Origin of the sequence: Peribacillus sp. YIM B13482, from assembly GCF_042787975.1 — a bacterium.
GTDB lineage: Bacteria > Bacillota > Bacilli > Bacillales > DSM-1321 > Peribacillus > Peribacillus simplex_A.
Genome location: NZ_JBHZPF010000028.1, coordinates 1 through 56458, shown reverse-complemented (window position 1 = coordinate 56458; position 56458 = coordinate 1). Strand labels below are relative to the sequence as shown.

71 protein-coding genes, 1 pseudogene and 2 other annotated features (1 of these 74 cut by a window edge) are annotated in these 56458 nt (G+C 41.0%); of the genes and pseudogenes, 70 read left to right on the top strand and 2 right to left on the bottom strand.

Annotated elements, in window-relative coordinates:
• The 68 genes and pseudogenes from clpC to ACFX4L_RS14415 all read left to right on the top strand — a co-directional run.
• Positions 1-742, top strand: the 3' portion of a protein-coding gene (gene clpC, locus ACFX4L_RS14750; protein ID WP_061440358.1) for an ATP-dependent protease ATP-binding subunit ClpC. 1700 nt of this gene lie to the left of the window's left edge; the window shows 742 of its 2442 coding nt (coding positions 1701-2442); the start codon falls outside the window, past its left edge; the stop codon is at positions 740-742.
• A gap of 205 nt (positions 743-947) precedes the next feature.
• On the top strand, positions 948-2336 hold the full coding sequence (gene radA, locus ACFX4L_RS14745) for a DNA repair protein RadA (RefSeq protein WP_377405521.1): 1389 nt from the start codon (positions 948-950) through the stop codon (positions 2334-2336).
• Between the two features lie 2 nt (positions 2337-2338).
• Positions 2339-3412, top strand: a complete 1074-nt coding sequence (disA, locus tag ACFX4L_RS14740; protein WP_061440362.1) for a DNA integrity scanning diadenylate cyclase DisA — start codon at positions 2339-2341, stop codon at positions 3410-3412.
• Positions 3413-3637: 225 nt separating this feature from the next.
• Positions 3638-4717, top strand: a complete 1080-nt coding sequence (locus ACFX4L_RS14735; RefSeq protein WP_061440363.1) for a PIN/TRAM domain-containing protein — start codon at positions 3638-3640, stop codon at positions 4715-4717.
• Between the two features lie 21 nt (positions 4718-4738).
• On the top strand, positions 4739-5422 hold the full coding sequence (gene ispD, locus ACFX4L_RS14730) for a 2-C-methyl-D-erythritol 4-phosphate cytidylyltransferase (RefSeq protein WP_089364066.1): 684 nt from the start codon (positions 4739-4741) through the stop codon (positions 5420-5422).
• A 17-nt stretch (positions 5423-5439) separates the two neighbouring features.
• The gene (gene ispF, locus ACFX4L_RS14725; protein WP_061440365.1) at positions 5440-5919 is read left to right on the top strand and encodes a 2-C-methyl-D-erythritol 2,4-cyclodiphosphate synthase; all 480 of its coding nucleotides are present in this window, start codon (positions 5440-5442) and stop codon (positions 5917-5919) included.
• Between the two features lie 90 nt (positions 5920-6009).
• Positions 6010-7467: a glutamate--tRNA ligase gene (gene gltX, locus ACFX4L_RS14720; RefSeq protein WP_377405519.1), complete on the top strand. Its 1458-nt coding sequence runs from the start codon at positions 6010-6012 to the stop codon at positions 7465-7467.
• Positions 7468-7509: 42 nt separating this feature from the next.
• Positions 7510-7759, top strand: a binding site (T-box leader).
• Positions 7760-7839: 80 nt separating this feature from the next.
• A complete protein-coding gene (gene cysE, locus ACFX4L_RS14715) occupies positions 7840-8490 on the top strand; it encodes a serine O-acetyltransferase (RefSeq protein WP_061440368.1) in 651 nt (216 codons plus the stop codon).
• A gap of 1 nt (position 8491) precedes the next feature.
• On the top strand, positions 8492-9889 hold the full coding sequence (gene cysS / locus ACFX4L_RS14710) for a cysteine--tRNA ligase (RefSeq protein ID WP_377405517.1): 1398 nt from the start codon (positions 8492-8494) through the stop codon (positions 9887-9889).
• A 3-nt stretch (positions 9890-9892) separates the two neighbouring features.
• Positions 9893-10315, top strand: coding sequence for a Mini-ribonuclease 3 (locus ACFX4L_RS14705; RefSeq protein ID WP_377405515.1), 423 nt, complete (start codon positions 9893-9895; stop codon positions 10313-10315).
• Positions 10312-11055 carry a 23S rRNA (guanosine(2251)-2'-O)-methyltransferase RlmB gene (gene rlmB / locus ACFX4L_RS14700; protein ID WP_061440370.1) on the top strand — a complete coding sequence of 248 codons (744 nt, stop codon included), beginning with the start codon at positions 10312-10314 and terminating at the stop codon, positions 11053-11055. Before ACFX4L_RS14705 ends, rlmB begins: the two co-directional genes overlap by 4 nt.
• A gap of 4 nt (positions 11056-11059) precedes the next feature.
• The gene (locus tag ACFX4L_RS14695) at positions 11060-11569 is read left to right on the top strand and encodes an NYN domain-containing protein (protein WP_061440371.1); all 510 of its coding nucleotides are present in this window, start codon (positions 11060-11062) and stop codon (positions 11567-11569) included.
• A gap of 85 nt (positions 11570-11654) precedes the next feature.
• Positions 11655-12287: an RNA polymerase sporulation sigma factor SigH gene (gene sigH / locus ACFX4L_RS14690; protein ID WP_089364078.1), complete on the top strand. Its 633-nt coding sequence runs from the start codon at positions 11655-11657 to the stop codon at positions 12285-12287.
• A 185-nt stretch (positions 12288-12472) separates the two neighbouring features.
• Positions 12473-12622 (top strand): 50S ribosomal protein L33, encoded by a 150-nt coding sequence (gene rpmG, locus ACFX4L_RS14685; RefSeq protein ID WP_081108654.1) that lies wholly within the window; start codon positions 12473-12475, stop codon positions 12620-12622.
• Positions 12623-12672: 50 nt separating this feature from the next.
• Entirely contained in the window at positions 12673-12855 is a 183-nt protein-coding gene (gene secE / locus ACFX4L_RS14680; protein WP_061440373.1) for a preprotein translocase subunit SecE, read from the top strand.
• Between the two features lie 258 nt (positions 12856-13113).
• Complete coding sequence (gene nusG, locus ACFX4L_RS14675; RefSeq protein WP_061440374.1) at positions 13114-13647, top strand: transcription termination/antitermination protein NusG; 534 nt, start codon at positions 13114-13116, stop codon at positions 13645-13647.
• Between the two features lie 174 nt (positions 13648-13821).
• The gene (rplK, locus tag ACFX4L_RS14670; protein ID WP_034305057.1) at positions 13822-14247 is read left to right on the top strand and encodes a 50S ribosomal protein L11; all 426 of its coding nucleotides are present in this window, start codon (positions 13822-13824) and stop codon (positions 14245-14247) included.
• Positions 14248-14351: 104 nt separating this feature from the next.
• Complete coding sequence (gene rplA / locus ACFX4L_RS14665) at positions 14352-15047, top strand: 50S ribosomal protein L1 (protein WP_061440375.1); 696 nt, start codon at positions 14352-14354, stop codon at positions 15045-15047.
• A 46-nt stretch (positions 15048-15093) separates the two neighbouring features.
• Positions 15094-15244: a sequence feature (ribosomal protein L10 leader region), on the top strand.
• 39 nt (positions 15245-15283) lie between these two features.
• The gene (rplJ, locus tag ACFX4L_RS14660) at positions 15284-15784 is read left to right on the top strand and encodes a 50S ribosomal protein L10 (protein ID WP_377405513.1); all 501 of its coding nucleotides are present in this window, start codon (positions 15284-15286) and stop codon (positions 15782-15784) included.
• Positions 15785-15847: 63 nt separating this feature from the next.
• On the top strand, positions 15848-16207 hold the full coding sequence (gene rplL / locus ACFX4L_RS14655; protein WP_053349071.1) for a 50S ribosomal protein L7/L12: 360 nt from the start codon (positions 15848-15850) through the stop codon (positions 16205-16207).
• 188 nt (positions 16208-16395) lie between these two features.
• Positions 16396-17001 carry a class I SAM-dependent methyltransferase gene (locus tag ACFX4L_RS14650; RefSeq protein WP_061465931.1) on the top strand — a complete coding sequence of 202 codons (606 nt, stop codon included), beginning with the start codon at positions 16396-16398 and terminating at the stop codon, positions 16999-17001.
• A gap of 238 nt (positions 17002-17239) precedes the next feature.
• Positions 17240-20809, top strand: coding sequence for a DNA-directed RNA polymerase subunit beta (gene rpoB / locus ACFX4L_RS14645; RefSeq protein WP_125162621.1), 3570 nt, complete (start codon positions 17240-17242; stop codon positions 20807-20809).
• 184 nt (positions 20810-20993) lie between these two features.
• The gene (gene rpoC / locus ACFX4L_RS14640) at positions 20994-24593 is read left to right on the top strand and encodes a DNA-directed RNA polymerase subunit beta' (protein ID WP_061440378.1); all 3600 of its coding nucleotides are present in this window, start codon (positions 20994-20996) and stop codon (positions 24591-24593) included.
• A 286-nt stretch (positions 24594-24879) separates the two neighbouring features.
• Positions 24880-25128: a 50S ribosomal protein L7ae-like protein gene (locus tag ACFX4L_RS14635; protein ID WP_034305040.1), complete on the top strand. Its 249-nt coding sequence runs from the start codon at positions 24880-24882 to the stop codon at positions 25126-25128.
• A 104-nt stretch (positions 25129-25232) separates the two neighbouring features.
• Complete coding sequence (rpsL, locus tag ACFX4L_RS14630) at positions 25233-25655, top strand: 30S ribosomal protein S12 (protein WP_061440379.1); 423 nt, start codon at positions 25233-25235, stop codon at positions 25653-25655.
• A 41-nt stretch (positions 25656-25696) separates the two neighbouring features.
• A complete protein-coding gene (gene rpsG / locus ACFX4L_RS14625) occupies positions 25697-26167 on the top strand; it encodes a 30S ribosomal protein S7 (protein ID WP_048677878.1) in 471 nt (156 codons plus the stop codon).
• A 44-nt stretch (positions 26168-26211) separates the two neighbouring features.
• The gene (fusA, locus tag ACFX4L_RS14620) at positions 26212-28290 is read left to right on the top strand and encodes an elongation factor G (RefSeq protein WP_061440380.1); all 2079 of its coding nucleotides are present in this window, start codon (positions 26212-26214) and stop codon (positions 28288-28290) included.
• Between the two features lie 120 nt (positions 28291-28410).
• Positions 28411-29598, top strand: a complete 1188-nt coding sequence (tuf, locus tag ACFX4L_RS14615; protein ID WP_061440381.1) for an elongation factor Tu — start codon at positions 28411-28413, stop codon at positions 29596-29598.
• Between the two features lie 423 nt (positions 29599-30021).
• Complete coding sequence (rpsJ, locus tag ACFX4L_RS14610) at positions 30022-30330, top strand: 30S ribosomal protein S10 (protein ID WP_019244375.1); 309 nt, start codon at positions 30022-30024, stop codon at positions 30328-30330.
• A gap of 40 nt (positions 30331-30370) precedes the next feature.
• Positions 30371-31000, top strand: a complete 630-nt coding sequence (gene rplC / locus ACFX4L_RS14605) for a 50S ribosomal protein L3 (RefSeq protein ID WP_034305028.1) — start codon at positions 30371-30373, stop codon at positions 30998-31000.
• A gap of 25 nt (positions 31001-31025) precedes the next feature.
• On the top strand, positions 31026-31649 hold the full coding sequence (rplD, locus tag ACFX4L_RS14600; RefSeq protein ID WP_053349064.1) for a 50S ribosomal protein L4: 624 nt from the start codon (positions 31026-31028) through the stop codon (positions 31647-31649).
• The gene (rplW, locus tag ACFX4L_RS14595; RefSeq protein ID WP_057915217.1) at positions 31649-31933 is read left to right on the top strand and encodes a 50S ribosomal protein L23; all 285 of its coding nucleotides are present in this window, start codon (positions 31649-31651) and stop codon (positions 31931-31933) included. The genes rplD and rplW overlap by 1 nt, the downstream gene beginning before the upstream one ends.
• Positions 31934-31959: 26 nt before the next feature.
• Positions 31960-32790, top strand: a complete 831-nt coding sequence (rplB, locus tag ACFX4L_RS14590) for a 50S ribosomal protein L2 (RefSeq protein ID WP_053349063.1) — start codon at positions 31960-31962, stop codon at positions 32788-32790.
• A gap of 60 nt (positions 32791-32850) precedes the next feature.
• On the top strand, positions 32851-33129 hold the full coding sequence (rpsS, locus tag ACFX4L_RS14585; protein ID WP_034305018.1) for a 30S ribosomal protein S19: 279 nt from the start codon (positions 32851-32853) through the stop codon (positions 33127-33129).
• A gap of 17 nt (positions 33130-33146) precedes the next feature.
• A complete protein-coding gene (gene rplV / locus ACFX4L_RS14580) occupies positions 33147-33488 on the top strand; it encodes a 50S ribosomal protein L22 (protein WP_034305017.1) in 342 nt (113 codons plus the stop codon).
• Positions 33489-33491: 3 nt separating this feature from the next.
• On the top strand, positions 33492-34148 hold the full coding sequence (gene rpsC / locus ACFX4L_RS14575) for a 30S ribosomal protein S3 (RefSeq protein ID WP_061440385.1): 657 nt from the start codon (positions 33492-33494) through the stop codon (positions 34146-34148).
• A 1-nt stretch (position 34149) separates the two neighbouring features.
• On the top strand, positions 34150-34584 hold the full coding sequence (gene rplP, locus ACFX4L_RS14570) for a 50S ribosomal protein L16 (protein ID WP_053349061.1): 435 nt from the start codon (positions 34150-34152) through the stop codon (positions 34582-34584).
• The gene (gene rpmC / locus ACFX4L_RS14565; RefSeq protein WP_034305010.1) at positions 34574-34777 is read left to right on the top strand and encodes a 50S ribosomal protein L29; all 204 of its coding nucleotides are present in this window, start codon (positions 34574-34576) and stop codon (positions 34775-34777) included. Before rplP ends, rpmC begins: the two co-directional genes overlap by 11 nt.
• Before the next feature lie 18 nt (positions 34778-34795).
• Positions 34796-35059 carry a 30S ribosomal protein S17 gene (rpsQ, locus tag ACFX4L_RS14560; protein WP_034305007.1) on the top strand — a complete coding sequence of 88 codons (264 nt, stop codon included), beginning with the start codon at positions 34796-34798 and terminating at the stop codon, positions 35057-35059.
• Between the two features lie 41 nt (positions 35060-35100).
• Positions 35101-35469 (top strand): 50S ribosomal protein L14, encoded by a 369-nt coding sequence (rplN, locus tag ACFX4L_RS14555; RefSeq protein ID WP_061440386.1) that lies wholly within the window; start codon positions 35101-35103, stop codon positions 35467-35469.
• Positions 35470-35512: 43 nt separating this feature from the next.
• On the top strand, positions 35513-35824 hold the full coding sequence (rplX, locus tag ACFX4L_RS14550) for a 50S ribosomal protein L24 (RefSeq protein ID WP_061440387.1): 312 nt from the start codon (positions 35513-35515) through the stop codon (positions 35822-35824).
• 29 nt (positions 35825-35853) lie between these two features.
• Entirely contained in the window at positions 35854-36393 is a 540-nt protein-coding gene (gene rplE, locus ACFX4L_RS14545; protein ID WP_048677889.1) for a 50S ribosomal protein L5, read from the top strand.
• 25 nt (positions 36394-36418) lie between these two features.
• Entirely contained in the window at positions 36419-36604 is a 186-nt protein-coding gene (locus ACFX4L_RS14540; RefSeq protein ID WP_034304998.1) for a type Z 30S ribosomal protein S14, read from the top strand.
• A 30-nt stretch (positions 36605-36634) separates the two neighbouring features.
• Positions 36635-37033, top strand: coding sequence for a 30S ribosomal protein S8 (gene rpsH / locus ACFX4L_RS14535; protein ID WP_061440388.1), 399 nt, complete (start codon positions 36635-36637; stop codon positions 37031-37033).
• A 30-nt stretch (positions 37034-37063) separates the two neighbouring features.
• Positions 37064-37600: a 50S ribosomal protein L6 gene (gene rplF, locus ACFX4L_RS14530; protein ID WP_061440389.1), complete on the top strand. Its 537-nt coding sequence runs from the start codon at positions 37064-37066 to the stop codon at positions 37598-37600.
• Positions 37601-37632: 32 nt separating this feature from the next.
• Positions 37633-37995, top strand: coding sequence for a 50S ribosomal protein L18 (rplR, locus tag ACFX4L_RS14525; RefSeq protein ID WP_061440390.1), 363 nt, complete (start codon positions 37633-37635; stop codon positions 37993-37995).
• A 22-nt stretch (positions 37996-38017) separates the two neighbouring features.
• Entirely contained in the window at positions 38018-38518 is a 501-nt protein-coding gene (rpsE, locus tag ACFX4L_RS14520) for a 30S ribosomal protein S5 (RefSeq protein WP_034304987.1), read from the top strand.
• A 16-nt stretch (positions 38519-38534) separates the two neighbouring features.
• The gene (gene rpmD / locus ACFX4L_RS14515) at positions 38535-38717 is read left to right on the top strand and encodes a 50S ribosomal protein L30 (protein ID WP_057915223.1); all 183 of its coding nucleotides are present in this window, start codon (positions 38535-38537) and stop codon (positions 38715-38717) included.
• A gap of 32 nt (positions 38718-38749) precedes the next feature.
• Positions 38750-39190, top strand: a complete 441-nt coding sequence (gene rplO / locus ACFX4L_RS14510) for a 50S ribosomal protein L15 (RefSeq protein WP_034304982.1) — start codon at positions 38750-38752, stop codon at positions 39188-39190.
• On the top strand, positions 39190-40485 hold the full coding sequence (gene secY / locus ACFX4L_RS14505) for a preprotein translocase subunit SecY (RefSeq protein ID WP_061440391.1): 1296 nt from the start codon (positions 39190-39192) through the stop codon (positions 40483-40485). The genes rplO and secY overlap by 1 nt, the downstream gene beginning before the upstream one ends.
• 58 nt (positions 40486-40543) lie before the next feature.
• Positions 40544-41197: an adenylate kinase gene (locus tag ACFX4L_RS14500; RefSeq protein WP_377384796.1), complete on the top strand. Its 654-nt coding sequence runs from the start codon at positions 40544-40546 to the stop codon at positions 41195-41197.
• A gap of 170 nt (positions 41198-41367) precedes the next feature.
• Positions 41368-41720, top strand: a pseudogene (locus ACFX4L_RS14495) (M24 family metallopeptidase); the annotation flags it as partial.
• A gap of 42 nt (positions 41721-41762) precedes the next feature.
• Positions 41763-41981 (top strand): translation initiation factor IF-1, encoded by a 219-nt coding sequence (infA, locus tag ACFX4L_RS14490; protein WP_028390440.1) that lies wholly within the window; start codon positions 41763-41765, stop codon positions 41979-41981.
• A gap of 40 nt (positions 41982-42021) precedes the next feature.
• Positions 42022-42135 (top strand): 50S ribosomal protein L36, encoded by a 114-nt coding sequence (rpmJ, locus tag ACFX4L_RS14485; RefSeq protein WP_003156543.1) that lies wholly within the window; start codon positions 42022-42024, stop codon positions 42133-42135.
• 22 nt (positions 42136-42157) lie between these two features.
• A complete protein-coding gene (rpsM, locus tag ACFX4L_RS14480) occupies positions 42158-42523 on the top strand; it encodes a 30S ribosomal protein S13 (RefSeq protein WP_057915228.1) in 366 nt (121 codons plus the stop codon).
• 22 nt (positions 42524-42545) lie between these two features.
• Positions 42546-42935 carry a 30S ribosomal protein S11 gene (rpsK, locus tag ACFX4L_RS14475; protein ID WP_028390438.1) on the top strand — a complete coding sequence of 130 codons (390 nt, stop codon included), beginning with the start codon at positions 42546-42548 and terminating at the stop codon, positions 42933-42935.
• A gap of 177 nt (positions 42936-43112) precedes the next feature.
• Positions 43113-44057, top strand: coding sequence for a DNA-directed RNA polymerase subunit alpha (locus tag ACFX4L_RS14470; RefSeq protein ID WP_053349049.1), 945 nt, complete (start codon positions 43113-43115; stop codon positions 44055-44057).
• Positions 44058-44140: 83 nt separating this feature from the next.
• A complete protein-coding gene (gene rplQ / locus ACFX4L_RS14465) occupies positions 44141-44503 on the top strand; it encodes a 50S ribosomal protein L17 (RefSeq protein ID WP_061440393.1) in 363 nt (120 codons plus the stop codon).
• 367 nt (positions 44504-44870) lie between these two features.
• Positions 44871-45710: an energy-coupling factor ABC transporter ATP-binding protein gene (locus ACFX4L_RS14460; protein WP_061440394.1), complete on the top strand. Its 840-nt coding sequence runs from the start codon at positions 44871-44873 to the stop codon at positions 45708-45710.
• Entirely contained in the window at positions 45686-46552 is an 867-nt protein-coding gene (locus ACFX4L_RS14455; RefSeq protein ID WP_089364072.1) for an energy-coupling factor ABC transporter ATP-binding protein, read from the top strand. The genes ACFX4L_RS14460 and ACFX4L_RS14455 overlap by 25 nt, the downstream gene beginning before the upstream one ends.
• Positions 46552-47349, top strand: a complete 798-nt coding sequence (locus ACFX4L_RS14450) for an energy-coupling factor transporter transmembrane component T family protein (RefSeq protein WP_089364073.1) — start codon at positions 46552-46554, stop codon at positions 47347-47349. The genes ACFX4L_RS14455 and ACFX4L_RS14450 overlap by 1 nt, the downstream gene beginning before the upstream one ends.
• A gap of 14 nt (positions 47350-47363) precedes the next feature.
• The gene (gene truA, locus ACFX4L_RS14445) at positions 47364-48104 is read left to right on the top strand and encodes a tRNA pseudouridine(38-40) synthase TruA (protein ID WP_284469081.1); all 741 of its coding nucleotides are present in this window, start codon (positions 47364-47366) and stop codon (positions 48102-48104) included.
• 267 nt (positions 48105-48371) lie between these two features.
• Positions 48372-48809: a 50S ribosomal protein L13 gene (gene rplM, locus ACFX4L_RS14440; protein WP_034304960.1), complete on the top strand. Its 438-nt coding sequence runs from the start codon at positions 48372-48374 to the stop codon at positions 48807-48809.
• Between the two features lie 20 nt (positions 48810-48829).
• Positions 48830-49222, top strand: a complete 393-nt coding sequence (gene rpsI / locus ACFX4L_RS14435; protein ID WP_034304957.1) for a 30S ribosomal protein S9 — start codon at positions 48830-48832, stop codon at positions 49220-49222.
• Between the two features lie 465 nt (positions 49223-49687).
• Positions 49688-50215: an ECF transporter S component gene (locus tag ACFX4L_RS14430; protein WP_061440398.1), complete on the top strand. Its 528-nt coding sequence runs from the start codon at positions 49688-49690 to the stop codon at positions 50213-50215.
• Between the two features lie 845 nt (positions 50216-51060).
• The gene (locus ACFX4L_RS14425) at positions 51061-51486 is read left to right on the top strand and encodes a DUF2521 family protein (RefSeq protein ID WP_061440399.1); all 426 of its coding nucleotides are present in this window, start codon (positions 51061-51063) and stop codon (positions 51484-51486) included.
• A gap of 82 nt (positions 51487-51568) precedes the next feature.
• Positions 51569-52285, top strand: coding sequence for an N-acetylmuramoyl-L-alanine amidase CwlD (cwlD, locus tag ACFX4L_RS14420; protein WP_061440400.1), 717 nt, complete (start codon positions 51569-51571; stop codon positions 52283-52285).
• Between the two features lie 146 nt (positions 52286-52431).
• Entirely contained in the window at positions 52432-53490 is a 1059-nt protein-coding gene (locus ACFX4L_RS14415) for an Mrp/NBP35 family ATP-binding protein (protein ID WP_061440401.1), read from the top strand.
• Between the two features lie 36 nt (positions 53491-53526).
• Here the strand turns inward: ACFX4L_RS14415 and gerD are convergent, their stop codons facing one another.
• Positions 53527-54102 carry a spore germination lipoprotein GerD gene (gerD, locus tag ACFX4L_RS14410; RefSeq protein WP_061440402.1) on the bottom strand — a complete coding sequence of 192 codons (576 nt, stop codon included), beginning with the start codon at positions 54100-54102 and terminating at the stop codon, positions 53527-53529.
• A gap of 137 nt (positions 54103-54239) precedes the next feature.
• Here gerD and ACFX4L_RS14405 point away from each other — a divergent pair, with 137 nt between their 5' ends.
• Entirely contained in the window at positions 54240-54920 is a 681-nt protein-coding gene (locus ACFX4L_RS14405) for a KinB-signaling pathway activation protein (protein ID WP_377384801.1), read from the top strand.
• 89 nt (positions 54921-55009) lie between these two features.
• On the opposite strand, the gene pdaB is transcribed toward ACFX4L_RS14405, so the two are convergent.
• Positions 55010-55762, bottom strand: a complete 753-nt coding sequence (pdaB, locus tag ACFX4L_RS14400; RefSeq protein ID WP_061440404.1) for a polysaccharide deacetylase family sporulation protein PdaB — start codon at positions 55760-55762, stop codon at positions 55010-55012.
• Positions 55763-55893: 131 nt separating this feature from the next.
• Between pdaB and ACFX4L_RS14395 the strand changes: the two genes are divergently transcribed.
• Positions 55894-56130: a hypothetical protein gene (locus ACFX4L_RS14395; protein ID WP_061440405.1), complete on the top strand. Its 237-nt coding sequence runs from the start codon at positions 55894-55896 to the stop codon at positions 56128-56130.
• The last annotated feature ends 328 nt before the right edge of the window (positions 56131-56458 follow it).

The window sequence follows — 56458 nt, the reverse complement described above, 5'->3', positions numbered from 1 at the left end:
TGCAATGATCCGCATTGATATGTCCGAATATATGGAGAAACATTCAACTTCACGTCTTGTTGGATCACCTCCAGGATATGTTGGATATGAAGAAGGCGGGCAGTTAACGGAAAAGGTGCGGAGGAAACCATATTCCGTCGTTCTGCTTGATGAAATAGAAAAGGCACATCCCGATGTCTTCAATATTCTTCTGCAAGTATTGGAAGACGGAAGACTGACGGATTCCAAGGGGCGTACTGTAGATTTCAGGAATACCATTCTGATTATGACATCGAATGTAGGGGCGTCTGCCTTAAAAACTGATAAGTATGTCGGCTTTAACATCCAGGATACTGGCCAGGACTACAAGAATATGAAAGGGAAAGTGATGGAAGAACTCAAACGTGCATTCCGTCCGGAATTCCTGAATCGTATTGACGAAACTATCGTTTTCCACTCATTAGAGAAGGACCATTTGAAACAAATCGTTACATTGATGTCGAATCAACTTACTACCCGTTTGAAAGAACAGGAAATTTACTTGGAGCTGACAGATGCGGCTAGAGAAAAAATTGCTACGGAAGGTTTTGATCCTGAATATGGGGCACGACCAATCCGCAGGGCACTTCAGAAGCATGTAGAAGATTATCTCTCCGAAGAGTTGCTTAAAGGTAATGTGAAAAAAGGGCAAACGGTCGTGATGGATGTTGTGAATAATGAGTTTGCAATCCGACAAGGCGAGCCTGTCAATATAAGTGAATAACCTGATTCTAAACTTCGAGGTACACGCAGATTTTTTTGCAGTGTACCTCTGTTTTTTATCCGTAGGTAGAAATGAGTATAAGTCGGACAAGGTAGAGTTAGAGTGGTTATTTTTTTAAAAAAACTTAGCCTTAAGAAGGTTTAAATAAAACAGAGGTATAATATCCTTAATATAGGTATTTTTTTCAAAGGAAGAGGAGTAATTTATGGCTGTAAAAAAGAAAACCAAATTTATGTGTCAGTCTTGTGGATATGAGTCAGCGAAATGGATGGGGAAATGCCCAGGATGCGGTGAATGGAACAAAATGGTCGAGGAAACTGAAATCGTTAAACCTGCTAGAAAAGGTGCATTTACCAATTCAGAGGTCAGAGGTTCCGGAGAGCGGGAGAAGGCAGCACCCATAACTACTATTCAATCAGAAAAAGAACCCCGGATTAAGACGGATTTAATGGAATTGAATCGTGCTCTTGGGGGCGGGATCGTACAGGGATCCCTTGTTTTGATTGGGGGGGATCCGGGTATCGGTAAATCGACCCTACTTTTGCAGGTATCTTCCCAATTGGCGCATAAACAGAAAAAAGTGCTTTATATATCAGGCGAAGAATCAGTCAAGCAGACCAAGTTGAGAGCGGATCGGCTTGGGACCATGTCAGAAAATCTACTGGTTTATGCTGAAACCGATATGGACTATATCCAACAGGCGATTACAGAGGTGAAACCGGATTTGGTCATTATTGACTCCATTCAAACGGTGTACCATTCGGAGGTTACATCTGCTCCGGGAAGCGTTTCACAAGTGAGGGAGTGCACAGCCTCACTCATGCGTATTGCTAAAACGAATGGGATTGCGATCTTTATCGTCGGGCATGTTACAAAGGAAGGTGCCATTGCAGGGCCTCGGCTGCTTGAGCATATGGTAGACACCGTTTTATATTTCGAGGGAGAAAGACACCATACATATCGAATTATACGTGCGGTCAAGAACCGCTTTGGTTCGACGAATGAGATGGGTATTTTTGAAATGAAAGAACATGGCTTGGAAGAGGTTGCGAATCCATCGGAAATTTTCCTTGAAGAACGGTCGCAAGGAGCGTCTGGTTCTACAGTCGTTGCATCCATGGAAGGAACAAGGCCAGTGCTTGTCGAAATTCAAGCATTGATTTCACCTACGAGTTTTGGCAATCCAAGGCGGATGGCCACAGGGATTGACCACAATCGGGTTTCGCTCTTAATGGCTGTTCTGGAAAAGAGGGTGGGCCTGTTGCTCCAAAATCAAGATGCGTATTTAAAGGTTGCTGGTGGTGTCAAGCTGGATGAACCGGCAATTGATCTCGCTGTCGCAATCAGCATTGCCTCGAGCTTCCGTGATAAACCAACAAAACCTGCCGATTGCATCATTGGTGAAGTGGGGCTGACAGGGGAGGTAAGAAGGGTGTCACGAATTGAGCAAAGGGTGCAGGAAGCAGCAAAACTAGGGTTTGAGCGGGTTATAATACCGGCGAATAATATAGGGGGATGGACTGCGCCAAAAGGTATTAAGATCGTTGGTGTTTCATCGGTTTCAGAGGCTCTTCAACAAGTGTTAGGGGGTTAAGTATGACAGATAAAAAAGGGTATGAGAAAACAAAACTGGAGATTCTGCAAATTGTAGCTCCGGGTACCCCGCTTCGGGAGGGTATTGAAAATGTCCTGAGGGCAAATACGGGTGGTTTGATAGTGGTCGGATATAACGAGAAGGTTCGAACGATTGTAGATGGAGGCTTCGAAATTAACTGTAACTGTACCCCAAGTACATTGTATGAGCTGGCGAAGATGGACGGGGCCATCATTTTAAATGAAAAGGCCGATACGATCATTTTCGCAAATGCCCAATTAGTTCCCGATAATAGTACACCTTCCACAGAAACGGGAATGCGGCATCGGACAGCGGAACGTGTAGCAAGGGAGACCAAATCGTTGGTCATTGCAATCTCACAACGTCGGAATGTCATAACTTTATATCAAGGCAATTTCCGGTATGCCCTCAAAGATATAGGAGTCATACTCGCCAAGGCTAATTTAGCTATTCAAACCTTGGAAAAATACAAGGTGGTTCTACAGCAGAGCATATCGGTATTAGGAGCACTGGAGTTTGAGGAAATCGTGACCTATGCCGACCTTTTGCAGGTATTTCACCGTTATGTAATGGTACTCAGAATCAAGGCGGAGCTATTAACGTATCTTAATGAGCTTGGCACGGAAGGAAGATTGATCCGTCTGCAGATGAATGAGATCCTGGCGGATATTGAAACGGAAGGGAAGTGGCTTATCAAGGATTATACCTCCAGCAATGATGAAAAACCTGAGGAAATCATTTCTCGGCTTCAAGAGTTGGCGATGCAGGAAAAACTGGACGAAAGCATACTTCTAAAGGTGCTGGGCTATCACGGATACATACATCTTGATGAGTCAGTACACCCCCGTGGTTACCGTATTCTTCATAAAATCCCACGCTTGCCGGGTTTGATCATCGAAAATTTAGTGAAACAGTTCGGAAGCTTTAGCGAAGTCAATAAAGCAACGGTTGAAAACCTTGACGATGTAGAGGGTATTGGCGAAGTCCGTGCCAATAAAATTAAAGAGGGGCTCCGTATTTTAAAAAATCAACTGGTTACAAATAGAAGGATGTAATGTGCAGCTTGCCATCAAAATTTTCCTGAATTAGCTTGAAATGAATAGTGTTTATTTTTGACACTCAAAACTCAGGGTGCTAGGCTAATATTACGAAATAGAGAAGGAGTCATATTTGTAAATCCACTAATTCCTTAGGTGAATTTCACGTATATAATGAAAACGAATTTTCGAAGGTTTCATTTTATTTTATTGGTCAATAATGAATAGAGGGAGGTGAAAGGGATGTTAAAACGCATTATACAAGCATGCTTCTTAATAGTCGGCGGAACACTTGGAATGTTACTTATTCCAGAATTATTAATTGTTTTACATGCAGATGATATTGCTTTAATAAACAATCCTTATGTAAGTGTACTGTTGGGTGCCATTATCTTTTATCTTATTACTTTTTGGGCAGTAGATCATGTGATCTATTTTATGAAGTGGCTGGAGGAACAGCTTGTTAAGATACCAATTACGGACATAATCTTTGGCAGCGTCGGTCTTTTAGTGGGGCTGCTTGCGGCGTTCCTGGTTGGCTCCGCCTTCAGTGCCATCAAGGTGGTTCCGATCATCCTTACGCTTTTATTTGGTTATCTTGGTTTCCAGGTGGGCTTTAAAAAACGGGATGAACTATTGAATCTATTCACGAAAAATAATAAGAAAAAGAATTCCGAGGGTGAAGCAGGCGAAGAGGATGAAGAGGGTTATAGCAAGCGGCTGAAGATTCTCGATACAAGCGTCATCATTGACGGCAGAATTGCGGATATCTGTCAGACAGGATTTCTAGAGGGGACCATAGTCATCCCTCAATTCGTATTAAACGAACTACAGCACATTGCTGATTCATCTGATGCCTTGAAAAGGAATCGTGGAAGACGTGGTTTGGATATCCTTAATCGGATTCAAAAAGACCTTCCGATTAAGGTGGAGATGTACGAGGGAGATTTTGAAGATATTCAGGAAGTGGACAGTAAACTGGTGAAGCTTGCCAAAATATCGGGCGGAATGGTCGTTACCAATGATTTCAATTTAAATAAAGTATGTGAGTTTCAAAATGTGGCGGTCCTTAATATTAATGACCTGGCCAATGCCGTTAAACCTGTTGTACTTCCTGGGGAAGAGATGAATGTACAGGTCATTAAGGACGGGAAAGAGCAGAACCAGGGCATCGCTTATTTAGACGATGGTACAATGATCGTTGTCGAGGGTGGCCGTGACCATATTGGAAAACGCATCGATGTACTTGTCACAAGTGTACTGCAAACCTCTGCAGGTCGTATGATATTCGCTAAACCGAAACTATTAGAAAAAGCATTATAAAGAAGAGTAGGAGAAACCGTCATGTTTTATGAAGTAGTGATACCTGCAGCTGGACAAGGAAAAAGAATGAAGGCGGGCAAGAATAAACTTTTTATTGAACTATCGGGTATCCCGATTATTGTTTATACACTACGTGTCTTCGAAGAAGATCCTGACTGTCGGGGGATTATCCTTTCGATAAACCCGGCAGAAAAGGATTATTTCAGTCAATTGATATCAAAGTATGGGCTTAAAAAGGTCAAGAAACTCGTCATGGGCGGCAAGGAGCGCCAACAAAGCGTTTATAATGGTCTGCAACATGCAGGAGAAGAAATCATCCTGGTCCATGACGGAGCTCGCCCTTTTATCGATCTAGGGCAAATCAGTGAATTGACTACCGCCGCTTCCCTTCATGGAGGTGCCGTTATTGCAGTGCCAGTTAAGGATACGATTAAAAAAGCGGCAAACAAAAAGGTATTGGAAACGGTGGAACGATCAAGCTTGTGGGCGGTACAAACTCCACAGGCTTTTCGTGTATCCATATTAAAAAGGGCGTATGAAGAGGCAGAGGCTGAAGCATTTTTAGGGACGGACGATGCAAGTTTGCTAGAACGGATCAATGAACAGGTAGTTATTATTGAGGGCAATTATGATAATATTAAAATTACGACTCAGGAAGACCTTTATTTTGCAGAAGCGATTTTACATAAAAAACATGGAAAATGATGATTGGGGAGAATGATATGTTTCGAATTGGACAAGGATATGACGTTCATCAGCTTGTTGAGGGAAGACCTTTGATTATTGGAGGAATTACTATTCCGCATGAGAAAGGTTTGCTAGGTCATTCTGATGCGGATGTCCTTCTGCATACTGTTGCTGATGCTTGCTTGGGGGCAATTGGTGCAGGTGATATCGGAAAGCATTTTCCGGATACGGATCCTGAATTTAAAGATGCCGATTCGGCAAAACTGCTGCAGTATATTTGGGCGATTGTAAAAAAAGAAGGATATACCCTAGGCAATGCGGATTGTACAATCATTGCACAAAGCCCGAAAATGGCACCATATATTGAAGCGATGCGAGGCAGGATTGCAGAACTTTTAGATGCCTCGATAGATAGAATTAATGTAAAGGCGACCACTACTGAGAAACTTGGGTTTACAGGCAGAAGCGAAGGAATCGCGGCACAGGCTGTTGTCTTATTAGTTAAATCTAACTAAATTCATTTTTAGAGTGGATGCCTTTATCCCAATGTATATAAATGATAAAATAAACAATAGAAAAGAACGACTGGGAGGTCTATATATATCATGAGCAGCGATATTCGAGTTCGCTATGCACCGAGTCCTACTGGACATTTACATATAGGTAATGCACGGACGGCTTTATTTAATTATTTATACGCACGAAATAAAGGCGGGAAGTTCATCATCCGCATTGAAGATACCGACCAAAAGAGGAATATTGAAGGCGGCGAGGAAAGTCAGCTTAAATATTTGAAATGGCTTGGAATGGACTGGGATGAAGGTGTTGATGTTGGCGGTGAATACGGTCCATATCGTCAATCCGAACGGAACGACCTTTATCAGGAATTATATCAAGAACTTTTAGGTAAGGGTTTGGCTTATAAATGCTATTGTACGGAAGAAGAGCTTGAAGCAGAGCGAGAAGGACAGGTCGAACGGAACGAAACGCCAAAATATTCAGGGAAGTGCAAGCATTTAACTGAAGAAGAGCAAGCGAAACTGGTGGCTGAAGGAAGAAAACCAAGCATTCGCTTTGCCGTTCCAGCGGGGAAAGTCCTTACTTTCAAAGATATGGTTAAGGATGACGTTTCGTTTGAAACAGATGGTTTTGGTGATTTTGTTATCGTTAAAAAAGATGGAATCCCAACCTATAACTTTGCAGTGGCAGTCGATGATCACTTGATGAAGATTTCCCATGTCCTGCGTGGTGATGACCATATCTCCAATACTCCAAAACAATTGATGATTTATGAAGCATTTGGATGGGAACCGCCGGTATTCGGACATATGACGCTGATTGTAAACGAAAGCAGGAAGAAACTGAGTAAACGTGATGAGTCGATCATTCAATTCATTGAGCAATATGAAGAGCTTGGTTATGTACCTGAAGCTTTATTCAATTTCATTACGTTACTAGGATGGTCTCCGGTCGGGGAGGAAGAGATTTTCACGAAAGAAGAGTTCATTAATCTTTTCGATGCAGATCGATTGTCTAAATCACCTGCACTTTTCGATAAGCAAAAGCTTACATGGATGAATAACCAATACGTGAAGCAATTGGAAAGCGATCGTGCAGTGGAGTTGTCAATGCCTCACTTAATTAAAGCAGGGAAGGTTTCGGAGACACTAACTGCTGAAGAAGCGGAGTGGGTACACGGCCTAGTTTCCCTTTTTCAAGAGCAGATGAGCTATGGAGCGGAAATAGTTGAGCTATCTGAACTGTTTTTCAAGGATGAGGTCGAGTTCGAGCCAGAAGCTAAGGAAGTGTTGGCTGAAGAACAGGTACCTGAAGTCATGAAAGCTTTCCTTCAGGAAATCGAGGGGCTTGAAGAATTTAAAGCGGACGAAATCAAGAAGTCGATAAAAGCGGTACAAAAAAGCACAGGGCATAAAGGGAAAAAATTATTCATGCCGATAAGGGCTGCCGTCACGGGTCAAACACATGGCCCTGACTTGCCTAAGGCGATTTCATTACTGGGCAAAGAAAAAATTAAACAGCGAATTCAGAGTATTTTATATTAACAATTTGTCGAAAATGTAATATAGTATTTAATAATCTTACAAAAGAACGCGTAGATGGGGAGAAGTAAGCAAACGAAGCTTTTTAGAGAGAACCATAACCTGCTGAAAGTGGTTCAAGCCTCTCGTTTTCTGAAATGCACCCTTGAGTCCTTTGCTGAACTAACCTATAGTAGGCACAGGCGGAATGTCCTCCGTTACAGGGATTAAAGTTGGGGATGAAAAAAACAGGGGAAAGCTTTACCTGCTTCGTACATCCCAAACAGAGTGGAACCGCGCTAAAAGCGTCTCTGTCTATTTGGACAGAGACGCTTTTTTATATGCTTTAAAAGCTTCAAAGGGGATGTTGGAAAAGGGACATAGGGGGGAATCATTTTGTTAAAGATGTTTAAAGAGGATATCGAAGTGGTTTTTGATCAAGATCCTGCTGCACGCAGTTATTTCGAAGTCATTTTGACGTATGCGGGTTTACATGCTATTTGGAGCCATAGGATGGCTCACGCACTATTTAAGAAGAAGTTCTTTTTCCTGGCGAGAAGTATATCTCAAATCAGTCGGTTTTTTACCGGAATTGAAATCCATCCAGGGGCCACCATTGGCCGTCGTTTCTTCATTGACCACGGAATGGGGATCGTCATTGGCGAAACTTGTGAAATTGGTGACAATGTGTCTGTCTTTCAGGGTGTAACCCTAGGGGGGACGGGAAAGGAAAAGGGAAAACGTCATCCTACGATAAAGGATAATGTGTTGATTGCAACAGGAGCAAAAGTGCTGGGTTCCATTACTGTTGGTGAAAACTCCAAAATCGGTGCCGGATCAGTCGTTTTAAAGGAAGTGCCACCTAATTCAACAGTTGTGGGCATTCCAGGTAAAGTGGTCATTCAAGATGGTATCAAAATCAACAAAGACCTAAATCATTGTGATCTTCCTGATCCAATCAATGATCGCTTTAAGGAATTGGATAGCGAGATCAGGTCCTTAAGAGCGAAGCTGGCTGAACAGAAGCAGGAAGAAAGGAGTCTATAATATGGCGATTAAAATATATAACACAGCTACAAGAAAAAAGGAAACCTTCGTCCCAATTGAAGAGGGAAAGGTGAAAATGTACGTATGTGGACCCACTGTCTACAATTACATTCATATTGGGAATGCAAGACCGGCAATCGTTTTTGACACCGTTCGTAGGTATTTGGATTACCGTGGATATGATGTGCAATTCGTTTCGAACTTTACGGATGTGGATGATAAGCTGATTCGTGCGGCAAAAGAATTGGGGGAAGATGTCCCAACCATATCAGAGCGATTCATCAAGGCTTATTTTGAAGACGTTTCGGCATTGGGCTGCAAAAAAGCGGATGCTCACCCAACCGTAATGGAGAACATGGATGCAATCATTGAATTCATCTCGGCATTAATTGAGAAAGGATTCGCTTATGAATCTGAAGGGGATGTGTATTACCGCACTCGTAAGTTTGATGGGTATGGAAAACTTTCACATCAGTCCATCGATGAGCTGCGAGTGGGGGCCCGTATTGAAATTGGGGAGAAAAAACAAGATGCCCTTGATTTTGCCCTTTGGAAAGCGGCCAAGGATGATGAAATATCTTGGGAGAGCCCATGGGGGAGAGGGCGTCCTGGCTGGCATATCGAGTGCTCCGCAATGGTCAAAAAGTATTTGGGGGATACAATCGATATTCATGCAGGAGGTCAAGATCTAGCTTTCCCGCATCATGAAAATGAAATTGCACAATCCGAAGCATTAACAGGCAAGACCTTTGCGAATTATTGGATGCATAACGGGTATATAAATATTGAGAATGAAAAAATGTCTAAGTCCTTAGGCAATTTCGTTCTTGTTCATGACATCATTCAGAAGCATGACCCACAAGTGTTACGCTTCTTCATGTTATCCGTTCATTACCGTCATCCCATCAATTATAGTGAAGAAGTGCTTGAAAATGTAAAAGCGTCTCTTGATCGGTTACGGACATCTTATCAAAACTTAAAGCATCGTCTTCAAGTAAGCGACGGATTGACTGAGAATAATGATGTTTGGTTGGAGAAACTTAATGAATTACATGAACAATTCACTAAGGAAATGGACGATGATTTTAACACTGCTAATGCAATTTCCATACTCTTTGAACTTTCCAAACAGGCAAATTATTACTTGATGGAGAAAAATACAGACAGGGAAGTCATTGATGCGTTCCTTGAAAAATTCAATATCTTATTTTCTGTCCTAGGTTTGTCCCTTGAAGAAGAGGGGCTTTTGGATGAAGAAATTGAAGGTTTGATCCAGCAGAGGATTCAAGCGCGGAAAGACCGCAATTTTGGGTTATCTGATGAAATTCGTGATCGATTGAAAAACATGAACATCATATTAGAGGATACCCCTCAAGGTACAAGATGGAAAAGAGGGTAATTAATGCTTCATTACGATAGTAAGGTAGATGCTAAAATGCTGAACAGTCTTGCTTTAGCTTATATAGGTGATGCCGTATACGAAACGTATATCCGGCATCATCTCATTCAAAAAGGAGCGGTCAAGCCCAATCTTCTTCACAAAAAAGCTACATCTTTTGTAACGGCTAAGGCTCAAAATAAAATTATCCATTTTTTCCTGGAGTCAGATTGGTTATCGGAAGAGGAATCCGCCGTCGTTCGGCGCGGCCGAAATGCAAAATCCGGTACTGTACCGAAGAATACAGATGTGCAAACGTATCGTTACAGTACAGCCTTTGAGGCACTAATGGGATTTTTGTATTTATCCGGTCGGATAGAAAGAATGGAAGAACTTATCAAAAAATCTATTGAATACATTGAAGAAGAAAAGGGGAGTAACCCATGAGCGAAGAATATATCATTGGCAGAAACCCCGTATTGGAAGCTCTTCGCTCCGAACGGGACATTAATAAAATTTGGATAGCTGAGGGCTCACAAAAAGGCTCGATGCTTCCACTCATCGGTCTGGCTAAGGAAAAGAAGGTATTCGTGCAAATCGTACCGAAGAAAAAAATTGACCAAATGGCAGAAGGCATCCATCAAGGTGTTGTCGCACAAGTTGCTGCATATGAATATGTGGAATTGGATGACTTATTCGCAAAAGCGGCTGAACGGGATGAAGCACCTTTTTTCATGATTCTTGATGAAGTTGAAGATCCGCATAATTTAGGTTCAATCATGAGGACCGCTGATGCAGTCGGGGCCCATGGAATCATCATTCCGAAAAGAAGAGCGGTGGGCTTGACGGCAACTGTGGCCAAAGCCTCGACGGGTGCAATCGAATATATTCCGGTAGCTCGCGTTACAAATTTGGCAAGGGCAGTCGAAGAGTTGAAAGAGCGTGGAGTATGGATAGTAGGTACCGATGCGAAAGGAAGCGATGATTACCGTAACATGGACGGAAAGATGCCTATCGGACTTGTTATCGGTAGTGAAGGAAAAGGTATGGCCCGGTTAATGAAGGATAAATGTGATTTTCTCATCCGTCTCCCTATGGCAGGACAAGTAACATCGTTAAATGCATCGGTAGCAGCCGGTTTATTGATGTATGAGGTTTATAGAAAAAGAAATCCCCTAGGGCAATGATGGGATGAATATTCTGTTGGTGGACGGTTATAACATTATTGGAGCCTGGCCGGAACTGAGAGAATTAAAAGAAAGGGATCTTGCTGCTGCAAGAGACCGGTTGATTGAAATGATGGCGGAATATCAAGCATTTACCGGATACCGTGTAATTATCGTATTTGATGCTCAATACGTTCAGGGAATTGCCCGTATATTCAAAAATCACAAAGTTGACGTAATTTTTACAAAAGAAAATGAGACTGCCGATGAAAGAATAGAAAAGATGGCCATTGAACTGAATAACGTCAAAACGCAAATTCAAGTGGCAACCTCTGACTTCACGGAACAGTGGGTGATCTTTGGTCAAGGGGCTCTAAGGAAATCTGCTCGTGAATTGCTTATTGAAATGGAAGAAATTCAAGGGGAAATCAAGAAAGATGTAAGAAAAACAACGACGATAAAACCTGCAGCTAAAATTCCTTTAAGTGAAGAAGTGGCAGAAATTTTCGAAAAATGGCGCCGGGGTAAAATTTGAACCATTGACGGGTAAATTTTACCTGCTGTATAATATTTCTATCTGAGTCAGGTCAGGGGGATATAATGTGGGTCTCAAATTCGGAATGAAACTGAACGAAAAGTATCTGCAGTTTGAGGATGATGAATTGATAAGGTTGGTACACACTGGAGACAGTGAAGCGCTGGATTATTTGATCCAAAAGTATCGTAATTTTGTTAGAGCAAAGGCAAGGACTTATTTCTTAATTGGTGCAGATAAGGAAGACATCGTGCAAGAAGGTATGATTGGTTTATATAAAGCCGTCCGTGATTTTAAAGGGGATAAGTTATCTTCCTTTAAAGCATTTGCAGAACTGTGCATTACGAGGCAGATCATTACAGCTATCAAAACAGCAACACGTCAAAAACATATTCCGCTCAATTCCTATGTTTCCCTGGACAAACCCATTTATGATGAGGAATCGGACCGAACTCTAATGGATATTATATCGGGTACGAAAGTTTTGGACCCGGAAGAACTGATCATCAACCAAGAAGAGTTTGACGATATCGAATTAAAGATGGCTGAGCTCCTGAGTGATCTTGAGAGAAAAGTGTTAGCTCTTTACCTGGATGGACAAACCTACCAAGAAATTTCGGAAGAGTTGAACCGGCATGTTAAGTCAATCGACAACGCCCTTCAGCGGGTGAAAAGAAAGCTCGAGCGCTATCTGGAAGTAAGGGAAATCAGTTTATAATCCCTCCGCTTTTTCCGCTTAATTTCATCTGTCCCTTCTCCACATGGTAGTTTATTATTCACTATGTTAGAAACCGATATTTTGATTTCCGGTATCCATAATGGGCTAAACCTGCTTTGATATTGACAATAAAAGACAGCCGTGATAAGGTTTTATGGATATAGTAGATAGGATAGGTGTATCTAATGCGAAAAAAAATAGTTCTTGCCTGCATTGATTGCGGTTCAAGAAATTATAGTTATGAGAGCAAACAATCGACAAGCGGCGAACGCCTGGAAATCAAGAAATTTTGCAGTACGTGCAACTCACACTCGATTCATAAAGAAACGAAATAACCGTTTTATAAATAGATTGACAGAAGCTTCTAATGCTTGGAGGTACATTCATGAAACGTTTTACCGAATTTTTCAGCGGTGTCGCTCGCGAAATGCAAAAAGTAAGCTGGCCGAAACGCAAGGAGCTTACCAAATATACAATCGTGGTAGTAACGACTGTATTGTTTATGGCTTTTTTCTTTACAGTGGTCGATTTGGGCATTTCCGAATTAATTCGCCTAGTTATTGAATAAGAGATTCGAAAATAAGGTATAATAGTGATAGAATAATATGTGTCAGCAGAAAAGCCCGGAAACGGGTTTTTTAATTTGTCTTTTTTATGAAGTGAAGAAGTTCCAAATCGAGCACTGCTGTAATATGAATCATCACAATATATTCTAGTTAAGCCGGGATGACGCCGGAATTGGCTTTTTGGCTAAAACGTTCAAAGATAAAGATTAATAAAGAAAATGATTGATTGCAGGGAGGGAAGGACTTTAAAGTCCTAACACATGGAAAAGAATTGGTATGTAGTTCACACCTATTCAGGTTACGAGAACAAAGTTAAGGCTAACTTGGAAAAACGTGTGGAAACTATGGGGATGGAAGATAAGATCTTTCGCGTTGTAGTTCCAGAAGAAGAAGAAACGGAAATGAAAGATGGCAAAAAGAAAGTGACCAAAAAGAAAGTATTTCCAGGTTATGTATTAGTTGAGATCATCATGACGGATGATTCTTGGTATGTAGTCCGGAATACACCTGGTGTAACAGGTTTCGTAGGTTCATCTGGAGCTGGGTCAAAACCGACTGCGTTGCTACCGGAAGAAATTGAAGTCGTTCTTAAACGAATGGGCGTAGATGAAAGTAAATTCGAAGTTGATTTTGAAATCGGCGAAACCGTTCAAGTTAAAGAAGGACCTTTTGCAACCTTTGCAGGGCCGATTGAAGAACTTGATAAAGATAAAGGTAAAGTAAGGGTCCTAGTCAATATGTTCGGCCGTGATACACCGGTTGAACTTGATTTTAATCAAGTGGAAAAATTATAAACGGAAAAAAACTTGAAATTACCTTTTGAAAGTGGTAAAATTTCAAAGGTCAGTATGTTTCAATTTTTAGGCCTCAACGATACAAGCATTCTTTATTAATATATAAAGAATTCAAGATGAGTGGGAGGGTATACCCCTATTACCACATCACGGACTTATAAGGAGGTGTGTCTCGTGGCTAAAAAAGTAATTAAAATGGTTAAATTGCAAATTCCTGCTGGTAAAGCGAATCCGGCACCGCCAGTCGGTCCTGCATTAGGTCAAGCTGGTGTAAACATCATGGGATTCTGTAAGGAGTTCAACGCTCGTACAGCAGATCAAGCTGGTCTAATTATTCCTGTTGAAATCACGGTATTTGAAGACCGTTCATTTACATTCATTACAAAAACTCCACCGGCTGCAGTATTGCTTAAGAAAGTAGCTGGTATCGAGTCTGGTTCTGGTGAACCTAACCGTAATAAAGTTGCTACAGTCAAGCGTGATCAAGTGCGCGAGATTGCTGAAACTAAAATGCCTGACCTAAACGCTGCAAGCGTTGAAGCTGCAATGCGTATGGTTGAAGGTACTGCTCGCAGCATGGGTATTGTCATCGAAGACTGATCCATGTAATTGCTATTTGTTTCTACGGGGTTGCGATTGATACTCGCAACCTTTATTCGTGGGAGGTTATTCCGTTAAAACCACAATTTAGGAGGATTTATATCATGGCGAAAAAAGGTAAAAAGTATCTTGAAGCAGCTAAGCTTGTAGAAGTTTCTAAGGCTTATGCTGTAACTGAAGCAATCGAAGTTGCTAAAAAAGCAAACTTCGCAAAATTCGATGCGACTGTTGAAGTGGCTTTCCGTTTAGGCGTAGACCCTAAGAAAGCTGACCAACAAATTCGTGGAGCGGTTGTTCTACCGAATGGTACTGGTAAAACTCAACGCGTATTAGTATTCGCTAAAGGCGAAAAAGCAAAAGAAGCGGAAGCTGCTGGTGCTGACTACGTTGGTGAATCTGACTTCATCAACAAAATCCAACAAGGATGGTTCGAATTCGATGTAATCGTTGCGACTCCAGACATGATGGGTGAAGTTGGTAAACTTGGCCGCGTATTAGGACCTAAAGGTTTAATGCCTAACCCTAAAACTGGCACAGTAACATTCGACGTAACAAAAGCTGTTAATGAAATCAAGGCTGGTAAAGTTGAATACCGCGTAGATAAAGCTGGAAACATCCATGCTCCAATCGGTAAAGTATCTTTCGAGGATGCTAAACTAGTGGAAAACTTCACTACTATCTATGATACATTAATGAAAGTTAAACCTGCGGCTGCTAAAGGAACTTACATGAAAAACGTTTCTGTAACAACTACAATGGGCCCTGGTGTGAAAGTTGATCCTTCTACTTTCAATAAATAATTGACATTCCAAAACTATTATTGTTATAATAAGTTTTGTTGTGAATAAATGAATATCATTTGTACCGTAGACAGTAGGTGCTCCATTCGAGCTTAATTCCCTGCCGAGGTAATTCGATAATAATAGTCCTTGACTATGACTTTTGAAATTACTGCCTTCATGTCTGCAATAGAGATGAAGGCTTTTTCTTTGAAACGGTATAAATGTTTTCAAGCAAATCTACAGGAGGTGTAAGGATGAACGCAATTATTGAACAAAAGCAAAAAATCGTTGCTGAGATTACTGATAAATTAACTGCAAGCCAATCAACAGTAGTTGTTGACTACCGTGGATTGACTGTTGCTGAATTAACAGAACTTCGTAAGCAACTTCGTGAAGCTGGCGTTGAGTTTAAGGTTTACAAAAACTCTTTAACTCGTCGTGCTGCTGAAAGTGCTGAACTTAGCGCTTTGAACGAATCATTAACAGGACCAAACGCAATTGCATTCTCAAATGAAGATGTTATTGCGCCAGCAAAAATCCTTAACGATTTTGCGAAAAAACATGAAGCGTTAGAAATCAAAGCTGGAGTTATCGAAGGAAATGTTGCAACTGCAGAAGAAATTAAAGCTCTTGCAGAACTACCTTCACGCGAAGGCCTACTTTCAATGCTACTCAGCGTGCTACAAGCACCTATGCGCGGACTTGCTCTTGCTACAAAAGCAGTTGCAGATCAAAAAGAAGAACAAGGCGCGTAAGCTAACCGCTTATTTAGCCTATTGATTCAAAAAAAAACCAACCATTTCGAGGAGGAAATAACAATGACTAAAGATCAAATCTTAGAAGCAGTTAAAAACATGACTGTTTTAGAATTAAACGACCTTGTAAAAGCAATCGAAGAAGAATTTGGCGTAACTGCTGCTGCACCTGTAGCTGTAGCTGCTGCTGGTGGCGCTGCTGCTGAAGAGCAAACTGAGTTTGATGTAATCCTTACATCTGCTGGAGACCAAAAAATCAAAGTTATCAAAGCTGTACGTGAAGTAACAGGTCTTGGACTTAAAGAAGCAAAAGAACTTGTTGACAACACTCCAAAAGCAATCAAAGAAGGCGCTTCTAAAGAAGAAGCTGAAGAAGTTAAAGCTAAACTTGAAGAAGTTGGAGCTGGCGTTGAAGTTAAGTAATCTTGCATAAACAAAAAGCTCGCTATCACTGGCGGGCTTTTTTCTTCATTTTAAAGAAAATGACGGAAATTTGCCGTTAATGGTTTGATTAAAAGGGTTTGGTCAAACATCCCGGCATGCAAGCATCCATTCTTCAAATCTCTTCTCAATAAATCTTCAATATTCCTTTCTGATAGGGGGAGATGACTCTGACAGAGCATTACTACTCACATAAACCGGATGTCGTAAGCAATCCGAAATTTTGGGATTTTACATTAAAGGGACGTACCTTTCGCTTCAAAAGTGATAATGGTGTTTTTTCGAAAAAAGAAGTTGATTTCGGATCGCGTCTTTTGGTTGAAAGTTTTAACCTAGATGAAGCTGTGGAAGGAGATATTCTTGATGTTGGTTGCGGTTATGGACCAATCGGAATATCGATTGCGGCAGCTTATCCCGATAGAACGATAGAAATGATTGATATAAATAGCCGGGCAGTTGAATTGTCAAAAGAGAATGCCGCTTCTAATGGGATTGCAAATGTAAAGATTTACGCAAGTGATCGTTTTGACAAAGTTGGCTCCAATCAATTCGCGGCAATTCTTACGAACCCTCCCATTCGCGCAGGCAAAAGTGTAGTCCACGAAATTTTAGAAGAAGGCTATCGCAGTTTGGTGGCTGGTGGAGAATTATGGGTTGTCATTCAAAAAAAACAAGGAGCTCCATCCGCTATGGATAAAATGGAGCAATTATTTGGAAATATTGAAGTGCCCGTTAAGAAAAAAGGTTACTATATACTATTATCCAAAAAGGTTTGACTCTAAATTTTCGCTATGTTAGTATTATAAAATGCATATATATAATTCCGTAACTATGCAATTTTTATACCATTGGTGTATAACCAATGGATAATATGGGAAAAATATATAAATAATAGTTCGTTTTATGAGAAATAGTGGTTTTTAAAATAAAAACCATTTTCTTTTTGTCTATGGAAATGATTCCTTTTCCGAGGCAATTGGATCCTTATAACGCTTGATTTAAGGGGTGAATCAGTTGACAGGTCAACTTGTTCAGTATGGACGACACCGCCAACGTAGAAGTTATGCAAGAATTAGTGAGGTTTTGGATCTTCCGAATCTGATTGAAATTCAAACAGCTTCTTATCAATGGTTTCTAGATGTAGGTTTAAAGGAAATGTTCCAGGATATTTCTCCTATTGAGGATTTTACAGGTAATTTATCGTTAGAATTCATCGATTACAGCTTAGCTGAGCCGAAGTATTCTGTAGAAGAAACAAAAGAACGCGATGTTACGTATTCTGCACCGCTTCGAGTGAAAGTGCGCCTTGTTAACAAAGAAACAGGGGAAGTGAAAGACCAGGATGTATTTATGGGCGACTTCCCGCTGATGACTGAAACAGGTACATTTGTAATCAATGGTGCTGAACGGGTAATTGTATCCCAATTAGTGCGCTCACCGAGTGTTTACTACAATGGGAAAATGGATAAAAACGGTAAGCTTGGATTCTCTGCGACCGTTATTCCTAACCGTGGTGCATGGCTTGAATATGAAACAGACGCCAAGGATGTTGTGTATGTTCGAATCGATCGCACCAGGAAATTGCCTATCACGGTATTGATGCGTGCCCTTGGATTCGGAACAGATCAAGAAATCATTGATTTGATTGGAGACAACGAATACCTTCGCAACACTCTTGAAAAGGATAACACCGAGAGTGTAGAAAAAGCATTGCTAGAAATCTATGAGCGTCTACGCCCAGGTGAACCACCTACTGTCGATAACGCGAAAAGTCTTTTAGTATCCCGCTTTTTTGATCCAAAACGTTATGATTTAGCAAATGTAGGTCGTTATAAAATAAACAAAAAACTGCATATTAAGAACCGTTTATTCGGACAGCGTATTGCAGAGACCTTGATTGATCCTGAAACAGGAGAAATCATCGTGGAAAAAGGTACAATGCTTGATCGTCGGACTCTTGATAGGATCCTGCCTCATATCGAAGCTGGAATCGGATTCAAAACATTCCATCCATCAGGTGGTGTAGTAGAAGAAGAAACTCTTCTTCAACCTATTAAAGTGTTTGCACCAAATGATGCTGAAGGCGAAAAAGTAATCAATATCATCGGTAATGCCTATGTGACCGACCAGGTCAAAAACATTACTCCAGCTGATATCATTTCTTCCATTAGTTATTTCTTTAACTTATTGCATGGTGTGGGAATCACGGATGACATTGACCATTTAGGTAACCGTCGTCTGCGTTCCGTTGGTGAATTGCTGCAAAACCAATTTAGAATTGGTTTATCCCGTATGGAGCGTGTCGTTCGTGAAAGAATGTCTATTCAGGATACGAATACAATTACTCCGCAGCAACTAATTAACATTCGCCCAGTAATTGCATCAATTAAAGAGTTCTTTGGAAGCTCACAGCTTTCCCAATTCATGGATCAAACGAACCCGTTGGCTGAATTGACGCATAAACGTCGTCTATCTGCATTGGGACCTGGTGGTTTGACACGTGAGCGTGCGGGCTTTGAAGTACGTGACGTTCATTATTCCCACTATGGCCGCATGTGTCCGATTGAAACGCCTGAGGGACCAAATATTGGTTTGATTAACTCATTATCCAGTTTTGCTAAGGTTAACCCATATGGCTTTATTGAAACACCATATCGCCGTGTGGATCCCGAAACAGGCAAAATTACAAGCCAAATCGATTACTTAACAGCTGATGAGGAAGATAATTATGTAGTTGCCCAAGCGAATGTGCGTCTATCAGATGACGGGTCATTCCTTGATAATGACGTTGTTGCACGTTTCCGCGGTGAAAATACCGTTGTTCCGCGTGACCGCGTAGATTACATGGATGTATCTCCTAAACAGGTTGTATCTGCTGCGACAGCATGTATTCCTTTCTTGGAAAATGATGACTCCAACCGTGCCCTTATGGGAGCGAACATGCAACGTCAAGCAGTGCCTTTGCTGCAACCGGAAGCCCCTCGAGTCGGAACGGGTATGGAATATGTTTCAGCGAAAGACTCCGGTGCTGCTGTCATCTGTAAACACCCTGGTATCGTAGAGCACGTTGAATCACGTGAAGTATGGGTACGTAGGGTAAGTGAAGTTGACGGACAGCAAGTAAAAGGAAATCTTGATAAATACCGTCTATTAAAATTCATTCGTTCTAACCAAGGAACGTGCTATAATCAACGCCCTATCGTAAGTGTTGGCGACAACGTTGTAAAAGGTGAGATTCTTGCTGATGGTCCTTCAATGGAAAAAGGTGAGTTAGCACTTGGACGTAACGTATTGGTTGCCTTCATGACATGGGATGGATATAACTATGAAGATGCCATCATCATGAGCGAACGATTGGTTAAAGATGATGTGTACACTTCTATTCATATTGAAGAATATGAATCTGAATCACGCGATACAAAATTAGGGCCTGAAGAAATCACCCGTGATATCCCTAATGTAGGGGAAGATGCGCTTCGTAATCTTGATGAGCGCGGAATTATCCGTGTTGGTGCAGAAGTAAAAGACGGAGACCTTCTAGTTGGTAAAGTCACGCCTAAAGGTGTAACGGAATTGACTGCTGAGGAACGTTTATTACATGCAATCTTCGGTGAAAAAGCACGTGAAGTAAGAGATACATCACTTCGTGTACCTCACGGCGGCGGTGGAATCGTTCTTGATGTTAAAGTATTTAACAGAGAAGATGGCGATGAACTTCCTCCTGGTGTAAACCAACTTGCACGTGTATATATTGTACAAAAACGTAAAATCCATGAAGGCGATAAAATGGCTGGACGACATGGTAATAAAGGGGTAATCTCCAGGATCCTTCCTGAGGAAGATATGCCTTATTTACCAGATGGCACTCCAGTCGACATCATGTTAAACCCATTGGGTGTACCTTCACGTATGAACATCGGTCAGGTGTTGGAGCTTCACTTAGGTATGGCTGCACGCGCACTTGGCATTCATGTAGCATCTCCTGTATTTGATGGTGCTACTGAGGAAGATGTTTGGGGTACGATTGAAGAAGCCGGGATGTCCCGTGATGCAAAAACTGTCCTTTATGATGGCCGTTCAGGTGAAGCATTCGATAACCGTGTATCCGTTGGTGTCATGTATATGATCAAACTGGCACATATGGTCGACGATAAACTTCATGCACGTTCAACTGGGCCTTACTCCCTTGTTACGCAGCAACCACTTGGTGGTAAAGCGCAATTTGGTGGACAGCGTTTTGGTGAGATGGAAGTATGGGCACTTGAAGCTTATGGTGCTGCTTATACATTACAAGAAATCTTAACCGTTAAATCAGATGATGTCGTTGGTCGTGTTAAAACGTACGAAGCGATTGTCAAAGGTGAAAATGTCCCTGAACCAGGTGTTCCTGAGTCCTTTAAAGTATTGATTAAGGAGCTTCAAAGTTTAGGATTGGATGTTAAAATTCTTAATGCCGAAGATCGTGAAATCGAAATGCGAGATTTGGAAGATGAAGAAGAAGCCAACCAAGCAGACAAGTTAAGCCTTGATTCAGAAACTAAAGATATGGTTGCTTCCGAAGTAGGGGCACCTGTCAAAGAATAAAATCAAATATAAACATATCTAGTTATATATTACCCGCTCTGACTGGCAGCAAGATGTTTCTTTGAAGATCATGCTGCCTTGTTAGAGCCTTATTGATTCAATCAACCATCATCCGGTGTATGATTGCCTGATACTTGACGGCAATCAAGGGTTAAACCTGGAGATTAAAAGGGAGGTAGGCCCCTTGTTAGACGTTAATAATTTTGAGTATATGAAAATTGGTCTTGCTTCACCAGACAAGATTCGTTCTTGGTCCCATGGAGAAGTTAAAAAACCAGAAACAATCAACTATCGTACGTTAAAGCCAGAAAAAGACGGTTTATTCTGTGAGAGAATTTTTGGTCCTCAAAAGGACTGGGAATGTCATTGTGGAAAATATAAACGTGTTCGTTATAAAGGTGTAGTCTGTGACCGTTGTGGCGTTGAAGTCACTCGTGCTAAGGTACGTCGTGAGCGTATGGGTCATATTGAGCTGGCAGCTCCGGTTTCACACATATGGTATTTTAAAGGAATCCCTAGCCGTATGGGACTTGTTCTTGACATGTCTCCACGGGCATTGGAAGAAGTTATTTACTTTGCATCTTACGTAGTAACTGAAACAGGCGATACAACTTTAGAAAAGAAACAGCTTCTTTCTGAAAAGGAATATCGTACATACCGTGAAAAATACGGTAAGAAGTTCCAAGCTGCCATGGGTGCGGAAGCTATTAAAAAACTTTTACAAGATATTGATACGGAAAAGGAAGTAGAGTCGTTGAAAGAGGAGCTTAAAACAGCTCAAGGACAACGCAGAACCCGTGCAATCAAACGCTTGGAAGTTCTTGAAGCATTCCGTAACTCCGGAAATGAGCCATCATGGATGATCCTCGACGTGCTTCCGGTCATTCCACCGGAACTTCGTCCTATGGTTCAACTTGATGGTGGACGTTTTGCCACATCTGATTTAAATGATTTATATCGCCGTGTTATCAACCGTAATAATCGGTTGAAAAGATTACTTGACCTTGGAGCGCCAAGCATTATCGTTCAAAACGAGAAGCGTATGCTGCAAGAAGCCGTCGATGCTCTTATCGATAATGGCCGTCGCGGCCGTCCGGTAACTGGACCTGGTAACCGTCCGTTAAAATCTTTATCTCACATGTTAAAAGGTAAACAAGGTCGTTTCCGTCAAAACCTTCTTGGTAAACGTGTTGATTATTCTGGTCGTTCCGTTATCGTAGTCGGACCAAACTTAAAGATGTACCAATGCGGTCTTCCGAAAGAAATGGCGATTGAATTATTCAAACCATTCGTTATGAAGGAGCTTGTTCAAAGAGGTTTAGCGCATAACATCAAATCTGCTAAACGTAAAATTGAACGTTTATCTCCTGAAATTTGGGATGTGCTAGAAGAAGTAATTAGAGAACATCCAGTACTATTGAACCGTGCACCGACTCTTCATAGACTTGGTATCCAAGCTTTTGAACCAACGTTGGTCGAAGGTCGCGCAATTCGTTTGCATCCGCTCGTGTGTACAGCTTACAACGCTGACTTTGACGGTGACCAAATGGCGGTACACGTTCCTTTATCTTCTGAAGCCCAAGCTGAAGCACGTATGCTTATGCTTGCAGCACAGAACATTTTGAACCCTAAAGATGGTAAACCTGTCGTAACACCTTCTCAAGATATGGTATTAGGTAACTATTACTTAACTTTGGAAAGAGAAGGCGCTATCGGTGAGGGTATGATCTTTAAAGATACAAGTGAAGCATTACTCGCATACCAAAACGGATATGTACACTTGCATTCCCGTTGTGCCGTACATGCATCTTCACTAAATAATGAAACATTCACTGAAGAGCAAAACAGCCAACTTCTAATTACCACTGTCGGTAAATTGATCTTCAATGAAATTTTACCAAAATCATTCCCGTATATTAACGAACCAACACGATACAATCTGGAAACGAAAACTCCAGAGAAATATTTTGTGGAAAAGGGCGCTAATATCCCTGAATTGATTAAGGCTCAACCTGCTATTGATCCATTCAAGAAAAAAATTCTTGGAAACATCATTGCGGAGGTCTTTAAACGGTTTAAAATTACCGAGACATCCAAAATGCTTGACCGGATGAAAGATCTTGGATTCAAATATTCGACAAAAGCTGGTATTACCGTTGGTGTGGCTGATATTGTCGTTTTAAAAGAAAAACAAGAAATCATCTCTGAGGCTCAAACAAAAGTGGATAACGTCTTAAAACAATTCAGACGTGGTCTAATCACAGAAGATGAGCGTTATGATCGTGTTATCTCAATTTGGAGTGCTGCCAAGGATACCATCCAGTCCAAACTTATGGACTCACTGGACCGACGCAACCCGATCTTCATGATGAGTGACTCCGGTGCCCGTGGTAATGCTTCTAACTTTACGCAGCTTGCTGGTATGCGTGGTTTGATGGCCAACCCGGCTGGACGTATCATTGAATTACCGATCAAATCAAGTTTCCGTGAAGGTTTAACAGTGTTGGAGTATTTCATCTCCACACATGGTGCGCGTAAAGGTCTTGCCGATACAGCACTTAAAACAGCCGATTCCGGTTACCTTACTCGTCGACTTGTTGACGTTGCCCAAGATGTCATCATCCGTGATGACGATTGTGGAACGGACCGCGGCTTGAAAATTTCAGCCTTGAGAGAGGGTACTGAAATAATTGAGCATCTTGAAGAGCGCCTAATTGGCCGTTATGCAAGAAAAGCGATCAGACATCCGGAAACAAATGAAGTAATCGTGGCTGAAAACGACCTTATTACTGAAGATCTTGCGAACTATATTGAATCACTTGGAATTGAAACAGCATGGATCCGTTCTGCCTTTACATGTAACACCAGCCATGGTGTATGTAAAAAATGTTATGGACGCAACCTGGCTACGGGTCAAGAAGTTGAAGTGGGCGAAGCAGTCGGTATTATTGCCGCTCAATCAATCGGTGAACCTGGTACACAGTTAACGATGCGTACATTCCATACTGGTGGGGTTGCTGGAGACGATATCACTCAAGGTCTTCCTCGTATCCAAGAAATATTTGAAGCGAGAAACCCTAAAGGTCAAGCTGTCATTTCCGAAATCGAAGGAACGGTCGTTTCGATTAACGAAATTCGGGATAAACAACAGGAAATCGTTGTTCAAGGAGCAGTTGAATCACGCACATATACTGCACCGTACACAGCGCGCTTAAGAGTAACTGTTGATACTCCTGTCCGTCGCGGTGAAGAGCTGACAGAGGGTTCTATCGATCCGAAAGAGTTGCTGAAGGTTACAGATGTACTTACTGTGCAGGAATACCTGCTTCATGAAGTTCAAAAAGTATACCGGATGCAAGGGGTTGAAATCGGTGATAAACACATCGAGGTAATGGTTAGACAAATGATGCGTAAAGTCCGTGTACTTGACGCAGGTGAAACTGAAGTGCTTCCAGGAACATTATTGGATGTTAACCAGTTTACTACAGCAAACACTGATGCATTGCTGACTAACAAATTACCAGCTACAGGACGCCCTGTACTACTAGGTATCACAAAAGCATCACTAGAAACGGATTCCTTCTTGTCCGCCGCTTCATTCCAAGAAACAACTAGAGTCTTGACTGATGCAGCAATAAAAGGAAAACGTGATGAATTGCTAGGACTTAAAGAGAATGTCATCATCGGTAAACTAGTCCCTGCAGGAACAGGAATGCTTCGATACAGAAAAGCAAACCCGGTCGTTGTAAGTGATGAAAGTGCCGATACAGTAACAGTGGATTAAAAGAAAAAGGACCAGCTCAATAAGTAAAACTGAAAACGAACTCCTGGATTCTTGGAGCTGAAGGCTCAGAATTTATTGAGCTGGTCTCTCTTATTACTCATGGCTGACTGAAGCCGTATGAGGACCAATATTTTCCCTTTAGACATAGTGAAAATAGTAATGGAATTATGTAAGGAAAACCTTTTGCTAGAATTATTTTTTGAAAGAAGTTGACAGTATCCGACTATTAATGATACTATAGCAAAGGTGCTCCTATGTTACCCTGTAACTTTGGAGGATATGGACCATGTCTTATGAAAAAGTAATACAGGCAAAGTCAGTGATTATAGGGACGAAACAAGCAGTTAGAGCTCTTAAAAACAATTTAATTCAAGAAGTTATCATCGCTGATGATGCAGATATATACTTGACTGGGCGTGTCGTTGAGACCGCTAAAGAATTGGATGTTCCTATCACATATGTTGATTCGATGAGAATGCTTGGCAAAGCATGTGGTATTGATGTCGGAGCAGCAACTGTTGCCATTAAAAAGTAAAAATGTTTTTGCAATTATATTTGCAAAGACTTTGTTTTTACCCATTTATGAACCACCTGGATGTGTGGTACTAGAAATGAAAACGTGAAGGGAGGAAAAATGTAATGCCTACTATTAATCAATTAGTGCGTAAAGGACGCGAGTCTAAAGAGGTTAAATCAAAATCTCCAGCACTTAACAAAGGCTACAACAGCTTTAAAAAAGCACAAACTAACGTATCATCTCCGCAAAAACGTGGTGTTTGCACTCGTGTGGGTACTATGACACCGAAAAAACCAAACTCCGCGTTACGTAAATATGCGCGTGTACGTTTAACAAACGGTATCGAGGTAACAGCTTATATCCCAGGTATCGGTCACAACCTACAAGAACACAGCGTGGTTCTTATCCGTGGCGGTCGTGTAAAAGATTTACCAGGGGTACGTTATCATATCGTACGTGGTGCTCTTGATACTGCTGGAGTTAACAATCGTATGCAAGGCCGTTCTAAATACGGTACTAAGCGTCCGAAAGCAGCAAAAAAATAATCTCAAACAAAAATTAAACTTTCTTGAAAGGAGGAAATATAATGCCTCGTAAAGGACCTGTAACGAAAAGAGATGTATTACCAGATCCGATTTATAATTCAAAACTTGTGACTCGCTTAATCAACAAATTAATGGTTGATGGACAAAGAGGTAAATCACAAAAAATTCTTTACTCTGCATTTGATTTAATCAAAGAACGTACTGGCAATGAGCCGATCGAAGTTTTCGATCAAGCACTTAAAAACATCATGCCTGTATTAGAAGTAAAAGCACGCCGTGTGGGTGGAGCTAACTACCAAGTACCAGTTGAGGTGCGTCCAGACCGTAAATCGACTCTAGGACTTCGTTGGTTAGTAAACTATTCTCGCCTTCGTGGGGAAAAAACGATGGAAGAGCGTCTAGCTTATGAAATCATGGATGCTGCTAACAATACTGGAGCAGCAGTTAAGAAACGTGAAGATACACACAAAATGGCTGAAGCTAACAAAGCATTCGCTCATTATCGCTGGTAAGATCAAACACTATAAAATCCTTATAGAAGGAAGGAGAAAGACAAATGGCAAGAGAGTTCTCCTTAGCAAACACTCGTAATATCGGTATCATGGCTCACATCGATGCTGGTAAAACGACAACAACAGAACGTGTTCTATACTATACTGGTAAAATCCATAAAATTGGTGAAACACACGAAGGTGCTTCACAAATGGACTGGATGGAACAGGAACAAGAACGCGGAATCACGATCACATCCGCTGCAACAACTGCACAGTGGAAAGGTCACCGTGTAAACATCATCGATACACCAGGACACGTAGACTTCACAGTTGAAGTTGAACGTTCATTGCGTGTACTTGATGGAGCTGTAGCTGTACTTGATGCCCAATCAGGTGTTGAGCCTCAAACTGAAACTGTTTGGCGCCAAGCTACAACTTATGGTGTACCGCGTGTCGTATTCGTAAATAAAATGGACAAAATCGGTGCGGATTTCCTTTACTCAGTTGGAACAATCCACGATCGTCTACAAGCTAATGCTCATCCAGTTCAGTTACCAATCGGTGCTGAAGATCAATTCTCTGCAATCATTGACCTTATTGAAATGAAAGCTCATTTCTATGCCAATGATCTAGGAACTGATATCACTGTTGGTGAAATTCCTGAAGAACATCGGGAATTAGCTGAAGAATACCGTGAAAAGTTAATTGAAGCAGTAGCAGAAGTTAATGAAGACTTAATGGAAAAATACCTTGGCGGCGAAGAAATCAGCATTGCTGAATTAAAAGCAGCTATTCGTACAGCAACCGTTAACGTTGAATTCTTCCCAGTTATCTGTGGATCAGCTTTCAAAAACAAAGGTGTTCAATTAATGCTTGATAACGTTATCGACTTCCTTCCATCTCCGTTAGATGTACCAGCTATTAAAGGTACTCTTCCTGATACAGAAGACGAAGTAGAACGCCACTCAGATGATTCTGAACCGTTCTCAGCTTTAGCGTTTAAAGTAATGACGGATCCTTACGTTGGTAAACTTACATTCTTCCGTGTGTACTCAGGTACATTAGAATCAGGTTCTTATGTAATCAACTCAACTAAAGGTAAACGTGAACGTATTGGACGTATCCTTCAAATGCACGCAAACAGCCGTGAAGAAATATCAACTGTATACGCAGGAGATATTGCTGCAGCTGTAGGATTGAAAGATACTACAACTGGTGATACTCTATGTGACGACAAGAACCAAGTTATTCTTGAGTCTATGGTATTCCCAGAGCCAGTTATTTCACTTTCAGTTGAACCAAAATCCAAAGCAGACCAAGACAAAATGGGTCAAGCTTTACAAAAGCTACAAGATGAAGATCCAACATTCCGTGCGCATACTGACCAAGAAACTGGTCAAACGATTATCGCTGGTATGGGTGAACTTCACTTGGACATCCTTGTTGACCGTATGCGTCGTGAATTTAAAGTGGAAGCAAACGTTGGTGCTCCTCAAGTAGCATACCGTGAAACTTTCCGTGGTTCAGCTAAGGTTGAAGGTAAATTCGTTCGCCAATCAGGTGGTCGTGGACAATTCGGACACGTATGGATCGAATTTGGTCCAAACGAAGAAGGTAAAGGATTCGAATTTGAAAATGCTATCGTCGGTGGTGTAGTACCACGTGAATATATCCCTGCTGTACAAGCTGGATTAGTTGATTCACTTGACCGTGGTGTACTTGCTGGTTACCCGCTAGTCGACATCAAAGCAAAATTATTTGACGGTTCTTACCATGACGTTGACTCCAACGAAATGGCATTTAAAATTGCTGCATCAATGGCACTTAAAAATGCTGCTTCTAAATGTAAGCCGGTTATCCTTGAGCCAATCATGAAAGTAGAAGTAGTTATTCCTGAAGATTATCTAGGCGACATCATGGGAGATATCACATCCCGCCGTGGTCGTGTAGAAGGTATGGAAGCTCGCGGTAACACGCAAATGGTTAAAGCGATGGTTCCACTATCTGAAATGTTCGGATATGCTACGTCTCTACGTTCTAACACACAAGGACGCGGAACATTCTCTATGCACTTCGATCATTATGAAGAAGTACCTAAGAGCATTTCTGAAGAAATCATCAAAAAAAATAAAGGTGAATAATTGATTTTCATCTCTTATTAAAGTATAACTATCTTATGTAAGCTGTGATGGAAGAATTAGTCTTCTTTCACAGCCCTATATACTTAATCTTTTATTTATAATTTTAAGGAGGAATTCCTAATGGGAAAAGCTAAATTTGATCGTTCAAAACCGCACGTTAACGTTGGAACAATTGGTCACGTTGACCATGGTAAAACAACTCTAACTGCTGCAATCACAACTGTACTTGCTAAAACTGGTGGAGCAGAAGCTCGCGCTTATGACCAAATCGATGGTGCTCCAGAAGAAAGAGAACGTGGTATCACAATCTCTACTGCACACGTTGAGTACGAAACAGCTACTCGTCACTACGCACACGTTGACTGCCCAGGACATGCTGACTATGTTAAAAACATGATCACTGGTGCTGCACAAATGGATGGCGGAATCCTAGTAGTATCTGCTGCTGATGGCCCAATGCCACAAACTCGTGAGCACATCCTTCTTTCTCGTCAAGTAGGTGTACCATTCCTTGTAGTATTCATGAACAAATGCGACATGGTTGATGACGAAGAACTTCTTGAATTAGTAGAAATGGAAATCCGTGATCTACTATCTGAATACGAATTCCCTGGCGATGACATTCCAGTTATCAAAGGATCTGCACTAAAAGCTCTTCAAGGAGAAGCTGAATGGGAAGAAAAAATTCATGAATTAATGACAGCTGTTGATGAGTATATCCCAGAACCAACTCGTGACACTGAAAAACCTTTCATGATGCCAGTTGAGGATGTATTCTCTATCACTGGTCGTGGTACAGTTGCTACTGGTCGTGTTGAGCGTGGACAAGTTAAAGTCGGTGACGTTGTTGACATCATCGGTTTCAACGAAGAGTCTAAACCAACAACTGTAACAGGTGTTGAAATGTTCCGTAAACTTCTTGACTATGCTGAAGCTGGTGACAACATCGGTGCACTTCTTCGTGGTGTATCCCGTGAAGATATCCAACGTGGACAAGTACTTGCTAAACCAGGTACAATCACTCCACACACAAAGTTCAAAGCTGAAGTATATGTTCTTTCTAAAGAAGAAGGTGGACGTCACACTCCATTCTTCACAAACTACCGTCCTCAGTTCTACTTCCGTACAACTGACGTAACTGGTATTTGTAACCTTCCTGAAGGCGTAGAAATGGTTATGCCTGGAGACAACATCGAAATGACTGTAGAACTTATCGCTCCAATCGCTATCGAAGAAGGTACTAAATTCTCTATCCGTGAGGGTGGACGTACTGTAGGCGCTGGCGTAGTTGCTACAATCACAGAGTAATTGATTCATAAAACAATATTGGAAGGGACGCCTTCCGGGAGAAGCAGATGGGACGCCATCTGCTTCTTTTCTATTTTCTAAAGGTTTTTTATTTTTTTCTTCTATAAATATCGATAAAAAAATTAGTGAATTTATTAAGTTTCATACCCGATTTCGAATTGAAGAAAATGGATATGAAAGACCATGTAGAATCTACTTGTAAATACTTGTGATAGTATGTATAATAATAAAAGTGTGTTGCACAAGAAAAGTTTAAGTTTAACTTGCATTTTACTTGTGCATTATGTATAATAGACAATGTTGGTCTTTGACTGCGATGATATGGAAGGTTGCTGACACACCCGGCCGCTTTGCCATGGCGAGTGTGTGGGAAATTTCCATTGAGAAGGTCTATTTTAAAATAGGCGAAAAGGAGGGAAAATTATGGCAAAACAAAAAATTCGTATCCGTTTAAAAGCATATGATCACAGAATTCTTGATCAATCTGCTGAGAAAATTGTTGAAACTGCAAAACGTTCTGGTGCGGCTGTATCTGGTCCAATTCCATTACCTACTGAAAGATCGGTATATACGATCCTACGTGCGGTTCATAAATACAAAGATTCTCGTGAACAATTCGAAATGCGTACGCATAAACGTCTAATCGACATCGTTAATCCAACTCCACAAACAGTTGATTCATTGATGCGTTTAGATTTACCATCAGGCGTTGACATTGAAATCAAATTATAATTCATATAAATATGAACAATTACTCTAGGAGGTGTGACTTATGACCAAAGGAATCTTAGGAAGAAAAATCGGTATGACTCAAGTTTTTGCTGAAAACGGTGAACTTATTCCGGTAACAGTTATCGAAGCTGCTAATAACGTGGTTCTTCAAAAGAAAACTGTTGAAACTGATGGCTATGAAGCAGTTCAAGTTGGTTTTGAAAACAAACGCGAAAAGCTTTCTAACAAACCTGAAAAGGGCCATGTTGAAAAAGCAAATACTACTCCTAAGCGCTTCATTCGCGAATTCCGCGGAACGGATCTTACTGAATATGAGATCGGTCAAGAAGTCAATGTTAGTATTTTCGCTGAAGGCGATTTAGTAGATGTATCAGGAATTTCAAAAGGTAAAGGTTTCCAAGGCTCTATCAAGCGTCATGGACAATCTCGCGGACCTATGTCTCATGGTTCTCGTTACCACCGTCGCCCAGGTTCAATGGGTCCTGTAGCTCCAAACCGCGTATTCAAAGGTAAACTATTACCAGGACGTATGGGTGGAGAACAAATTACTGTTCAAAACTTAGCTATCGTTAAAGTTGATGTTGAACGCAACCTACTATTGATCAAAGGTAATGTACCTGGTGCTAGAAAAGCATTGATCAAAGTTAAAACTGCTGTTAAAGCAAAGTAATTTCTGAGAAAGGAGGAGCAATAGAATGCCAAAAGTTACATTGTTCAACCAAACAGGTTCACAAGTTGGCGACATCGAACTAAATGAATCCATCTTTGGTATCGAACCTAATAATCATGTATTATTTGAAGCAATCATCATGCAACGAGCTTCCTTACGTCAAGGAACTCATAAAGTTAAAAACCGTTCTGAAGTTGCAGGCGGTGGACGTAAACCTTGGAAACAAAAAGGAACTGGACGTGCGCGTCAAGGTTCTATCCGTTCTCCACAATGGCGTGGCGGTGGCGTTGTTTTTGGACCTACTCCAAGATCTTACGCTTACAAGCTACCTAAAAAGGTACGTCGTTTAGCTATTAAATCTGCATTGTCTGCAAAGGCATTGGAAGAGAACATTTTGGTACTTGAAAGCTTGTCTTTCGAAGCTCCAAAAACAAAAGAGTTTGTAGCGGTACTTAAAAATCTTTCTGTTGATACTAAAACGTTAGTTGTTACTGACGGTTTAGATGAGAAAGTTGCTCTTTCTGCACGTAACATCCCTGGTGTTACTGTAGTTGAAGCTGTTGGTCTTAACGTTCTTGATGTTGTTTCACACAACAAATTGATCTTGACTAAATCAGCTGTCGAAAAAGTAGAGGAGGTGCTTGCATAATGGATGCACGCGATATCATTAAGCGCCCCGTAATCACTGAACGCTCTTCAGACGTAATGGCTGAAAAGAAATATACTTTTGAAGTTGATGTTAGAGCTAACAAAACTCAAGTTAAAGATGCTGTTCAAGAAATTTTCGGCGTTAAAGTTGAGAAAGTAAACATCATGAACTACAAAGGTAAATTTAAACGTATGGGCAAACATGCAGGCTATACTAACAAGCGCCGTAAAGCTATTGTTAAATTAACTGCTGACAGCAAAGAAATCGAGCTATTCGAAGCTTAATTCATTAGAGAAGGAGGGAAATACAAATGGCGATTAAGAAGTATAAACCTACCTCTAACGGTCGACGTAATATGACAACTTCGGATTTTGCTGAGATCACTACAGACAAACCGGAAAAATCATTACTTGCTCCTTTACACAGCAAAGGCGGCCGTAATAACCAAGGTAAGTTAACAGTTCGTCATCAAGGTGGCGGCCACAAGCGTCAATACCGTATCATCGATTTCAAACGGAATAAAGATGGTATACCAGGACGCGTTGCTACTATTGAGTACGATCCAAATCGTTCTGCAAACATTGCATTAATTAATTACGTTGATGGAGAAAAACGTTATATCCTAGCTCCCAAAAACCTAGAAGTAGGTTTGGAAATTATGTCAGGTCCAGAAGCTGACATTAAAGTGGGTAACGCTCTTCCTCTTATTAACATCCCAGTTGGTACAGTAATTCATAACATCGAACTTAAACCAGGAAAAGGTGGACAATTAGTCCGTTCAGCAGGAACATCTGCTCAAGTCCTTGGTAAAGAAGGTCGTTATGTACTTGTACGTTTAAACTCAGGTGAGGTTCGTATGATTCTTGCAACTTGCCGTGCTACTATCGGTCAAGTTGGTAATGAACAACATGAACTTATCAACATTGGTAAAGCTGGACGTAACCGTTGGTTAGGTAAACGCCCAACAGTTCGTGGATCAGTAATGAACCCGAATGATCACCCACACGGTGGTGGTGAAGGTAAATCGCCAATCGGACGTAAATCACCAATGTCTCCATGGGGTAAACCTACTCTTGGATTCAAAACTCGTAAGAAGAAAAATAAATCCGATAAATTTATCGTACGTCGTCGTAAAAAATAACGGGATTGACCTACGGTTCATATATAGAACCGTAGAACAGTCACGAAGGGAGGTACTCGCATGGGTCGTAGCTTAAAAAAAGGGCCTTTTGTTGATGATCATTTATTGGTAAAAGTTGAAAAATTAAATGAAGCTGACAAGAAACAGGTAGTAAAAACTTGGTCTCGTCGCTCAACAATCTTCCCGCAATTCATCGGACACACAATCGCCGTTTATGACGGTCGTAAGCATGTGCCGGTTTATGTAACAGAAGATATGGTAGGTCACAAACTAGGCGAATTCGCGCCTACACGCACTTATAAAGGTCACGCAAGTGATGACAAGAAAACAAGACGTTAATGAGAGGAGGGCATCTCATGCAAGCTAAAGCTGTCGCTAAAACAGTTCGTATAGCTCCTCGTAAAGTGCGTTTAGTCGCAGATTTAATTCGAGGAAAACAAGTAGGTGAAGCAGTAGCGATTCTTCGCTTAACACCAAAATCTGCTTCTCCAGTCGTAGAAAAAATTCTGAAATCTGCTATCGCAAATGCAGAACACAACTACGAAATGGATATTAATAACCTAGTCGTTTCAGAGGCATACGTTAACGAAGGACCAACATTAAAACGTTTCCGTCCTCGCGCTCAAGGTCGTGCGAGTGCAATAAACAAACGTACTAGTCATATTACAATCGTTGTATCAGAAAAGAAGGAGGGGTAATCTGTGGGTCAAAAGGTAAATCCAGTCGGTTTGCGTATCGGGATCATCCGTGATTGGGAATCCAAATGGTACGCTGATAAAGACTACGCAGTTCTTTTGCATGAAGACATTAAAGTTCGTGAGTATATCGCGAAACGTTTAAATGATGCTTCTGTATCCAAAGTTGAAATCGAACGTGCAGCTAACCGTATCAATGTATCTGTTCACACTGCTAAACCAGGAATGGTTATCGGTAAGGGCGGTACTGAAGTTGAAGCACTTCGTAAAGCTTTGAACCAGTTAACTGGCAAAAGAGTTCATATCAATATCATTGAAATTAAAAGAGCAGATCTTGACGCAAAATTGGTTGCTGAAAACATCGCTCGTCAATTAGAAAACCGTGTTTCATTCCGTCGTGCTCAAAAGCAAGCTATCCAACGTACTATGCGTTCTGGCGCACAAGGAATCAAAACTCAAGTTTCTGGTCGTCTTGGCGGTGCTGATATTGCTCGTGCTGAACATTACAGCGAAGGAACAGTTCCACTTCACACACTTCGTGCTGACATAGATTATGCTCATGCTGAAGCAGATACTACTTACGGTAAGCTAGGCGTGAAAGTTTGGATCTACCGTGGAGAAGTTCTTCCTACTAAGAAGAAATCTGAGGAAGGAGGAAAATAATATGTTATTGCCAAAACGCGTAAAATACCGTCGTGAACACCGCGGTAAGATGAGAGGGATGGCTAAGGGCGGCACTGAAGTTCATTTTGGAGAATTTGGACTTCAAGCTCAAGAAGCTTCCTGGATCACTAACCGCCAAATCGAAGCAGCTCGTATTGCGATGACTCGTTATATGAAACGTGGAGGAAAAGTTTGGATCAAAATTTTCCCAAGCAAACCTTACACAGCTAAGCCGCTTGAAGTACGGATGGGTTCCGGTAAAGGTGCTCCTGAAGGTTGGGTAGCAGTAGTTAAACCGGGCAAAGTATTGTTTGAAATCTCTGGTGTATCTGAAGAGGTGGCAAGAGAAGCATTGCGCCTTGCAGCACACAAACTTCCAATCAAATGCAAGTTTGTAAAAAGAGAGGAAATTGGTGGTGAAACAAATGAAAGCTAATGAAATCAAAGATCTAACCACTGCTGAAATTGAACAAAAACTAAAATCTCTTAAAGAAGAACTATTTAATCTTCGTTTCCAGTTAGCTACTGGACAACTTGAAAATACAGCTCGCATCCGTGAAGTTCGCAAATCGATTGCTCGTATGAAAACAGTTGTTCGTCAAAGAGAGATCGGTGTCACTAATCGATAATGAATGGAGGTTTGCAGAATGAGCGAACGCAACCAACGCAAAATCTACACTGGCCGCGTAGTATCCGATAAAATGGATAAAACAGTAACAGTTGTTGTAGAAACCTATAAAAAGCATTCTTTATACGGTAAACGCGTGAAATACTCTAAAAAGTTAAAAGCTCATGACGAGCTAAACGAAGCTAAAGCAGGCGACGTAGTACGTATCATGGAAACTCGTCCACTTTCAGCTACAAAGCGCTTCCGTCTTGTAGAAGTAGTAGAAAAAGCAGTAATCATTTAATATAGTTCGGATTAAGCTAATTCCGAAGGGAGGTACCGTACATGATTCAACAAGAATCTCGTTTAAAAGTCGCTGACAATTCAGGTGCTCGTGAAGTGCTAACAATTAAAGTCCTAGGTGGTTCTGGCCGTAAAACTGCAAACATTGGTGATGTCATCGTTTGTACAGTTAAACAGGCAACACCAGGAGGCGTTGTTAAAAAAGGTGAAGTCGTTAAGGCTGTTGTTGTCCGTACAAAACGTGGTATGCGTCGTCCTGACGGTTCTTACATTCGTTTTGATGAAAACGCATGTGTAATTATCCGTGACGATAAGAGCCCACGTGGAACTCGTATTTTTGGACCTGTTGCTCGTGAATTACGTGACAATAGTTTCATGAAGATCGTTTCTCTAGCTCCAGAAGTTCTATAATATGTAAAATTTGTATAAAGCCTTTCAAGGAGGTGCCAAGCTAATGCATGTTAAAAAAGGTGACAAAGTCGTAGTCATCTCTGGTAAGGACAAAGGCAAACAAGGAACAATTCTTGAAGCATATCCGAAACAAAATCGTGTGCTTGTTGAAGGAATTAACATCGTGAAAAAGCATTCCAAGCCATCTCAAATTAATCCACAAGGTGGAATTATCAGCAGAGAAGCTGCTATTCACGTATCCAATGTAATGCCACTTGATCCTAAATCAGGTAAACCGACTCGTGTTGGATATAAGATCGAAAATGGTAAAAAAGTACGCGTAGCTAAAATATCAGGTGAATCTTTAGATAAATAAGTCATAAATGAAGGGAGGTACACTAAGCAATGAGCCGCCTTAAAGAAAAATTCAAAAGTGAAATTACACCGTCATTGATGGGTAAATTCAACTATCAATCAGTAATGCAAGTACCAAACATTGAGAAAATCGTTATTAACATGGGTGTGGGTGACGCAGTATCTAACTCAAAAGCTTTAGATACAGCTGTTGAAGAACTTACATTGATCACTGGTCAAAAACCAGTTATAACAAAAGCTAAAAAATCAATCGCAGGCTTCCGTTTGCGTGAAGGTATGCCTATCGGAGCGAAGGTTACATTACGTGGAGAACGTATGTATCAATTCCTTGATAAGCTAGTATCTGTATCTTTACCACGTGTACGTGATTTCCGCGGCGTTTCAAAGAAATCCTTTGACGGACGTGGGAACTATACATTAGGTGTTAAAGAACAACTTATCTTCCCTGAGATTGATTACGATAAAGTGAGCAAAGTTCGTGGTATGGATATCGTTATCGTAACGACTGCCAACACTGACGAAGAAGCTCGTGAACTACTTACTCAAGTTGGAATGCCGTTCCAAAAGTAATCTCTAAATAAAGGGAGGCGAAATCGTGGCTAAAAAGTCTATGATCGTAAAGCAAAAACGCGAACAGAAGTTTAAAGTACAAGAATATACACGTTGCGAACGTTGCGGACGTCCACATTCTGTATTACGTAAATTTAAACTTTGTCGTATTTGTTTCCGCGAACTTGCATATAAAGGACAAATTCCTGGCGTTAAAAAAGCTAGCTGGTAAAACCCGAGTTTGGGAAGGAGGTAAAATATAATGGTCATGACAGATCCTATTGCAGATATGCTTACTCGCATCCGTAATGCGAATATGGTTCGTCACGAAAAACTAGAAGTTCCTGCTTCAAAGATCAAAAAGGAAATTGCTGAGATCTTAAAGCGTGAAGGCTTCGTACGTGACTTTGAATTAATCGAAGACAACAAACAAGGTATCATCCGTATCTTCTTAAAATACGGTGCAAACAACGAACGTGTTATCACTGGTCTAAAACGTATCAGCAAACCTGGTTTGCGTGTATATGCAAAAACTGGAGAGGTACCACGCGTTCTAAACGGTTTAGGTATCGCAATTGTTTCTACTTCTCACGGAGTTTTAACAGACAAGGAAGCTCGCTCTAAACAAGCTGGCGGAGAAGTTTTAGCATACGTTTGGTAATACATTTTCACAAGAATGGAGGTGCACAATATGTCTCGTATAGGTAAAAAACCTATTGAAATCCCTACAGGCGTAACGGTTACTGTTAACGGAAGTGAAGTAACTGTTAAAGGTCCTAAAGGTGAATTAACTAGATCATTCAGTCCTGACCTTACAATCGTTGTTGAAGAGAACGTGTTAACTGTTACACGTCCGTCTGACGAGAAGGCTCACCGTTCTTTACACGGAACTACTCGCGCACTTATCTCTAACATGGTTGAAGGTGTATCAACAGGTTTTGTAAAATCACTTGAACTTATTGGGGTTGGGTACCGTGCACAAAAGCAAGGTACTAAGCTTATCCTTAACGTAGGATATTCTCACCCTGTAGAAATAGAGCCAGAAGCTGGCGTTGAAGTCGAAGTTCCTTCTAATACAAAAGTAATCATCAAAGGTGCAAACAAAGAACGTGTAGGAGCTCTAGCAGCTAATATCCGTGATGTTCGCCCACCTGAACCGTATAAAGGTAAAGGGATCCGTTACGAAGGCGAATTCGTTCGTCGTAAAGAAGGTAAAACTGGTAAGTAATGCCGCATAAGTAAACGAAAGGAGTGACGTAAATGATTACGAAGCTTGATAAAAATGCTACTCGTCAGAAAAGACATGCGCGTGTACGTGCTAAGCTTTCTGGAACAGAAGCTCGTCCTCGTTTAAATGTGTTTCGTTCAAACAAACACATTTACGCACAATTAATTGACGATGCACAAGGCGTAACATTAGCAAGTGCTTCAACTCTTGATAAAGAGATCAGTATCGAAGCTAGTAGCAATGCTGAAGCAGCTCAAAAAGTTGGCGAACTTATTGCGAAACGTGCTGTTGAAAAAGGTTTCAAAGCTGTGGTATTTGACCGCGGTGGTTACCTCTTCCATGGTCGTGTTAAAGCATTGGCTGACGCTGCTCGTGAAAACGGCTTAGAATTTTAATGGATAAGGAGGGACATAACAGATGCGTAGCATTGATCCTAATAAATTAGAACTTGAAGAACGCGTAGTTACAGTAAATCGTGTAGCTAAAGTTGTTAAAGGCGGACGTCGTTTCCGTTTCACTGCACTAGTTGTTGTTGGTGATAAAAATGGTCATGTTGGATTTGGTACTGGTAAAGCTCAAGAAGTTCCGGATGCTATCCGTAAAGCTATTGAGGACGCTAAGAAAAATCTAATTACTGTACCAATGGTTGGAACTACAATTCCTCACCTTGTGAACGGTCGCTATGGCGCAGGTCACATTCTATTGAAACCAGCTTCTGAAGGTACAGGAGTAATTGCTGGTGGTCCTGTTCGTGCGGTACTAGAATTAGGCGGAGTTAGCGATATCTTGTCTAAATCACTAGGTACTAATACACCTATTAATATGGTTCGCGCAACAATTGAAGGATTGAAGCAATTGAAACGTGCTGAAGACGTAGCTAAGTTACGTGGAAAATCAGTACAAGAACTGTTAGGATAAGGAGGGAAATCGAATTATGGCTAATAAATTAGAAATTACCCTCACTCGCAGCTTGATTGGTCGTCCTGAAGATCAACGTGTTACAGTTAACACTTTGGGTTTACGCAAAATGCATCAAACGGTTATTCATGAAGATAACCCTGCGATTCGCGGTATGATTACCAAAGTTGCTCATCTTGTTACTGTAAAAGAACAATAAAATAATTTTTAACTTAACAAGGAGGTGCCAACATGAAACTTCATGAGTTAAAAGCTGCAGAAGGTTCTCGTAAAGAACGTAAACGTAAAGGTCGCGGTATTGGATCTGGTAACGGTAAAACAGCAGGTAAAGGACATAAAGGACAAAACGCTCGCTCCGGCGGCGGTGTGCGTCTTGGATTTGAAGGGGGACAAACTCCTCTATTCAGACGTTTACCTAAACGTGGATTTACCAACATCAACCGTAAAGACTATGCTATCGTGAATCTTGATACGTTAAATCTTTTCGAAGACGGTACTGAAGTAACACCAGCTCTTTTACTTGAGACTGGAGTTGTTAGTAAAGAAAAAGCAGGAATCAAAATTCTTGCAAAAGGAAGCATTGAGAAAAAGCTTACTGTTAAAGCTCACAAATTCTCGTCTACTGCTAAAGAAGCTATCGAAGCTGCTGGCGGTAATACAGAGGTGATCTAATGTTTCGCACGATCTCCAATTTTATGCGCGTGGGTGAAATAAGGAATAAGATTATTTTTACCCTTCTAATGTTAATCGTCTATCGCATCGGTACATTTATACCTGTACCGCATGTGAATGCCGGTTTTCTCGCTGAACAGGACCAGCTGAGCGTCATAGGTCTTTTAAATACCTTTGGCGGCGGAGCACTAAAAAACTTCTCCATATTAGCGATGGGTATCATGCCATATATCACGGCATCTATCATCGTTCAACTATTACAGATGGATGTTGTACCTAAGTTCACTGAATGGTCTAAACAAGGGGAAGCAGGGCGCCGTAAATTAGCTCAATTCACGCGTTACTTCACTATTATCCTAGGATTTATCCAAGCTTTGGGCATGTCTTATGGGTTCAATAATATGTCAGGTGGCCAGTTGATTGAAAATCCTGGAATTGCAACATACTTGCTTATTGCGACTGTCTTAACGGCAGGAACAGCTTTTCTTTTGTGGTTAGGGGAGCTGATCACTGCTAAGGGTGTGGGTAATGGGATTTCCATCATAATCTTTGCTGGTATCGTAGCTAGTTTGCCAACAACGGCAAATCAAATATACGCCCAACAATTTCAAAATGCTGGTGATCAATTATTCTTACGAATTATAACGATTATCCTCATTGTATTAGCAGTATTAGCAATCGTGGTTGCTGTCATCTTCATTCAGCAGGCATTACGTAAAATTCCTATTCAGTATGCCAAACGTGCTGCGGTAGGTCGTACACAAATGGGTGGCCAGTCTACACATTTACCATTGAAAGTAAATGCTGCAGGGGTTATTCCGGTAATCTTTGCAATGGCATTTCTTATCACTCCTACTACAATCGCATCTTTCTTTGGAAAGAACAGTGTTACTAGTTGGATAACAGAAAATCTTGCTTATACCAATCCAATTGGTATGATCATATATGTCGCTCTTATCATTGCTTTTGCGTATTTTTATGCATTCATTCAGGTTAACCCTGAACAAATGGCTGAGAATTTGAAAAAGCAAGGTGGCTATGTGCCGGGGATTCGTCCAGGTAAGAGTACACAAGAATATTTAACACGTGTTTTATACCGTTTGACGTTTGTAGGCTCTATATTCTTAGCCATCATTGCCGTTTTACCGGTATTCTTCATTAAGATTGCTGATTTACCTCAATCTGCACAGATTGGTGGTACTAGTTTGCTAATCGTAGTGGGGGTTGCCCTTGATACGATGAAGCAGCTTGAATCACAACTTGTGAAGAGACACTATAAAGGCTTTATAAAGTAATGAGTTTTGGGAACGCCTTGTTCCCTTTACCCATTATAGAGTTTGAGGGGGAAGAAAATTGAATCTAGTGTTAATGGGTCTGCCTGGTGCTGGTAAGGGCACTCAAGCTGAACAAATCGTAGAAAAATATAATATCCCTCATATTTCTACTGGAGATATGTTCCGAACAGCTATCAAAGATGGAACAGAATTAGGTCTAAAGGCAAAATCATTCATGGACAAAGGCGAATTGGTACCAGATGAAGTTACCATAGGCATTGTACGTGAAAGATTAAGCAAGGAAGACTGCCTAAAAGGATTTTTGCTTGATGGTTTTCCACGTACTGTGGCACAGGCAGAAGCACTTGAAAGCATTCTTACTGATTTAGATCGAAAAATGAATTTTGTCATTAATATCGATGTTGATAAAAGCATCTTAATGGAAAGATTGACAGGACGTCGTATTTGCAAATCATGTGGTGCGACATATCATCTTGTATTCAATCCTCCCGCTAAAGATGATGTATGCGACCGCTGCGGCGGAGAATTATATCAACGTGCTGATGATAATGAAGAAACGGTTCAAAATCGCTTAGATGTGAATTTGAAACAAACCAAACCACTTCTTGATTTCTACGGAGAAAAAGGATACTTGGTCAACATTAACGGACAGCAAGATATTAATAAGGTATTTGAAGATATTGATGTGTTAGTTGGTGCTTTGCAAAATTAATCATTCGTATTGATTTATGAAATTCAAACCATTTTTACAACTTACTAGTTAAACTTGGTGCATTCCTTTAATACAAAGGGTATAATGAATTTCGCGAGAGCATTCGCACATTTATTAATCAGGTTCTTGTACTTGGTATTCCCTGAATTGGGCGATTACTTTCTAAGTGATCTTCATGGACATATCCGGTCGGCAAAATTGATGAAGAAATGCAGTGACTCTATTGGGATTCCTAAAGAGTCGTGATATAGAGGGTTGAAAGAAGCTATGTCAGGCGTGCGCCTTTCAAACATCTCCCATGCTATTCAAACCTATGTCGAGACTAATTGCTTCTCTATTTCGAGAGTATGTCGGTCACGGAATCGGTCAAGACTTACATGAGGACCCATAAAATCCTCATTTCGGTCCAACTGATAAAGGTCCTCAGTTAAAGCCTGGTTCTACAAAATGGTGAATACTTGATGCAGAATTGTAAGACTTATGAGGATAATTGGACTGTAGTAATGTTGACGGAAAGATGTGTACCTTTAATAGGTTCACGCATAGAGAAGGGAGAATCACTTTAATGGCGAAAGATGATGTAATTGAAGTAGAAGGCACAGTACAAGAGACTTTGCCAAATGCAATGTTTAAGGTAGAATTAGAAAATGGTCATACTGTTTTAGCTCATGTATCCGGTAAAATTCGTATGCACTTTATTCGCATTTTGCCTGGAGATAAAGTTACGGTTGAGCTTTCCCCGTATGATCTAACTCGCGGCAGAATCACATACCGGTTCAAATAATCCGGTTACGCTCCGATCTGTATAAGGAGGTTAGATAGCAATGAAAGTCAGACCATCAGTCAAACCAATCTGCGAAAAGTGTAAAGTTATCCGCAGAAAAGGTAAAGTTATGGTTATTTGCGAAAACCCTAAACATAAACAAAAACAAGGCTAAATAGAAGGAGGTGCACTCAAGCATGGCACGTATTGCTGGAGTAGATATTCCCCGTGACAAACGTATTGTTATCTCATTAACATATATATATGGTATTGGAAAACAAACCGCGATGAAAGTTCTTGCAGAAGCAGGCGTTTCTGAAGAAACTCGCGTTCGTGACTTAACGGAAGACGAATTGAATAAAATTCGTGATATCATTGACAAGCTTAAAGTAGAAGGCGACCTTCGTCGTGAAATCTCCCTAAACATCAAACGTTTAATGGAAATCGGTTCTTACCGTGGTTTACGTCACCGTCGTGGTCTTCCTGTTCGCGGTCAAAATACAAAAAACAATGCTCGTACGCGTAAAGGACCTCGTCGTACTGTAGCTAACAAGAAAAAATAATTAGTAAAGGAGGTTACTTTTCATGGCACGTAAAACTAATACACGTAAACGTCGTGTGAAAAAGAATATAGAAACTGGTATTGCACATATTCGTTCAACATTCAATAACACTATCGTTACGATCACTGACTCTCATGGTAATGCTATTTCTTGGTCAAGTGCTGGAGCTCTAGGATTCCGTGGATCTCGTAAATCCACTCCATTCGCTGCACAAATGGCTGCTGAAACAGCTGCTAAAACATCAATTGAACATGGTATGAAAACTCTTGAAGTTACAGTTAAAGGACCTGGTGCTGGACGTGAGGCTGCTATTCGTGCACTTCAAGCTGCTGGCCTAGAAGTAACTGCAATTAAAGATGTAACTCCAGTTCCACATAACGGATGCCGTCCACCAAAACGTCGCCGTGTTTAATTTTTCTGTATAGATTTTGTATTCCTGTCAATAATGGGATATAATACTGAGTTTGCGTTCTTACAGAAGATTAATTTTCAGTTGTTGCGCACAGCGGGAACGTATACATGGGGAATTTCGGTTTAAGTGACTTAGTTTACTTGCCGGGGTTTTGACGTTTTGAAGGAGGGTTTATTGATGATCGAAATAGAAAAACCAAAAATCGAAACGGTTGAAATCAACGACGATACCAAATTCGGTAAATTCGTCGTAGAGCCACTAGAGCGTGGGTATGGTACTACATTGGGTAACTCCTTACGTCGTATCCTTTTATCCTCACTCCCAGGTGCTGCTGTCACAGCTATACAAATTGATGGAGTGCTACATGAGTTCTCAACAATTGAAGGCGTCGTGGAAGATGTAACATCTATCATTCTTAATGTGAAAAAACTAGCTCTTAAGATTTACTCTGATGAAGAGAAGACGCTGGAAATTGACGTTCAAGGTGACGGAGTCATCACGGCTGCTGATATCACTCATGATAGTGATGTAGAAATTCTTAATCCGGATTTATATATTGCTACAATTGGTAAAAACGGTCATATGCGTATGCGTTTATCTGCACGTCGCGGCCGCGGCTACACTCCTGCTGTTCAAAACAAGAGAGAAGACCAGCCAATTGGTGTAATTCCAATCGATGCTCTTTACACTCCGGTTTCACGCGTATCTTTCCAAGTTGAAAATACACGTGTTGGACAGTTGTCTAACTTTGACAAGTTAACGTTCGATGTTTGGACTGATGGCAGTACGGGTCCGCAAGAAGCGGTAGCACTTGGAGCTAAGATTTTAACAGAGCATTTAAATATTTTCGTTGGGTTAACCGATGAAGCTCAAAATGCTGAAATCATGGTTGAAAAAGAAGAAGATCAAAAAGAAAAAGTTCTTGAGATGACGATCGAAGAATTAGACCTTTCTGTTCGTTCTTACAACTGCTTGAAGCGTGCTGGAATCAATACCGTTCAAGAGCTAGCTCATAAAACGGAAGAAGATATGATGAAAGTACGTAATCTAGGCCGTAAATCACTTGAAGAAGTGAAAGCGAAACTAGAAGAATTAGGCTTAGGTCTTCGTAAAGACGACTGATAACATGGCGGAATCAATCCATTATGTTGTGAGCCTTGTTTTAGACACACAATATAGAACTTCAACAAAGGAGGGAATCTCTAATGGGTTACAGAAAGTTAGGACGCACTAGCGCACAACGTAAAGCATTACTTCGTGATTTAGCTACGGATCTTATTATCCATGAGCGCATTGAAACTACTGAAGCACGTGCAAAAGAATTACGTTCTGTAGTAGATAAAATGATCACTCTTGGTAAACGTGGTGACTTGCATGCACGCCGTCAAGCTGCATCATTCATCCGTAACGAAATCGCTGACGCTGAGAAAGGCACAGATGCCCTTCAAAAACTATTCAGTGACGTGGCTCCACGTTATGAAGAACGTCAAGGTGGATACACTCGTATCATGAAAGTTGGTCCACGCCGCGGTGACGGTGCACCAGTCGTGGTTATTGAATTAGTTTAATAACAACGATGAAAAAGGGCGGGACAAATGAATATACTCACTTGTTCTATGCCCTTTTTCTTTTTTTAAATAGAAATTCTGTTTTTTAGAAATTCGCATTGAGTGTTACGATGGCTGGCGGAACCTGTTTATACAGGGAGCCTTCACGTCTAGCTCAAGCATCCCTTCCCGCTTTTTTTAATAAGCGATTATAAGATAACCTGTTTTTCGTAACAGGCCCGCTGTAAGCTGCTCTTAATTTACCGAAAATTCTTTCGGTGGAAGGGGTGCAGCGTTTTTTTATATTTTCAGAAGAAATACTACTATGTTTATGTTGATAGAGCAGAGTTCAGATTAGACGAGTGCAGTCGAGGATGAGGAGGGCCACATGGGGAAGAAGCTGGTTTCTTTAAATAATATTATTTACAAATATGAGGGTCAGTCTCGAAACGCTTTGGATGATGTTTCTTTTGATATTCATCAGGGGGAGTGGCTTGCGATTGTCGGACATAATGGTTCTGGCAAGTCGACATTAGCGAAGTTACTGAATGGTCTTCAGTTCCCTAACTCAGGTACCATTACGATTAATGATCAACTTTTGACAGAAGAAACCGTTTGGGATGTACGCCAGAAAATTGGCATGGTTTTTCAAAACCCAGATAATCAGTTTGTAGGCACTACAGTTCAGGATGATGTGGCTTTTGGTTTAGAAAACGCCGGTGTTTCTCAGCAGGTTATGGTGGAGCGTGTTCATGGTGCGTTAAATAAGGTTAAAATGAATGCCTTTCTTAATCAAGAGCCGCACCATCTATCCGGCGGTCAAAAGCAGAGAGTGGCCATAGCAGGTGTAATAGCCTTGCAGCCCGACATAATCATCTTAGATGAAGCAACCTCAATGCTTGACCCAAGAGGCCGTGAAGAAGTGCTTGAAACAGTTAGGGAATTAAAACAGGAAAACGAGATTACCGTCATATCGATCACCCATGATCTTGAGGAAGCTGCGAAAGCTGATCGAATGATAGTCATGAACCAAGGTCGGTTATATCGTGAAGGACCGCCTCAGGGTATTTTTGAATTAGAGGAAGAATTAATTGCCCTTGGTCTGGATATTCCCTTTTCAGTGAAACTAACCAAAGAGTTACAAAAAAATGGTGTTCGTGTGGTTGATGGGCATTTGACAGAGGAAGAGTTGGTGAAGGATTTATGCGAATTACACTCGATGATGTAGAATACCGCTATCAGGTGAATACTCCTTTTGAACATCTAGCCCTTCATGATGTCAATATTTCAATGGAGCCTGGAACCTATACCGCAATCATCGGGCATACAGGGTCCGGAAAATCGACGCTACTGCAGCATTTGAATGCTCTTTTAAAACCGACGAAGGGCAGGGTCTTCATTGGTGATCGGACGATTGAGGCTGGACGAAAAGAAAAGGCATTACGGTCGATTAGACAAAAGGTTGGAATTGTTTTTCAGTTTCCGGAACATCAACTGTTTGATGAAACGGTTGAAAAGGATATATGTTTTGGACCTATGAATTTTGGGGTTTCTGAAATCGATGCAAAGAAACTGGCCAGGAAAGCTATCGCCCAAGTGGGGTTGAGTGAGGAAGTTCTTGAAAAATCTCCATTCGACTTATCCGGTGGTCAAATGCGAAGGGTGGCCATTGCTGGGGTACTTGCCATGGAGCCGGAAGTATTGGTACTGGATGAACCCACAGCGGGACTGGACCCACGAGGACGCAAAGAAATCATGGATATGTTTTATGATTTGCATAAAGTTAGGGGCATTTCTACAATTCTGGTGACACATAGCATGGAGGATGCAGCCAAGTACGCGGATGACATCATTATCATGCACCAGGGTACGGTGTTCAAAAAGGGAACTCCCCAGGAAATTTTCTCCGAGCCAGAACAACTTCTGGAGCTTGGCCTGGATGTACCTGATACGGTCCGTTTTCAGCTCAAGCTCCAGAAGGAACTTGGGGTTCGGTTTGATCATCCATGTCTTAATATCGGTGATTTAGCTGTAGAAATAGATAAAGCCATGAAACGGGGGAACCGCTGATGCTGGATAAAATGATTATCGGGCGTTATGTCCCTGCAGACTCCCTGATACACAAGATGGACCCAAGGGCTAAATTGCTCCTTGTGTTCCTGTTTGTTTGTGTCATCTTCTTGGCGAATAATGTCGTTTCTTATGGTTTACTTGCGGTTTTCACCATCCTGTTGATTAGCCTTTCGAAGATACCGCTTCGCTATCTTTATAATGGGTTAAAACCTATTTTTTTCTTAATCGTATTTACATTCCTTCTCCATATATTGTTTACGAAAGAAGGGGAATTGCTTTTTGAATACGGTTGGTTCGAAATCTATGAAGGCGGTTTGATTCAAGGTTTGTTCATATCCGTAAGATTTACTTTACTAATCCTTGTTACGTCTTTATTAACTTTGACGACAACCCCAATATCCATTACAGATGGTATGGAAGAGCTGTTGGGACCCTTGAAAAAGTGGAAAATGCCTGTACATGAACTAGCATTGATGATGTCCATCGCCCTTCGATTCATTCCAACGCTGATGGAGGAAACAGAAAAAATCATGAAGGCTCAAACGGCAAGGGGAGTTGACTTTTCATCAGGTCCTATAAAGGACAGGGTTAAATCGATTGTACCGCTGCTTGTTCCTTTATTTGTGAGTTCGTTCAAACGGGCAGAAGAATTGGCGACTGCCATGGAATCAAGAGGATACCGTGGTGGGGAAGGCCGCACGAAATACCGCCAATTGGACTGGAAGACGAGTGATAGCCTTTTGATGGTCTCAATAGGTCTTCTTACGGTCATGTTATTTTTATTACGTTCATAATAAGGAAGAGTACTATGCCAAAATATAAATGTGTGATCGCTTATGACGGCACGGACTTCGCTGGTTATCAGGTGCAGCCTGAGAAACGGACCATCCAAAGTGAATTTGAGGCAGTCTTAGCCCAAATGCACAAAGGCACAATTATAAAGGTCACTGCTTCAGGCAGGACAGATTCAGGGGTTCATGCAAAGGGGCAGGTGATTCACTTTGAATCACCCCTTACATTTCCTACTGAAAATTGGGTAAAGGCGTTCAGCGCCCTTCTTCCGACTGATATTATCGTTTTGGAAGTCGATATCGTGCCTGATGATTTTCATGCCAGGTTCCATACGACTGGGAAAGAGTACCGTTATATCATAGCCCGATCCAAATTACGAGATCCGTTTAAACGGAATTACGCCTATCATTACCCCTATCCATTAGATGGGAAGGCGATTAAGGAAGCAATTTCCTATTTGGTAGGGACGCATGACTTTACAAGTTTTTGTTCGGCAAAAACGGAAGTGGTCGATAAGGTTCGAACCATCCAAGAAATTGACTTTGAAGAGAGCGATGGCTTCATGGTTTTTCGCTTCGTTGGGGAAGGGTTTTTGTATAATATGGTGCGGATCTTGGTTGGGACGCTCCTGGAAGTCGGCAGCGGCAAGATGGAACCCCGGGATATGATCGGGATCTTGGACAAAAAGGACCGCAGTTTTGCAGGGAAAACAGCACCTGCCCAAGGCTTGTATTTATGGAAAGTATTTTACAAATAAAAATATTTTCGAAGTGATACCAGTTTTTTTACAACTGGCAAACAGGATGAAATCAGTAATGGAGCGGTTTGATGCCATACTGACCTTTTCATGGAGTTACAAAGAGTGTTTTATAGACAACTTATCCTAGTGTAACATTCCCTTGACAATGAATCTGGGAGAAGTTAATATAATATGGTATGTATTTTAATCCCACGATAAGCCCCGGAAGTTTATTGTGATTGAAAATAAATATAAAAAATTAAAAAGTTTTTTAGGAGGTTAACCATGCGTACGACATTTATGGCGAAAGCTAATGAAGTAGAACGTAAATGGTATGTGATTGACGCTGAAGGCAAAACTTTGGGTCGCCTTTCTACTGAAGTAGCATCCATCTTACGTGGTAAACATAAACCAACTTTTACACCTAACATTGACACTGGTGATCATGTAATTCTAATCAATGTTGAAAAAATCCACTTGACTGGTAAAAAATTGACTGACAAAATTTATTACCGTCACACTATGCATCCAGGCGGTCTTAAAACTAGAACTGCTCTTGAAATGCGTACAAACTACCCTGAGAGAATGCTTGAACTTGCTATCAAAGGTATGCTTCCAAAGAATTCTCTTGGTCGTCAAATCTACAAAAAATTACACGTATACGCTGGAGCTGAGCACCCACACGCTGCTCAACAACCAGAAGTATACGAATTACGCGGATAATTACTAAGGAGGTTACTATCTTGGCACAAGTTCAATATTATGGTACTGGTCGCCGTAAGAGCTCAGTAGCTCGTGTACGTTTAGTACCAGGCGAAGGTCGCATCGTTATTAACGGTCGTGACATTAATGAATATATTCCTTTCGCAGCATTACGTGAAGTTGTTAACCAACCACTAGTTGCTACAGAAACTACTGGAAATTACGACGTTCTAGTAAACGTTAGCGGTGGTGGATACACTGGTCAAGCTGGAGCAATCCGTCACGGTATCGCCCGTGCATTACTTCAAGTTGATCCAGAATACCGTCCATCTCTTAAAACTGCTGGTTTACTAACTCGTGACCCACGTATGAAAGAGCGTAAAAAATACGGTCTTAAAGGCGCACGTCGTGCACCTCAGTTCTCAAAACGTTAATTCTATTTTCGTTTCGAAAGGCTCTCAACCATTTTGGTTGGGAGTCTTTTTTATGAAAAAAAAAGCTTTTGACCACACCATAGCACCATGGACCTTTTGGGATTTAGAAGGTTTTTGCTCTCTAGTATCTGTTACATGTTTATTTATGATCATTGTCATATGAATGTCCCTAGTATCGCCCCATCTTCTTTAACCTTACTCCGGCTTCAACAAGGTAAGAATCATGGGATGTCTGAATACAAGAATAAATAGTGGCTTAAGGAGAATCAAAGGTAATTAACGCTTTATACCGCTCTTATCGGCTTTTACCATCCTAGCCCAAATGAAATGCCGGGATCGTAATGGTGTGTTCCTTTTAAATCACGGGAGTTTATTTATATGATAAAGATTTATTTGTAAAATCCATATTTATTAAGTTTCTGATTAGGAGTATGATAGTACTAAAAAAAAGAAAGAGGACCTCATATGAATTCAACATTCTCACCAATTGAAACGACTAAAACAAAAGCCTTGGTCATCAATGCGCTATTCATCGCATTAACCCTTGTAGCGACAATGATCAACATCAAGCTCCCAATAATGGGTAACGGAGGCCTAATCCATCTTGGTAACGTTCCCCTTTTTATAGCAGCTTTGGTATATGGCAAAAAAACAGGAGCGATAGCAGGCGCAATCGGAATGGCCTTCTCCGATCTTATTTCACCTTGGGCAGCATGGGCACCGTTTACATTCATCATCGTAGGTGCAATGGGCTTTTTAGCTGGCCTCATATCCGAAAAGGTACCCGGAAAAAGAGAACTTGTATATACACTTGCCGTTGTCGTTGCATTGATTGTAAAAGTCGTGGGCTACTATTTTGCCGAAGTTATCCTTTACGGTAACTGGATACAGCCATTCGGCTCTATCCTCGGAAACGTAATGCAGGTCGTATTAGCGGGTATAATTGTAGTGCCCCTTGCAGGACGCTTAATGAAAAGAGCTGGTCAGATATAGGCAGTGGAATTTGCGGAAACTATTTCAAACCATTCTTGGAGTTGGAATACGTTGTTTGTGACCTCAAAAAAGTGCCTTTTTGATAAGTGAACTAACGCTATGAATTTCACCCCCGCTGCTAAATAAGCAGTGATTATGACCGTTATTGCAATATGTTATATCATGTGAAAGAAGGACATCCGTTTACCATGGATGTCCTTTTTCATCCTAATCGAGTTTTTTTATTAAGGGGATTGAAAGAGAAAACAAAATCATTACATTCGCTTAAAGTTCAAGAAAGAAATACAGATAAGAATAATTACATATTGAATCAATGTCCTGAAGAGGCATGCGTGGTGAGCTGCCCGAGTCGGCACGGACAGCCTCGGTAGCAGCCTGAGTGGCGAGTTATCGGGGGATAATTCCAAGTTTCTTAGGTCCAAATGATTGGCTTGTAAGTGGGGGGGAAACAACGTAAACCTCCGAAGATGCAATCATATTCCTGTTTACTCAGGTGGTGCGTTCGTAGGTTCGCGTATCGATTCATTTTAAAAAAACAACTGGATCCTCCTCAAAGGTTCATCTTAGTTCCAAGTCCTTGTAAACAGACTTTTATCACCCGAATGTGCGTTCTGCCTTTTAACAACGTTTCTTAAAGAAGAGACTCTTTATTAAATCGAGTTCCATGTGCCTTCTTCATTTACTTCCATTCACCCATGCAATTAGATCATCAACCTACGGCTGATGAACTTATTCTCATTATATTTTGCCAATAGAATAAATGAATGGTTCAAAATAGAACGCAAAAACTAAATTATGTCTTAGGAAATAATTTGGGAAATGGGGAATTGCCCCGGAGGTGAAATATGGCTGTGATATTAGGTTTACAGGAGATGCAAAGGGAAAGGCAATTGAAGTTCGAACGTAGATTGCTCAGGGATCTTTCTATCGACGACATGAAGGGAAGGATTCAGCGTTACTTTGGACAGGATTTCATGGATGTCTTGGAGGAAGGCTACTTCGATGTTGCCATCGAGGCTTATTTATTAGGAGCGAACTATAGTAAGTTTGGCTATTACGGTGAGTCAGAAGAAGATGTAAGGGCCAGGTGTTGGAAGGAAGAGAAGTTTTTGACCGATACTCTTTTTAACTTTATTTTGTATTGGAGAGAAGTTACAGCGAATAACGCTTTCGATGAAGGGTTGTTTTATTGCTGTGAAGGGTTTGTGGGAGAGTGGTGGCAGGACGGCTTTAAGACTGGTGAAAAACGATATAAAATGAAACTGCATTAGAAGGCAAAAATCCCATACCTTGTTCTAATTCCATGGTTTGTCCCATACCTTTTAGTATAGGAATCATGGAAGGGGAACGGTCATGCGTAGAAAGCTGAAATATACAGGAATCGCTATGGGATTGTTTGTCCTTTTTTTAATTGTAACTTTTAAATTTGTTGAAGATGATTCTTGGGACTCCTGGAACCTTCCGTTGGCAGGTAAGGTAATCGTGCTGGATGCCGGTCATGGGGGAATGGACGGCGGGGCAAATGTACAAGAGGTAATGGAGAAGGAAATTGCCCTTTCCGTTTCATTAAAGGTTCGCGACTATTTACAGGAACAGGGTGCCCTTGTCATCATGACCCGTGAGAAGGATGAGGATTTGGCACAGGGAAAGACAAAAGGGATCCGCCAGCGAAAACAGGAAGACTTACGGAACCGGGTTGAAATGATCAATGATTCGGAAGCGGACTTATTCTTGAGCATTCATCTGAATTCTTTTCCTTCAGCGTCATCGAAAGGAGCCCAGACCTTTTATACAAACAGGTTTGAGGAAAATGAACAGGTAGCAAAATTCATTCAGACTGAAATCATTAGAAACCTTGAAAATACAAAGCGTGATGCAAAAACAATAAATCATGTGTATTTGATGAATCGTGCTAAGAAACCGGGAGCTCTTGTGGAAATTGGTTTTCTTTCCAATAAGGAGGAAAGGGAGCGCCTAGTCAGTGATCGGTATCAAGAAAAGGTGGCCAGTTCGATTTATATGGGTATTTTACGTTACTTTACAGAGGAAAAACTAACGCAAGAAGAGTGATTTCTGGGTCTCTTGTAACGTACAAGGCCCTTTTTACTATGGGGAAGTAATCAGGTTTCGCGTACAGGGCAGATAATAAGCTTTATTTCAGTAATATGTTATACTGAAAAATGGGAAAATAAAACGAATTCAAAGGGGTGCTCTACTTGTTAACAGAAGAGAAAGTACTGAATTTATTAAAGGATCTTAAAGACCCTTTTCTACATAAAAGCCTTGAAGAGACAAATGGGATTATAGAAATCAAAATAAAACCTGAAAAGAATCATGTAAGCGTTAAACTTGCCATTGCGAAAACGGGTACTGCCGAGCAAATGCAAATGCAATCGGAAGTGGTGGACTTGCTGAAAACGAACGGAGCGGAATCTGTAGGGATTCGTTTCACGGAGCTTTCTGAAGATGAGTTAGCCAAGCACCGGGAAGGCATTCCGCAGGATGAAGCGGACCAAGGCTTGCTTGGACCTAACAGCAAGACACAATTCATTGCGATTGCGAGTGGTAAAGGCGGAGTGGGAAAATCTACGATTTCAGTGAATTTCGCCACTTCACTTGCTCGCTTGGGTAAAAAGGTCGGATTGGTTGACGCTGATATTTATGGATTCAGTGTACCTGATATGATGGGGATAACAAAAAGACCAGTCGTCCGCGGGGAAAAAATCATTCCTGTAGAACGGTTTGGCGTTCAGGTTATCTCAATGGGCTTTTTTGTGGAAGATAACGCGCCTATCATCTGGAGAGGGCCGATGCTGGGAAAAATGCTTAACAGTTTCTTTAATGAAGTGGAATGGGGAGAATTGGACTATTTAGTCCTTGACTTACCACCAGGTACAGGCGATGTTGCATTGGACGTGCATACGATGCTCCCTTCATGTAAAGAAATCATCGTTACGACACCGCATCCGACTGCTGCCTTCGTTGCTGCAAGAGCTGGTGCCATGGCTATCAAGACAGAACATGAAGTCATTGGTGTTATTGAGAATATGTCATTCTTCGAAAGTAAAACGACCGGTGAAAAAGAATATGTTTTCGGAAAAGGCGGCGGAGCGAAGCTTGCAGAAGAGCTTCGAACAGAAGTCTTAGGTCAACTCCCGTTACAACAGCCAGATTGGAACGAAGAGGACTTTGCTCCATCCATTTACGCAGCAGACCATAGGCTCGGTAGGATTTACGAGGATATTGCTAAAAAGGTCATTGAAAAGCTACAATAAAAAAAGGCTGATTCCAATGGAATCAGCCTTTTTTTATTATTTTGCCTTTTTATCCTTATTTTCCTTCTCTACCGCTTTAGTAGCTGCTTTATCCAATCTCTCCTGCATTTTTGCTTGAACGAGAGGGCTCTCCATGGTTTCTATGATCAGCTCTTTATAGACGGAACGCATTTCCTTTGTTTTTAATAATTTATTCATTTCTTTTTCCATATCCGGTTCTTTCAATATATCCATGATCATTCCACGATACTGAGGATCAGCAGTTAAGTCCTTCAATACCTTTTTATGTTCGTCTTCTAAAGCTTTAGCATAAGCGGAAGCGAATTCAGGATCATTAAATGTCTTTTTCCAAAATTCCTTTCCTTTATCTGAAGTGACCATATCTTCAATGGATTTCTTAATGACATCCGAGTCCATTATAAGTTCAGCTTTCGTTTTATCATCGGAAATGATATCCTGGATGGCTTTTTTTCCATCATCTGTCTTCAAGATATCGACGACCATTTTCTTTGTCTCTTCATACTCCATTTTATCTGCGCCTGCTCCATTTTGAGCACAACCGGAACAAACGAGTAAGAATGACGTGAAAAGCAAAGCAACTCCCACTCTCATACGCAGGGCCCCTTTCATCCTTCTTATTGTTAATATGGTTCCAAACGGAGATATTATTCCTTGGTGGAATAAGTGGATTTTTCCAAATTTGGTTGGTACAATTAGGGGAATTAAATAGAAATGTATGGAGGAAAACAATGAACAGCCGTAATTTAGTTAAATTGTTTTTAACAACATTGCTTATCGGTGGTGTAACGGGCGGAGTTGTAGGGTTTTTGGCTCGATGGAGTGAGTTTGAGGCTTATTTCTCTTCTTTTGAAGCCAGCGCCATCCTATCCACGTTTATTTGGTTATTCGGTGTTGGGTTAATTTTTAGTGTCATAAGTCAAGCTGGCTTTTTTGCCTATTTAACGATCCATCGTTTTGGCCTGGGAGTATTTAAAAGCGCTTCTTTATGGAATGCCGTTCAAATTGTACTTATCCTTTTTGTTGTTTTTGACCTGGTTTACCTGCGATATCTTAATTTTGGTTCAGGCGAGGGGATTAGTTCCTATATCGTGTTAGCATTGGTTGTTTTGGCTGCAGCACTGATTACAGCTTATTTCAAAATGAAACAAACGAATAGACAATCGTTTATCCCAGCCTTATTCTTCATGGTCGTAGTCACAGTTTTGGAGTGGTTACCTGTCCTAAGTACCAATGATGAAAGCTGGCTTTACTTCATGCTGCTCCCTTTGATAGTCTGCAATGCTTATCAACTCTTGGTTCTAAGCAAATTGATTGAACGATCACAAAAGGAATTGGCCAGTAAAAAAGCACGGAAGCAAACTCGAGCAAAGGAAATGAAAGCCGGCGAATTAAATAAAGGCAGCAGCTAATCTACTGTAAGTCGGGCCATACATAAGGAAGTCAACATAAAAACTGCGTACTAAGGTTCATGAGGACCATCAGTACGCAGTTTTTTCAGTCAGCGGATTTCCTCACTGTTTGCCGATGAATTGGAAATCATTTCAGAAACGTTAACAAAGTTTAAATTTTTTGATTGTAGTTCCCCTAGTAACTGTGGCAAAGCCTTATTAGTTTGTTTTGCTGAGTCTGAAGCATGTAATAAGATGATATCACCCTTTTTGGTCTTACTGATGTTCTGAACGATCTGGTCAACACCTGGATTGGTCCAATCCTTTGAATCGATGCTCCAATGGACTACAGTATATCCGAAGTTCTCACTGATCTTTAAGAGGCGTTTATCAAAGTGACCGGTGGGCGCCCGTAAAAGTTCTATATTCTTTACATTCAGTTTTTTAAATGCTTCTTGAGCTTTAGATATATCTCGGATGATTTCTTGATCTTCCATTTCGGAATAATCCTTATAATCGTAACCAAGCATACCGATTTCATATCCTTCTTTCCTAATTTTCTCTACTATGTCCGGATGGCGCTCAGCCCAAGATCCCGAAAGGAAAAAAGTGGCTGATTTAATCTGTTCCCTTTTTAATGTTTCTATTATCGGGGCGGCTTTCTCATCACCCCAGCCAATATTGAACGTAATCGCGACATTCTGTTCCCCTTTATAAACCGCTTTTGGCCCATCTTCTGTAGAAAAAACAGGGGCTTGAAGAATGTTTTGCACAAAAAGGAACCAGGCGGTAAAAAGTGCCGTAAGTAAAATTAACGAATAATACTTGATTTTTTTTGCATGAAGCACCATGAAAAATTTCATTAATCCATCCCCTTGTCCAAAAGACTCTTGTCTTCAAATTTATGCGCGAGGATTATTGTTATGCAAAAAATCAGTTGAAAATTCATAAAAAGGGTGTGAATGGGGAAAGATGTCTGATGGAGGTGTGAATCATGCTCGGTTTATTGATTAATGACAAAGAAAAGATGGAATTGGAGTACCTGTTAAAAAGAGAGATGGATGAAATACTTTTCGATTTGCAAGATGACAGAATTGATCACTTAGTAAAAAGGGCAATAAACGAAAAATATAACATCCTTTTCAGACTGTTTAAAAGGGTGAGCACTGAGGAGGAATGCCTAATGTATATGAGGGTGAAAACGAACTTAACCAAGGGAAATCAGTCATGATATATAAAAGTGAATTATATTCAAAAAACCTATTGACTATTAATTTATACACTGGTATATTATAAAAGTTGCTGCAACGTAGTAATGCTTTTGAAAAAGAGTGAAAAAACTTTTCGAAAAAAGTTATTGACGAAGCGGTAATATGATGTTAAGATATTAAAGTCGCTAAGAGATATAGCGAAAAAATTGCTCTTTGAAAACTGAACAAAACAAAGCGCCAACGTTAAATTTTAAGTGAGCACACACTATTGAAAAAGCAAAATGAGCAAGTCAAACATTTCTTCGGAGAGTTTGATCCTGGCTCAGGACGAACGCTGGCGGCGTGCCT

Bases quoted from the DNA above. Each gene is read 5' to 3' on its own strand.
- radA (WP_377405521.1), top strand. From the start codon at position 948: ATGGCTGTAAAAAAGAAAACCAAATTTATGTGTCAGTCTTGTGGATAT.
- disA (WP_061440362.1), top strand. From the start codon at position 2,339: ATGACAGATAAAAAAGGGTATGAGAAAACAAAACTGGAGATTCTGCAA.
- ACFX4L_RS14735 (WP_061440363.1), top strand. From the start codon at position 3,638: ATGTTAAAACGCATTATACAAGCATGCTTCTTAATAGTCGGCGGAACA.
- ispD (WP_089364066.1), top strand. From the start codon at position 4,739: ATGTTTTATGAAGTAGTGATACCTGCAGCTGGACAAGGAAAAAGAATG.
- ispF (WP_061440365.1), top strand. From the start codon at position 5,440: ATGTTTCGAATTGGACAAGGATATGACGTTCATCAGCTTGTTGAGGGA.
- gltX (WP_377405519.1), top strand. From the start codon at position 6,010: ATGAGCAGCGATATTCGAGTTCGCTATGCACCGAGTCCTACTGGACAT.
- cysS (WP_377405517.1), top strand. From the start codon at position 8,492: ATGGCGATTAAAATATATAACACAGCTACAAGAAAAAAGGAAACCTTC.
- ACFX4L_RS14705 (WP_377405515.1), top strand. From the start codon at position 9,893: ATGCTTCATTACGATAGTAAGGTAGATGCTAAAATGCTGAACAGTCTT.
- rlmB (WP_061440370.1), top strand. From the start codon at position 10,312: ATGAGCGAAGAATATATCATTGGCAGAAACCCCGTATTGGAAGCTCTT.
- ACFX4L_RS14695 (WP_061440371.1), top strand. From the start codon at position 11,060: ATGAATATTCTGTTGGTGGACGGTTATAACATTATTGGAGCCTGGCCG.
- sigH (WP_089364078.1), top strand. From the start codon at position 11,655: ATGAAACTGAACGAAAAGTATCTGCAGTTTGAGGATGATGAATTGATA.
- rpmG (WP_081108654.1), top strand. From the start codon at position 12,473: ATGCGAAAAAAAATAGTTCTTGCCTGCATTGATTGCGGTTCAAGAAAT.
- secE (WP_061440373.1), top strand. From the start codon at position 12,673: ATGAAACGTTTTACCGAATTTTTCAGCGGTGTCGCTCGCGAAATGCAA.
- nusG (WP_061440374.1), top strand. From the start codon at position 13,114: ATGGAAAAGAATTGGTATGTAGTTCACACCTATTCAGGTTACGAGAAC.
- rplA (WP_061440375.1), top strand. From the start codon at position 14,352: ATGGCGAAAAAAGGTAAAAAGTATCTTGAAGCAGCTAAGCTTGTAGAA.
- rplJ (WP_377405513.1), top strand. From the start codon at position 15,284: ATGAACGCAATTATTGAACAAAAGCAAAAAATCGTTGCTGAGATTACT.
- rplL (WP_053349071.1), top strand. From the start codon at position 15,848: ATGACTAAAGATCAAATCTTAGAAGCAGTTAAAAACATGACTGTTTTA.
- ACFX4L_RS14635 (WP_034305040.1), top strand. From the start codon at position 24,880: ATGTCTTATGAAAAAGTAATACAGGCAAAGTCAGTGATTATAGGGACG.
- rpsL (WP_061440379.1), top strand. From the start codon at position 25,233: ATGCCTACTATTAATCAATTAGTGCGTAAAGGACGCGAGTCTAAAGAG.
- rpsG (WP_048677878.1), top strand. From the start codon at position 25,697: ATGCCTCGTAAAGGACCTGTAACGAAAAGAGATGTATTACCAGATCCG.
- fusA (WP_061440380.1), top strand. From the start codon at position 26,212: ATGGCAAGAGAGTTCTCCTTAGCAAACACTCGTAATATCGGTATCATG.
- tuf (WP_061440381.1), top strand. From the start codon at position 28,411: ATGGGAAAAGCTAAATTTGATCGTTCAAAACCGCACGTTAACGTTGGA.
- rpsJ (WP_019244375.1), top strand. From the start codon at position 30,022: ATGGCAAAACAAAAAATTCGTATCCGTTTAAAAGCATATGATCACAGA.
- rplC (WP_034305028.1), top strand. From the start codon at position 30,371: ATGACCAAAGGAATCTTAGGAAGAAAAATCGGTATGACTCAAGTTTTT.
- rplD (WP_053349064.1), top strand. From the start codon at position 31,026: ATGCCAAAAGTTACATTGTTCAACCAAACAGGTTCACAAGTTGGCGAC.
- rplW (WP_057915217.1), top strand. From the start codon at position 31,649: ATGGATGCACGCGATATCATTAAGCGCCCCGTAATCACTGAACGCTCT.
- rplB (WP_053349063.1), top strand. From the start codon at position 31,960: ATGGCGATTAAGAAGTATAAACCTACCTCTAACGGTCGACGTAATATG.
- rpsS (WP_034305018.1), top strand. From the start codon at position 32,851: ATGGGTCGTAGCTTAAAAAAAGGGCCTTTTGTTGATGATCATTTATTG.
- rplV (WP_034305017.1), top strand. From the start codon at position 33,147: ATGCAAGCTAAAGCTGTCGCTAAAACAGTTCGTATAGCTCCTCGTAAA.
- rplP (WP_053349061.1), top strand. From the start codon at position 34,150: ATGTTATTGCCAAAACGCGTAAAATACCGTCGTGAACACCGCGGTAAG.
- rpmC (WP_034305010.1), top strand. From the start codon at position 34,574: ATGAAAGCTAATGAAATCAAAGATCTAACCACTGCTGAAATTGAACAA.
- rpsQ (WP_034305007.1), top strand. From the start codon at position 34,796: ATGAGCGAACGCAACCAACGCAAAATCTACACTGGCCGCGTAGTATCC.
- rplN (WP_061440386.1), top strand. From the start codon at position 35,101: ATGATTCAACAAGAATCTCGTTTAAAAGTCGCTGACAATTCAGGTGCT.
- rplX (WP_061440387.1), top strand. From the start codon at position 35,513: ATGCATGTTAAAAAAGGTGACAAAGTCGTAGTCATCTCTGGTAAGGAC.
- rplE (WP_048677889.1), top strand. From the start codon at position 35,854: ATGAGCCGCCTTAAAGAAAAATTCAAAAGTGAAATTACACCGTCATTG.
- rpsH (WP_061440388.1), top strand. From the start codon at position 36,635: ATGGTCATGACAGATCCTATTGCAGATATGCTTACTCGCATCCGTAAT.
- rplF (WP_061440389.1), top strand. From the start codon at position 37,064: ATGTCTCGTATAGGTAAAAAACCTATTGAAATCCCTACAGGCGTAACG.
- rplR (WP_061440390.1), top strand. From the start codon at position 37,633: ATGATTACGAAGCTTGATAAAAATGCTACTCGTCAGAAAAGACATGCG.
- rpsE (WP_034304987.1), top strand. From the start codon at position 38,018: ATGCGTAGCATTGATCCTAATAAATTAGAACTTGAAGAACGCGTAGTT.
- rpmD (WP_057915223.1), top strand. From the start codon at position 38,535: ATGGCTAATAAATTAGAAATTACCCTCACTCGCAGCTTGATTGGTCGT.
- rplO (WP_034304982.1), top strand. From the start codon at position 38,750: ATGAAACTTCATGAGTTAAAAGCTGCAGAAGGTTCTCGTAAAGAACGT.
- secY (WP_061440391.1), top strand. From the start codon at position 39,190: ATGTTTCGCACGATCTCCAATTTTATGCGCGTGGGTGAAATAAGGAAT.
- infA (WP_028390440.1), top strand. From the start codon at position 41,763: ATGGCGAAAGATGATGTAATTGAAGTAGAAGGCACAGTACAAGAGACT.
- rpmJ (WP_003156543.1), top strand. From the start codon at position 42,022: ATGAAAGTCAGACCATCAGTCAAACCAATCTGCGAAAAGTGTAAAGTT.
- rpsM (WP_057915228.1), top strand. From the start codon at position 42,158: ATGGCACGTATTGCTGGAGTAGATATTCCCCGTGACAAACGTATTGTT.
- rpsK (WP_028390438.1), top strand. From the start codon at position 42,546: ATGGCACGTAAAACTAATACACGTAAACGTCGTGTGAAAAAGAATATA.
- ACFX4L_RS14470 (WP_053349049.1), top strand. From the start codon at position 43,113: ATGATCGAAATAGAAAAACCAAAAATCGAAACGGTTGAAATCAACGAC.
- rplQ (WP_061440393.1), top strand. From the start codon at position 44,141: ATGGGTTACAGAAAGTTAGGACGCACTAGCGCACAACGTAAAGCATTA.
- ACFX4L_RS14460 (WP_061440394.1), top strand. From the start codon at position 44,871: ATGGGGAAGAAGCTGGTTTCTTTAAATAATATTATTTACAAATATGAG.
- ACFX4L_RS14455 (WP_089364072.1), top strand. From the start codon at position 45,686: ATGCGAATTACACTCGATGATGTAGAATACCGCTATCAGGTGAATACT.
- ACFX4L_RS14450 (WP_089364073.1), top strand. From the start codon at position 46,552: ATGCTGGATAAAATGATTATCGGGCGTTATGTCCCTGCAGACTCCCTG.
- truA (WP_284469081.1), top strand. From the start codon at position 47,364: ATGCCAAAATATAAATGTGTGATCGCTTATGACGGCACGGACTTCGCT.
- rplM (WP_034304960.1), top strand. From the start codon at position 48,372: ATGCGTACGACATTTATGGCGAAAGCTAATGAAGTAGAACGTAAATGG.
- ACFX4L_RS14430 (WP_061440398.1), top strand. From the start codon at position 49,688: ATGAATTCAACATTCTCACCAATTGAAACGACTAAAACAAAAGCCTTG.
- ACFX4L_RS14425 (WP_061440399.1), top strand. From the start codon at position 51,061: ATGGCTGTGATATTAGGTTTACAGGAGATGCAAAGGGAAAGGCAATTG.
- cwlD (WP_061440400.1), top strand. From the start codon at position 51,569: ATGCGTAGAAAGCTGAAATATACAGGAATCGCTATGGGATTGTTTGTC.
- gerD (WP_061440402.1), bottom strand. From the start codon at position 54,102: ATGAGAGTGGGAGTTGCTTTGCTTTTCACGTCATTCTTACTCGTTTGT.
- ACFX4L_RS14405 (WP_377384801.1), top strand. From the start codon at position 54,240: ATGAACAGCCGTAATTTAGTTAAATTGTTTTTAACAACATTGCTTATC.
- pdaB (WP_061440404.1), bottom strand. From the start codon at position 55,762: ATGAAATTTTTCATGGTGCTTCATGCAAAAAAAATCAAGTATTATTCG.
- ACFX4L_RS14395 (WP_061440405.1), top strand. From the start codon at position 55,894: ATGCTCGGTTTATTGATTAATGACAAAGAAAAGATGGAATTGGAGTAC.